This is a genomic window from Leucobacter albus (genome assembly GCF_039528015.1).
In the GTDB taxonomy this organism is placed as follows: Bacteria; Actinomycetota; Actinomycetes; order Actinomycetales; family Microbacteriaceae; genus Leucobacter; species Leucobacter albus.
Map to the genome: position 1 here is coordinate 1 of NZ_BAAAKZ010000015.1, position 46,847 is coordinate 46,847.

At 68.3% G+C, this 46,847-nt stretch carries 42 protein-coding genes; 18 read left to right on the plus strand and 24 right to left on the minus strand.

Annotated elements, in window-relative coordinates; genetic code table 11:
• The 4 genes from ABD115_RS14525 to ABD115_RS14540 all read right to left on the minus strand — a co-directional run.
• Positions 1-1,160: hypothetical protein (locus ABD115_RS14525; RefSeq protein WP_343962138.1), on the minus strand; the 1,160-nt coding region annotated here is incomplete at its 3' end.
• 473 nt (positions 1,161-1,633) lie between these two features.
• Positions 1,634-1,939 (minus strand): chorismate mutase, encoded by a 306-nt coding sequence (locus ABD115_RS14530; protein WP_343962140.1) that lies wholly within the window; start codon positions 1,937-1,939, stop codon positions 1,634-1,636.
• A gap of 16 nt (positions 1,940-1,955) precedes the next feature.
• Positions 1,956-3,242, minus strand: coding sequence for an adenylosuccinate synthase (locus tag ABD115_RS14535; RefSeq protein ID WP_343962142.1), 1,287 nt, complete (start codon positions 3,240-3,242; stop codon positions 1,956-1,958).
• 152 nt (positions 3,243-3,394) lie between these two features.
• Positions 3,395-3,880, minus strand: coding sequence for a Dps family protein (locus ABD115_RS14540; protein WP_382388653.1), 486 nt, complete (start codon positions 3,878-3,880; stop codon positions 3,395-3,397).
• Positions 3,881-4,050: 170 nt separating this feature from the next.
• Between ABD115_RS14540 and ABD115_RS14545 the strand changes: the two genes are divergently transcribed.
• Complete coding sequence (locus ABD115_RS14545) at positions 4,051-5,061, plus strand: epimerase (RefSeq protein ID WP_343962147.1); 1,011 nt, start codon at positions 4,051-4,053, stop codon at positions 5,059-5,061.
• A 95-nt stretch (positions 5,062-5,156) separates the two neighbouring features.
• Positions 5,157-5,564 carry an HNH endonuclease gene (locus ABD115_RS14550; RefSeq protein WP_343962148.1) on the plus strand — a complete coding sequence of 136 codons (408 nt, stop codon included), beginning with the start codon at positions 5,157-5,159 and terminating at the stop codon, positions 5,562-5,564.
• Positions 5,565-5,669: 105 nt separating this feature from the next.
• Here ABD115_RS14550 and ABD115_RS14555 read toward each other — a convergent pair whose 3' ends face one another.
• The 3 genes from ABD115_RS14555 to uriH form a co-directional block, all read right to left on the minus strand.
• Positions 5,670-6,617, minus strand: a complete 948-nt coding sequence (locus ABD115_RS14555; RefSeq protein WP_343962150.1) for a ribokinase — start codon at positions 6,615-6,617, stop codon at positions 5,670-5,672.
• A gap of 172 nt (positions 6,618-6,789) precedes the next feature.
• Positions 6,790-8,241, minus strand: coding sequence for a uridine transporter UriT (uriT, locus tag ABD115_RS14560; protein WP_343962152.1), 1,452 nt, complete (start codon positions 8,239-8,241; stop codon positions 6,790-6,792).
• Positions 8,242-9,189, minus strand: coding sequence for a uridine-preferring nucleoside hydrolase UriH (gene uriH, locus ABD115_RS14565; RefSeq protein WP_343962154.1), 948 nt, complete (start codon positions 9,187-9,189; stop codon positions 8,242-8,244).
• Between the two features lie 133 nt (positions 9,190-9,322).
• Here uriH and ABD115_RS14570 point away from each other — a divergent pair, with 133 nt between their 5' ends.
• Positions 9,323-10,426 (plus strand): LacI family DNA-binding transcriptional regulator, encoded by a 1,104-nt coding sequence (locus ABD115_RS14570; RefSeq protein WP_343962156.1) that lies wholly within the window; start codon positions 9,323-9,325, stop codon positions 10,424-10,426.
• A 13-nt stretch (positions 10,427-10,439) separates the two neighbouring features.
• Here ABD115_RS14570 and ABD115_RS14575 read toward each other — a convergent pair whose 3' ends face one another.
• From ABD115_RS14575 to ABD115_RS14585, 3 genes are read right to left on the minus strand one after another with little or no spacing between them, the layout of a single operon-like run.
• Positions 10,440-10,856: a DUF3151 domain-containing protein gene (locus ABD115_RS14575; protein ID WP_343962158.1), complete on the minus strand. Its 417-nt coding sequence runs from the start codon at positions 10,854-10,856 to the stop codon at positions 10,440-10,442.
• Positions 10,853-12,232, minus strand: coding sequence for a HAMP domain-containing sensor histidine kinase (locus ABD115_RS14580; RefSeq protein ID WP_343962161.1), 1,380 nt, complete (start codon positions 12,230-12,232; stop codon positions 10,853-10,855). The genes ABD115_RS14575 and ABD115_RS14580 overlap by 4 nt, the downstream gene beginning before the upstream one ends.
• On the minus strand, positions 12,225-12,908 hold the full coding sequence (locus ABD115_RS14585) for a response regulator transcription factor (protein WP_343962164.1): 684 nt from the start codon (positions 12,906-12,908) through the stop codon (positions 12,225-12,227). The genes ABD115_RS14580 and ABD115_RS14585 overlap by 8 nt, the downstream gene beginning before the upstream one ends.
• A 178-nt stretch (positions 12,909-13,086) precedes the next feature.
• On the opposite strand from ABD115_RS14585, the gene ABD115_RS14590 reads away from it, so the two are divergent.
• Genes ABD115_RS14590 through ABD115_RS14605 form a run of 4 tightly spaced genes read left to right on the plus strand, consistent with a single transcriptional unit; the run spans position 13,087 to position 16,681 of the window.
• Positions 13,087-13,659: a hypothetical protein gene (locus ABD115_RS14590; RefSeq protein ID WP_343962166.1), complete on the plus strand. Its 573-nt coding sequence runs from the start codon at positions 13,087-13,089 to the stop codon at positions 13,657-13,659.
• 3 nt (positions 13,660-13,662) lie between these two features.
• Positions 13,663-14,727 carry a peptidoglycan-binding protein gene (locus ABD115_RS14595; protein ID WP_343962168.1) on the plus strand — a complete coding sequence of 355 codons (1,065 nt, stop codon included), beginning with the start codon at positions 13,663-13,665 and terminating at the stop codon, positions 14,725-14,727.
• Positions 14,724-15,449 carry an ABC transporter ATP-binding protein gene (locus ABD115_RS14600; protein ID WP_343962169.1) on the plus strand — a complete coding sequence of 242 codons (726 nt, stop codon included), beginning with the start codon at positions 14,724-14,726 and terminating at the stop codon, positions 15,447-15,449. Before ABD115_RS14595 ends, ABD115_RS14600 begins: the two co-directional genes overlap by 4 nt.
• Complete coding sequence (locus ABD115_RS14605) at positions 15,446-16,681, plus strand: ABC transporter permease (RefSeq protein ID WP_343962170.1); 1,236 nt, start codon at positions 15,446-15,448, stop codon at positions 16,679-16,681. The genes ABD115_RS14600 and ABD115_RS14605 overlap by 4 nt, the downstream gene beginning before the upstream one ends.
• A gap of 35 nt (positions 16,682-16,716) precedes the next feature.
• Here the strand turns inward: ABD115_RS14605 and ABD115_RS14610 are convergent, their stop codons facing one another.
• Together ABD115_RS14610 and ABD115_RS14615 are read right to left on the minus strand one after the other, a co-directional pair.
• A complete protein-coding gene (locus tag ABD115_RS14610; protein ID WP_343962173.1) occupies positions 16,717-17,490 on the minus strand; it encodes a hypothetical protein in 774 nt (257 codons plus the stop codon).
• A gap of 71 nt (positions 17,491-17,561) precedes the next feature.
• Complete coding sequence (locus ABD115_RS14615; protein WP_343962174.1) at positions 17,562-18,050, minus strand: YajQ family cyclic di-GMP-binding protein; 489 nt, start codon at positions 18,048-18,050, stop codon at positions 17,562-17,564.
• 266 nt (positions 18,051-18,316) lie between these two features.
• Between ABD115_RS14615 and ABD115_RS14620 the strand changes: the two genes are divergently transcribed.
• On the plus strand, positions 18,317-19,738 hold the full coding sequence (locus ABD115_RS14620) for a dicarboxylate/amino acid:cation symporter (RefSeq protein ID WP_343962220.1): 1,422 nt from the start codon (positions 18,317-18,319) through the stop codon (positions 19,736-19,738).
• Between the two features lie 806 nt (positions 19,739-20,544).
• Here ABD115_RS14620 and ABD115_RS14625 read toward each other — a convergent pair.
• The 7 genes from ABD115_RS14625 to ABD115_RS14655 form a co-directional block, all read right to left on the minus strand.
• On the minus strand, positions 20,545-22,125 hold the full coding sequence (locus ABD115_RS14625; protein WP_343962175.1) for a class I adenylate-forming enzyme family protein: 1,581 nt from the start codon (positions 22,123-22,125) through the stop codon (positions 20,545-20,547).
• Positions 22,126-22,226: 101 nt separating this feature from the next.
• The gene (locus ABD115_RS14630) at positions 22,227-23,381 is read right to left on the minus strand and encodes an acetyl-CoA C-acetyltransferase (RefSeq protein WP_343962177.1); all 1,155 of its coding nucleotides are present in this window, start codon (positions 23,379-23,381) and stop codon (positions 22,227-22,229) included.
• 142 nt (positions 23,382-23,523) lie between these two features.
• Positions 23,524-24,012, minus strand: coding sequence for a MaoC/PaaZ C-terminal domain-containing protein (locus ABD115_RS14635; RefSeq protein WP_343962179.1), 489 nt, complete (start codon positions 24,010-24,012; stop codon positions 23,524-23,526).
• Positions 24,009-24,767: an SDR family NAD(P)-dependent oxidoreductase gene (locus ABD115_RS14640; RefSeq protein WP_343962181.1), complete on the minus strand. Its 759-nt coding sequence runs from the start codon at positions 24,765-24,767 to the stop codon at positions 24,009-24,011. Before ABD115_RS14640 ends, ABD115_RS14635 begins: the two co-directional genes overlap by 4 nt.
• Before the next feature lie 36 nt (positions 24,768-24,803).
• On the minus strand, positions 24,804-25,964 hold the full coding sequence (locus ABD115_RS14645) for an acyl-CoA dehydrogenase family protein (RefSeq protein ID WP_343962183.1): 1,161 nt from the start codon (positions 25,962-25,964) through the stop codon (positions 24,804-24,806).
• Positions 25,965-25,972: 8 nt separating this feature from the next.
• Positions 25,973-27,673, minus strand: a complete 1,701-nt coding sequence (locus ABD115_RS14650) for a long-chain-fatty-acid--CoA ligase (RefSeq protein ID WP_343962185.1) — start codon at positions 27,671-27,673, stop codon at positions 25,973-25,975.
• 125 nt (positions 27,674-27,798) lie between these two features.
• Positions 27,799-28,662 carry a CoA transferase gene (locus ABD115_RS14655; protein ID WP_343962187.1) on the minus strand — a complete coding sequence of 288 codons (864 nt, stop codon included), beginning with the start codon at positions 28,660-28,662 and terminating at the stop codon, positions 27,799-27,801.
• A gap of 96 nt (positions 28,663-28,758) precedes the next feature.
• Here ABD115_RS14655 and ABD115_RS14660 point away from each other — a divergent pair, with 96 nt between their 5' ends.
• Both ABD115_RS14660 and ABD115_RS14665 read left to right on the plus strand, forming a co-directional pair.
• Complete coding sequence (locus ABD115_RS14660) at positions 28,759-29,406, plus strand: TetR/AcrR family transcriptional regulator (protein WP_343962188.1); 648 nt, start codon at positions 28,759-28,761, stop codon at positions 29,404-29,406.
• Between the two features lie 88 nt (positions 29,407-29,494).
• Complete coding sequence (locus tag ABD115_RS14665; protein ID WP_343962190.1) at positions 29,495-29,983, plus strand: septum formation family protein; 489 nt, start codon at positions 29,495-29,497, stop codon at positions 29,981-29,983.
• A 172-nt stretch (positions 29,984-30,155) separates the two neighbouring features.
• On the opposite strand, the gene ABD115_RS14670 is transcribed toward ABD115_RS14665, so the two are convergent.
• Positions 30,156-32,063, minus strand: coding sequence for an SdrD B-like domain-containing protein (locus tag ABD115_RS14670; protein ID WP_343962192.1), 1,908 nt, complete (start codon positions 32,061-32,063; stop codon positions 30,156-30,158).
• An 835-nt stretch (positions 32,064-32,898) separates the two neighbouring features.
• Between ABD115_RS14670 and ABD115_RS14675 the strand changes: the two genes are divergently transcribed.
• The 3 genes from ABD115_RS14675 (at position 32,899) to ABD115_RS14685 (ending at position 35,603) form a co-directional block, all read left to right on the plus strand.
• Positions 32,899-34,758, plus strand: coding sequence for a choice-of-anchor A family protein (locus tag ABD115_RS14675; RefSeq protein WP_343962195.1), 1,860 nt, complete (start codon positions 32,899-32,901; stop codon positions 34,756-34,758).
• 309 nt (positions 34,759-35,067) lie between these two features.
• Positions 35,068-35,250 carry a hypothetical protein gene (locus ABD115_RS14680; RefSeq protein WP_343962197.1) on the plus strand — a complete coding sequence of 61 codons (183 nt, stop codon included), beginning with the start codon at positions 35,068-35,070 and terminating at the stop codon, positions 35,248-35,250.
• 86 nt (positions 35,251-35,336) lie between these two features.
• Positions 35,337-35,603, plus strand: coding sequence for a DUF7218 family protein (locus ABD115_RS14685; RefSeq protein ID WP_343962199.1), 267 nt, complete (start codon positions 35,337-35,339; stop codon positions 35,601-35,603).
• Here the strand turns inward: ABD115_RS14685 and ABD115_RS14690 are convergent.
• Positions 35,600-36,265: a mismatch-specific DNA-glycosylase gene (locus tag ABD115_RS14690; protein ID WP_343962201.1), complete on the minus strand. Its 666-nt coding sequence runs from the start codon at positions 36,263-36,265 to the stop codon at positions 35,600-35,602. The two genes, ABD115_RS14685 and ABD115_RS14690, sit on opposite strands and share 4 nt — an antisense overlap.
• A 208-nt stretch (positions 36,266-36,473) precedes the next feature.
• Between ABD115_RS14690 and ABD115_RS14695 the strand changes: the two genes are divergently transcribed.
• Complete coding sequence (locus tag ABD115_RS14695) at positions 36,474-37,301, plus strand: DUF4282 domain-containing protein (protein ID WP_343962203.1); 828 nt, start codon at positions 36,474-36,476, stop codon at positions 37,299-37,301.
• 114 nt (positions 37,302-37,415) lie between these two features.
• Here the strand turns inward: ABD115_RS14695 and ABD115_RS14700 are convergent, their stop codons facing one another.
• From ABD115_RS14700 to ABD115_RS14710, 3 genes are all read right to left on the minus strand, one after another.
• A complete protein-coding gene (locus ABD115_RS14700; protein WP_343962205.1) occupies positions 37,416-39,149 on the minus strand; it encodes a GNAT family N-acetyltransferase in 1,734 nt (577 codons plus the stop codon).
• Between the two features lie 147 nt (positions 39,150-39,296).
• A complete protein-coding gene (locus ABD115_RS14705; protein WP_343962208.1) occupies positions 39,297-40,103 on the minus strand; it encodes an SDR family NAD(P)-dependent oxidoreductase in 807 nt (268 codons plus the stop codon).
• Between the two features lie 51 nt (positions 40,104-40,154).
• Positions 40,155-40,844: an esterase/lipase family protein gene (locus ABD115_RS14710; RefSeq protein ID WP_343962210.1), complete on the minus strand. Its 690-nt coding sequence runs from the start codon at positions 40,842-40,844 to the stop codon at positions 40,155-40,157.
• A 345-nt stretch (positions 40,845-41,189) separates the two neighbouring features.
• Between ABD115_RS14710 and ABD115_RS14715 the strand changes: the two genes are divergently transcribed.
• The 4 genes from ABD115_RS14715 to ABD115_RS14730 all read left to right on the plus strand — a co-directional run bounded on the left by ABD115_RS14715 (position 41,190) and on the right by ABD115_RS14730 (position 46,713).
• Entirely contained in the window at positions 41,190-43,289 is a 2,100-nt protein-coding gene (locus tag ABD115_RS14715) for a putative Ig domain-containing protein (protein ID WP_343962212.1), read from the plus strand.
• A gap of 136 nt (positions 43,290-43,425) precedes the next feature.
• Positions 43,426-45,558 (plus strand): BspA family leucine-rich repeat surface protein, encoded by a 2,133-nt coding sequence (locus tag ABD115_RS14720; protein WP_343962214.1) that lies wholly within the window; start codon positions 43,426-43,428, stop codon positions 45,556-45,558.
• Positions 45,559-45,670: 112 nt separating this feature from the next.
• A complete protein-coding gene (locus ABD115_RS14725; RefSeq protein WP_343962216.1) occupies positions 45,671-46,129 on the plus strand; it encodes a GNAT family N-acetyltransferase in 459 nt (152 codons plus the stop codon).
• Positions 46,130-46,161: 32 nt separating this feature from the next.
• Positions 46,162-46,713: a hypothetical protein gene (locus tag ABD115_RS14730; protein ID WP_343962218.1), complete on the plus strand. Its 552-nt coding sequence runs from the start codon at positions 46,162-46,164 to the stop codon at positions 46,711-46,713.
• The last annotated feature ends 134 nt before the right edge of the window (positions 46,714-46,847 follow it).

Consider the following 46,847-nt stretch of genomic DNA (forward strand, 5'->3'; position numbering starts at 1 on the left):
ATCGTCTCGGGCTGCAGCGTCGCGGTCTCATCAGGCTTAATCGTCACCGAATCAGCCTTCGCCTGCGGCTCCTCCACTGACATCGTGGCCTTACACGTTGCGGTACCGTTCGCCGGGGTAGTGACCGTCGCAGTCATGCCGTCGGCCGACATCTCCGGGGTTACGACCTCGCCGCCGACCGTACATTCCCACTTCACCGAGTACGCGCTCTCGGGAGTGTTACCGCCGGTCTTCTGGGCGGTAAAAGTGGTCTTTGCGCCGTCGGCTGGTGAGAGTATCTGCTGGATACCAGACTGAGACTCATCACCATTCGTCACCGCTGAACCGATCGTCTCTCCCGCCACCGAAGCGGTCACGGTGAATTCACCGTCTGAACCACCGGCCTGCACCACTTCCGCCTTAGCGTTGACCGTACTGAACACGATCGCGAAGGCTACGCCCTCACGCGACCGCGCATCGACGGCGTTACGGAACGTTGAGGAAATTGTCGTCGGCGCGTCTGCCGAAATCATCGTGATCCCGTACCCAGGAGCGCCGGCGGGCTTATCGCCCGACTTACAGGTCACCTCGGTTGTGCCGATTCCGGTGAACGAGTCGGTGCAGGCTGCCAACCAGCCAGCTGGCGTGACGTCCAAGTACTTCGCGAGTGGCTTATCAGAACGCCAAGTGATGCCCTCGTCGTTCCACGTGGACTCGGCGTCGGCGATAACGAGCGAGTAGCCACTCGTCACCGTCGAGTTCGTACGCGTGTCGGTGACGACAATGTTGTCGAGCGACACCGTATCGCGCTCACCGAAATCTACCGAGTACGACTCCTCGGGCAGCTCTTGGTACAGGGCGGGCTTGCCCGTCGTGCCGACGTAGTAGTCCTGCCCAGACTGATGCGCCCCGAGCACCGAGCCACCCCAGGTCGGCATTGCGACTGCCGAGACCCCGCTCGCCCCGTTGAGGCCTGTCTTCACGGTCGCGTCAAAGGTCATTTGATAGTTACCGAGGTTCACCGTCATAGCCTTGGTGATGCCAGCTGGGCTGGCTTCGATCTCAGCTTTGGCAATGCTGCCAAATTCGGCAAAGTCAATCCAGCAGAGCGCATCAGACTGCGGCCCACCGGTGCCGTAGCTACAGCCTTCGGTTGCGCCAGCCCCAGCGGGAGCTGCCATAGCAGGCGTTGCGATACCGGCCAGCGGTAGCGCCAAGAAAGAAGCCGCGATTACCGTCGGCAGTGTTTTCGTTCTCACATCATTCCTAGAAGTATGTTTGGCGGATACGTCTCAGGGGCAAGAACCGCGCACAGTATCCGCCCCCACGGATCGCATGAGCCCTGAACAGAGCCCACAAAATGTCATTGTGTGACATTTTGCAATGTCAGCCTATGACATTCTTTGTGCCATCGCTAGCAAACTGCCAAAACGAGGCGACTGTCGCGAAAGAGTACAACCCACGAGAGTGAGGAATCGCGCGAACGTCCACAAAACGGCACGCCAGAGGCTGCTCGGCGCTTGGCGTAACGGCATCACCAGCTCGCCGAGAAGCACGCGGGGCGGAAACGCCCGGCATGGGTCTCGAGGGCACCGGCGCGCGGTCTCACGCGACGTCGCAGGCTGCGCGACGAAGATTCAACTCGCAGCGGCGCCTACGCGTCGCGGGCGTCTGCCGCGAGCTGGGTGTGGTGCTGAATCACCTCAGCGACCACGAAGTTGAACCACTTCTCGGCGAATTCGGGGTCGAGGTGCGCGGCCTCGGCGAGGCTGCGCAGCCGCTCGATCTGCCGCGCCTCGCGCGCCGGGTCAGACGGCGGCATGGCGTGCTCTGCCTTGAGCTGGCCCACCTCCTGGGTGCACCGAAAGCGCTCAGCGAGCATGTGCACGAGCGCGGCATCGATGTTGTCGATGCTCGAGCGCAGCCGCCCGAGCCGCTCCTCAGGGGTGGGGCCAGTCATGTGCCTACCTCTCGTCTCAGCTCAGCAGATCGTGCAGCTCGACGACCTGCTCGCGCTCAGGGCCAACGCCGACTGCGGAGAACCTGGCGCCACTCATCGCTTCGAGCGCACGAATGTAGTCTTGCGCGTTCTTCGGCAGCTCCTCGAACGAACGGCAGCCGGTGATGTCTTCTTCCCAGCCTGGGAACTCCTGGTAGATCGGCTGCGCGTGGTGAAAGTCTGACTGGTTCACGGGCATCTCGTCGTGGCGCACCCCGTTCACGTCGTACGCGACGCAGACGGGGATCGACTTGATGCCCGAGAGCACGTCGAGCTTCGTGAGCACGAAGTCGGTGACGCCGTTGATGCGGGCAGCGTAGCGCGCCATCGGTGCGTCGTACCAGCCGCAGCGGCGCGCGCGCCCGGTTGTCACACCGAACTCGCCGCCCTTGGTCTGCAAGAACTCGCCCATCTCGTCGAACAGCTCGGTGGGGAACGGGCCGGCGCCAACGCGCGTCGTGTAGGCCTTGATCACCGCGATGATGCGGTCGATCTGATGCGGCGGCACGCCGGAGCCGGTCGAGGCGCCACCCGAGGTGGCGTTCGAGCTCGTCACGAACGGGTAGGTGCCGTGGTCGATGTCGAGCATCGTCGCCTGGCCCGCCTCGTACAGCACCGTCTTGTCGTCTTTCAGCGCGTTGTGCAGCAGCAGCCCGGTGTCGCACACCATCGGCTCGAGCAGCTCGCGGTAGCCGAGCAGGTCGTTCACGACCTCGTCGGCGTCGATCGCACGGCGGTTGTAGATCTTGACGAGCACCTGGTTCTTGAACTCGAGCGCCGCCTCGACCTTCTGGCGCAGAATACCCTCGTCGAAGATGTCTTGAATGCGAATGCCGACGCGGTTGATCTTGTCTGCGTAGGCGGGCCCGATGCCGCGGCCGGTCGTGCCGATCTGACGCTTGCCGAGAAAGCGCTCGGTGACCTTGTCGAGGGTGCGGTGGTACTCGGTGATGACGTGGGCGTTCGCACTCACCTTCAGCTTCGAGACGTCGACGCCGCGCTCCTTGAGCGCGTCGAGTTCGAGCTTAAGCACCGCGAGGTCGACGACCACGCCGTTCGCGATGACGGGCACGACACCGGGAGTGAGAATGCCCGACGGCAGCAGGTGCAACGCGTATTTCTGGTCGCCAATAACGACCGTGTGACCGGCGTTGTTGCCGCCGTTGAACTTCACGACGTAGTCAACTCGGCTCCCGAGCAGGTCGGTCGCCCGACCCTTTCCCTCATCGCCCCATTGGGCACCGGTGATCAGTACAGCGGGCATCTCAGCCCCTTCCTTCGCACTAGGCAGATACTGAGCCAGTCTAGCGGAGCGGCGCTTGCCATGCCCCGGGCCGCACAAAACCGCGCCCCGCTGCCCTGGGCGGGCTGCGGGGCGCGGCGCTGTGAGCGGCGTGTGAATCGCCGCCTGGCTTGTTAGGCCTCCGCGATGTGCGAGTGCAAGAACCAGCGATCTTTGTCGAGTTGCTGCGCAATCGCAATCGCGATGTCTTGGCTCACGGGGTCGATGTCTTCGAGCCCCTCGATCGCCGCGTAAATCGTCACGAGCGTGGCGTCGAGCTGCGCGACCATCTCGCGCACGGTGACGTCAGACTGCTGAAACCCGGGCGAGAGCTCCGGGGTCGTCGTGCGCGCGGCGACGGTCGAGACGCGCGCGTCGACCGGCAGGCCGAGCGCCACGATCCGCTCGGCGACCTCGTCGGCACCCGCCTGCGCGTTTGCCACGACGGTATCGAGAAACTCGTGCACGCCGATGAAGTTTGCGCCGCGCACGTGCCAGTGCGCCTGCTTCGCGTTCACGTGGAGCGCGACGAGGTCTTGCACCACGGGGCTGAGGTACTGGGCGACCCCACTCGGGCGATTCATGTCTCCCTGCGCGGCCGGGATGCGGGCTTGTTGCATAGTCATACTGGGCTTCCCTTCTCTCGGGAGCGCCCGTTCGTGCCGGGCACTCGGTGACCCCAGGCTACGCCGTTCAGCTGGGTATAGCACTAGCAGTTAGTCAAGTGTTCGCCACGAGCGAGCTAGGCTGGCCTCGCAGGCCACGTGCTGTTCACCTCGATTGGAGTGCCATGCCAGACAAACGCATCGTCTTTGGCGGCGCATCAGGGTTTCTCGGGTCTCGGCTGCGCGCCGAGTTTGAGGGCGATGGGTGGCAAGTGGCCACGATTGGGCGCAGCGGGGCCGACGCGACCTGGGGCGACACCGCCACCATTCTTCGCCTCGTCGACGGGGCCGACGCGGTGATCGGGCTCGCGGGCAAGAGCGTCGACTGCCGCTACACCGACGAGAACCGCGACGAGATTCTCCGCTCGCGCGTCGACACCACCCGCGCGCTCGCGGCGGCGATTGCGGCGAGCGAGCGCCCACCCGCGGTCTGGCTCAACGCGAGCACGGCGACGATCTACAGGCACGCGATGGATCGCCCCCAGACCGAGGCGAGCGGGGAGCTCGGCAGCGGGTTCTCCGTCGACATCGCCCGAAATTGGGAGCGCGAGTTCTTTGAGCCAGAGCTCCCCGGCACGCGCAGGGTGGCGTTGCGGATCGCAATTACCCTCGGCGACGGCCCGGCAACGAACATGCTGTTCAGGCTCGCGCGGCTCGGTCTCGGCGGGCCACAATTCGACGGCCCGTGGTTTGCGCACCGCCGCTACCGCGGCATCGGCCCAGACCCCAGCGAGCCGGCCGGCAAGGGGTGGCACCGCACGCGCGGCAGGCAGCGCTTCAGCTGGGTGCACATCGACGACGTGGTTGGAGCCGTGCGCTTCGCGCTCGGGAACGAGTCGCTCACCGGCCCGGTGAACGTCGTCTCCCCCGGCGCGAGCGATAACCGCACCGTGATGCGCACGCTGCGCCGAATTGTCGGGGCGCGGATCGGGTTGCCCGCGTTTCGCTGGATGCTCGAACCGGCAACGTGGGTGCTGCGCACCGAATCGGAGATGGTGCTCAAGAGCCGCTGGGTCGCACCCGAGACGCTCGTCGCAGCCGGCTACGAGTTTCGCTGGCCAGAGCTCGAGCCTGCGCTGCGCGACGTGAACGCCTCGCGAGCGCATGGCCGCGGCTTAGGCCGCGCCAAGGGGTAGCGCCCGGCCCGCTGGAGCCGGCAGGCGGAGGCGCTCGCGCGGGCGCGGCAGCCGGGCGCGGCGCGTTCGCGGGAGATTCCCGATACGGTGGATCCGTGCAAGCCCGTCGCAAGTACCCGAAGACGCGATCCGCCGCCGCGAGCGCCCGCTACGCCAAGCGGCGGAAGAGCAGGCTCGCACGCGTCGACAACGACCTCACCGACGCCGAGTGGCACAGCCTGCTCGACGCGTGGGGCGGCTGCGCCTACTGCCAGGGCGAGGGAGCTGCGCTGCAGCGCGATTGCGTGCAGCCCGTCTCTCGCGGCGGCCGCTACACGCTCGGCAACGTCGTGCCCGCGTGCGCCTCGTGCAACGCGAGCAAGCACAACTCAGAGGTCACCGGCTGGCTCAGGCGCAAGCGGCTCGACGAGCGCGCGTTTCTGCTGCGGCACGCGACTATTCTGCAGCAGCTCATGCCCGGCCCGCAGCCCGATGCGCAGCCCGACCCGCTGCCCGACCGGTAGCCCGACCGGTAGCCCGATCCACCGCCACGCGGCGACGAATAACACCGCGACCAATACCACCGCCCGCCGGCCGCGGCAGCCGGGGCGAGCGACGCGGCTCGCCAGTTACGCGTGCGCGTCGGTGAACTCGGCGAGCTCGGCGGGCGTCGGGTACGACGCCTGCGCGCCGGCGCGTGTGGCCGCGAAACTGCCGACCGTCGCGGCGTACCCCGCAGCCACGCCGAGGTGATCGCCCGCGGCGAGCCGCAGCGCGAGCGAGCCCATGAACGCGTCGCCGCAGCCCGTCGTGTCGACCGCGGTGACCCGCGGCGCCGGCACCACGGTCGCGTCGGAGCCGTCGCGGGTCGCCCCGTCGAACACGATGCTCCCCGCCGCGCCCGCGGTGACCACGGCGCGCGGGATCCCGCGCTCAGTGAGCGCAGCACGGGTGTGCTTGCCGCCCTCGCTGAGCACCTGCTCGGGGGTGAGCTCGAGTAGGTCAGCCGCCTCGTGCTCGTTGATGAGCAGAATGTTCGTGAGGCTCAGCAGCTCGTCGGGCACGGGGCCGTAAGGCGAGAGGTTGAGCAGCACCCTGGCCCCGGCTGCGCGGGCGCGGCGGGCGGCCTCAAGCACCACCTCCATGCTGACCTCGAGGCTCAGGCAGAGAATCTCGGCGCGCTCAAACAGCTCGGCCGCGGCGTCGAGCTCGGCGATGCCGAGCCGGCCGTTCGCGCCGGGCGAGACGATCACGGTGTTCTCGCCGGCCCCGTCGACGTTGATCACCGCGGTGCCGGTGGCGACCCCGTCGAGCGACGCGACGTGCGCCGTGTTCACGCCGGCGGCTTCGACCGAATCGCGCAGCAGCCTGCCGTTTGCATCGGCGCCGAGCGCGCCGACCATCGCGACGTTGCCGCCGAGCCTGCCAGCGGCGACGGCCTGGTTCGCGCCCTTGCCGCCGGGAATCACGCGCAGCTCGGAGCCCGTGAGCGTCTCGCCCGGCTGCGGGAAGCGTGCGGTCTGCACCACGAGGTCTGCGTTCAGTGAACCAACCACAAGAATGAGGCCGTCGGTCATGGTGGGGTCCTTTCGCGCCCGCGCTCCCCGCGTTGGCGGGGCGGGGGCGTCGTGCTGGCGGTTGTGCGGGGGGGGCTGGTGCTGGTGCTGGTGCTGGCGGCGAGTACGCGGGCGGGCCCCCGATCTGCCGCGGCACTGTCGGGGGCCCGAACCTAGAATACGGTGCTCGGTGCTACTTGCTCGCGGCCGCCGCCGGGGCTGCTTGCGCGGCCGGGGCCGATACTTCGGCGTCTGTGGGCGCGGGGATGAGGAAGCTCATCGCGAACCCGAGAATCGAGATCGCCGCGCCCGCGAGCATGCCGGCGCTGTACCCGGTGGTCGACGTGGGGTCGTCGGCCACGGTGAACAGCAATTGCACGGCGGGGAGGATCGCGAAGCTCACGCCGGCGCCCAGGTTGAACGCGCCAGCGTTCAGGCCTGGGAGGAAGCCGGGGTTGTCTTTCGGCGAGAGCACGATGCCCAGGCCGTTGAGCATGATGTTGCCGATGCCGGCGTAGGTAATGCCGAGCAAGATCGTGGTAGCGATGAGCACAGGTAGCGAGTGCACACCAACGAATGCCATCACGATGGTGCCGACGATCGTGCCGAGCATGCCGACGCGCATCACGGTGAGGTAGCCGAATGTCGGTGCGAGGCGGCCGGCGAACGGGCCGACGATCCACCCCGCGACCGCGTAGGGCATGAGGAACCAGAGCGACGTGAGATCGGCCCCCAGACCGAACCCGGCCTCGGCGTTCTGCGCGATCGACGCGACGAGGCCGTTCACCACAGCGAACACGCCGGTCATCGTGAGCAGCGTGGTGACGAGCAGCGCCCAGCTCGAGCGCTGCTTGAGGTAGCGCGGCGGGATGAGCGGGGCCGAGATCTTCGACTCGAGCACCCAGAACGCCCAGAACGAGGCGAGGCCGACGACCGGCAACGCCCAGATGATGAACCAGTTGCTGTCGTTCACCGCGCCGAGGAAGTTCAGGAACGTGAGGAACGAGCCGATCGAAACGACGAGGGGTACGACGCCGAGCCAGTCCATCTTCGTGCCCTGCGACGGGCGGCTCTCGGGCGCCCACACAATAACGCAGGCGATCGCGATCACCGCGACGACAGTCATCGTCCAGAACACGGAGCGGAAGCCGTGGTTGGCGACGAGCCAGCCACCGGCGAGCGCGTCGATGCCGGCGATGCCGCCGTTCACCGCGGTGATGATGCCCATCATGGTGCCGTAGCGCTTCGGGTCGTGGATCTCGTTGCGCAGCATGAGCAGCGTCACGGGCACCACCGGGCCGGTCACGCCCTGAATGATGCGGCCGACGAAGAGCATCTCGACGTTTGTCGCGAGCGCGGCGATCACCGTGCCAACGGCCATGATCGCGAGCATGCCAACGAGCACGCGCTTGCGCCCGATGATGTCTGACAGGCGCGGCAGGAACAGCGAGAACAGTGCCGCCGCCGTGAAGAACATGGTCTGCGAGAGACCGATCGTCGCGTCATCGGTGTTCAGCTCTTTCGCCATGGTGACGAGCGCGGGGCTGAGCATCGAGGCGTTGAGCTGGAAGGCGACGCAGGCCGCGAGCAGCGCGACCATGAGGGAACCGACGCGCACGGCCGGCTTCTGGGCGAGGGCGTTCATTTAGAAGTCGACCTCGCCGATGTTTTCGAGCGCCTCGGTGACGAGGTTCCAGAAGCGAGGGGCGTCGAGCTCGGTCGCGGCCCAAGTGGTGCAGTCTTCTGGCGCCTCTGCGCGGAAGTCTGCGACGGTCATGCCGAGCGTGAGGGTGCCGGTGAGCTCGATGTCGATCGGCACCTTGACGGTCTTCACGATGGTCGGGTCGATGACGTAGGCGACCGCGCACGGGTCGTGCACCGGGGGCGCGTCGAAGCCCTGGGCGTCTTTGTAGGCGAGCGCGAAGAAGTCGAGCAGCTCGCCAACGAACTTCGCCGGCTTCGTGCCGACGGCCGCGATCTGGGCGGCGACCTCGTCGGTCGCAAGCGCCTGGTGGGTGAGGTCGAGGCCGACCATCACGACGGGCCACTGCTCGTTGAACACGATGTGCGCGGCCTCGGGGTCGATCTTGATGTTGAACTCTGCGACCGCCGACCAGTTGCCGACGTGGTAGCCGCCGCCCATGAGCACGACCTCTTTCACGCGCTCGACGATGCGGGGCTCCTTGCGGGCAGCCATCGCGATGTTCGTGAGGCCGCCGGTCGGAACGAGGGTGACGGTGCCTGGCTCGTGCGCCATGATCGTGTCGATGATGAGGTCGATCGCGTGGCGCGGGTCGAGCTCGATCTCGGGCTCGGGCAGGGCGGGGCCGTCGAGGCCCGATTCGCCGTGGATGTCGGGGGCGACCTCGATGTTGCGCACGAGGGGGCGGTTGGCGCCGGCCGCGAACGGCACGCCGGTAATGCCGGCGACGCGGGCCACGGAGAGCGCGTTGCGCGTGACCTTCGGCAGCGTCTGGTTGCCGACAACGGTGGTCACCGCGAGCAGCTCGATCTCGGGGTTGCCGTGCGCGAGCAGCAGGGCAACGGCGTCGTCGTGTCCTGGGTCGCAGTCGAGAATGATCTTCTTAGTCAATTCCACATCCTTGGGGCCGGTACTCGCGCGGGCGCGGGCGGGCGGGTTGGGTACGTCAAGCGCTTTACGATAACACGCAAAGCGCTTGACGTTGCAACTCTGGAGCCTGAGAGCTCGCCGCTAGAATGAGGGAATGTCTCGACCCGAAGCTATCTCGCCGCGGCCGGCCCGCGTGACCGCCGCCGAGGTAGCCGAACTGGCCGGCACGTCGACGGCGACGGTATCGCTCGTGGTCAACGGAAAAACCGCAGGTCGCGTCTCGCAGGCGAACATCGAGCGGGTGCTCGCCGCTGTGCAAGAACTCGGGTATGTGGTCGATCACACCGCATCTTCACTCGCCAGGGGCACCTCAAACATCGTCATCCTTGTCGCACCAGACCTCTCGAATCCGTTCTACGGCGGCGTTATCTCTGGCATCAAGGCCGAGCTCGGCAGCGAATACCAGCTGCTACTCTCGGTGACCGGCGAGGGCCGCAACCCGAGCGCCGCAGACGTGCACCGCCTCGTGGCGCTGCGGCCGGCTGGCCTGCTCGTCGAGGCGCCCGACGACGAGTTTCTGCGCGACCTGCCAGCGGGCGCACCGCTCGTGCTGCTCGACGCCCCCGGCCGCGAGACCCAGGCGCCGACGGTGAACTTCGACCTCACAAGCGGCATCGGCGCGCTTCTCGATCATCTTGCCGCGCGCGGCCACACCCGCATCGGGTACCTCGACAGCCTCACCCGCACCGAGACCTTCGAGCTGCGCCGTGCGCTCATCGAGCAGGGGGCCGCCGAGCGCGGCATCGCATACGTCGGCATCCCCGCCGCCGCGAGCCTCATCGACCCCGACGGGGCCGCAGCCGCATTCACCGAGCACTGGCCGAGCTGGCGCGACGCGGGCGTCACCGCGCTCGTGTGCGCCACCGACTCACACGCCTACGGCGTGCTCGCCGCGACCCGCGAACTCGGCATCAGCGTGCCTGGCACCCTCGCCGTGACCGGCTTCGACAACCTCCCGGCGTCTGCGATCGTGTCGCCGGCGCTCACCACCGTCGAGCTGCCGGGCGAGGCACTCGGCCGCGGGGCGGTGCGGGCGCTGTGGAGTCAACGCTTGGAGGGCGGCGCTGCGGTTGGTGCGGGTGCGGGTGCGGGCGGCGATGCCACGGCAGCCGCCGGGGCCGGCGTCGGGGCGACAGCCGCCCAACGCTCGGCGGTGCCGCTCATCGGCGCGCGCCTCATCGTGCGCGATTCGTCATAGGGGCAAACCCCAACTACTGGGCAGCCTCGATGGCGGAAATCGCCTGCGGATCCGCCCCGTGCAAGAACTCGGTGAGGCGATCCACCTCGCCCGTCTCGCCGATCGCGGCGGCTGCGCGACGCAGCGCGTAGAGCGCGCGCAGCACGCCCCGGTTTGGCTCGTGCGACCACGGCACCGGGCCCTGGCCGCGCCAGCCCGACTTGCGCAGCGAGTCGAGCCCGCGGTGGTAACCGACGCGGGCGAACGCGTACGATTCGATCTCGGCGCCGGCTGCAGCCGCGCGGTCGGCGAGCTCAGCCCACGCGAGCGGCGACTCCGGGTGCTCGCGCACCACCTGTTCTGGGTCGGTGCCTGCGGCGAGCGCCGCGGCCACCTCCGTGTCGGGGGCGAGCAGGGTGGGTTCTGGGCCGAGCAGGTTCGTACCGATCATGTCGCCAGTGTAGCGAGCGCGGCTCTGAGCGGCAGGCGCACCTCGACGGCGAAGCGGGCCGCACCGCCCTCGCCGTCCGGCCGCGTGTCGGGCGCATCCGGGTCAACGACCCGCAGCGATCCACCGTGCGCCTGCGCCACAGCGTGCGCGATTGCGAGCCCGAGACCGCTGCCGGATGCGGCGCGCACTCGCCCGCCGCCGCGCACGAACGGCTCGTGCAGTCGCTCTCGAGTCTCGGGGTCGAGCGGTGCGGCGGCGTTGTGCACGCGCAGCACCGACTCCTCGCCCTCTGGCGCCCACGACACGTGAATCTCGCCACCCTCGGCCCCGTGCCTGGTCGCGTTGCCAAGCAGGTTATCAAGCAGCCGCCCGACGAGCTCGGGTTTCGCCTCGACGGTGTGCGGTGAGACCTCAACCGTGATGCACTGGTCGCGCGCCACAGCCCGGTCGCGATACGTCTCGAGCGATTCGGCTAGCAGCTCCTCCACGTCGTGCGGCGCAGCGTCGCCAACCTCGAACTCGCCGACCCCCATCTGCGCGCTCGTGAGTTCGAGCAGCGCCTCACCCATCGCGATGCTGCGCGCGTTCACCTCCCGCAGCTTCTCGGCGGCAGCGCGGTACTCCGCCGCGCTCGGCTCGGGCCCGTCGAGCAGCATGTCGAGCAACGCCTTCTCGGTGGCGAGCGGCGTGCGAAGCTCGTGCGAGGCGTTCGCGGCAAACAGTTGCTGCGCGCGGAAGGCGCGTTCAAGTCTGTCAAGCATCGCGTCGAGCGTGTCAGAGAGGTCGGTGAGTTCGTCGCGGGGGCCGCGCAGCGCGACCCTGCGGTCGAGTTTGTTCGGGGTGGCGGATCGCGCGGCCGCATTGATCGCGTGCAGCGGTGAGAGCACGCGCCCCGCGAGCAACCAGGCCGCGACCGAGCCGAGCACCACGATCACGAGCAGGGCGATGATCGACGCGAAGAGCAGCGTGTACAGGGCGTCAGACGCGTCTCGGATCTCAAGTGCGGGGACGGTGAGCATGAGCGAGTCTGGCGAGAAGAGCTCCGCGTCAACGCCAGTGCCCCCGAACGGGAGGGCCTCGCTGAAGTCATCGACGGGGTAGCCGTCGATGTTGTTGTCGATGTTGTTGTCGGAGTAGCCGTCGGGCGGCGCGTCACCAGCCCCGCCCGTCGGCCCCGCGGTCGCTGCGTTCAACGGGTCGGCATCGGTCGCGAGCTCAGCAGCGGTCGACACAGATTGGATTGCCCACACCGGCCCGTAGCGCATGAAGAGGTTGAGCCCGGCGACGATGATGCCCCCGCCGAGCGCGATGAGCAGCGCGACGCTGAGCGTGATGCGTGCTCGAATAGTGAGCCTGAAAGGGCCCCCCTTACGCATCGCTCGCCGCCCGCTCTGGCGCGCCGACGCGGTAGCCGACGCCAGGCACCGTGTGAATCACCCGCGGCTCGCCGAGGCGCTTGCGCAGCGTCGACATGGTGACGCGAATCGCGTTTGTGAAGGGGTCTGCGTTCTCGTCCCACGCCCGCTCGAGCAGTTGCTCAGCGCTCACAACACCTCCGTTCGCTTCAAGCAGCGCGCGCAGTAGCGCAAACTCCTTGCGGCTCAGGTGCACGTAGCGCCCATCGCGAAAGACCTCGCGGCGAAACGGGTCGAGCCTCAGCCCGTGCGCCTCGAGCACGGGCGGCAGCGGGGCAGCGTTGCGGCGGTGCAGTGCCTGGAGCCGCACGATCAGCTCGGGGAAGTCGAAGGGCTTCACGAGGTAGTCGTCGGCCCCGAGCGCGAAGCCGTCGACCTTCTCGTCGAGCAGCCCGGCGGCGGTGAGCATGAGCACGCGGGTGCCCGGAGCGTGTTCGACGACCCACCGGCACACGTCGTCGCCGTGCATGCCAGGCAGGTCGCGGTCGAGCAGCATCACGTCGTATTCGGTGTGGCCGAGCACCTCGACGGCGGTCTCGCCGTCGAGCGCAACGTCGGCGGCGATTGACGAGCGCCGCAGCACCGTCTGCACGGCCTCCGCGAGATACGCCTCGTCTTCAACTATCAGTACCCGCACGCTTGCCACCCTCTGTGTTCCAGGCCCCGGGGCGCTGCGCCCCGAGATCTCGACACAGTCAAACACGCCAGACATTAAGAAAAGATCTGCGAATTTGCAGACGCCCTGCTTAGCGGCCGCGCGCTGAACTGGGAACCGGTCGCGCTTTCGGCGGCCCACCAGACAGAAGGACACCCTGATGACACGCACAGCAGCACCACAGCAGCCGGCGAAGCTGCTCGCCGCAACGCAGCGCACCTCACCGCAGCACCGCCCCAATTTGCGCCGCCTCGCGTTGCTCACACTCCCGGTCGCAGCGCTGCTGCTCGCCGGTTGTTCGGCCCCCGGCGCGCAAGAAGACCCGGCAGAGTCGGGTGGCGGATCGGCCGAGACCCTACACAGCTGGTCGGTGAAATACGCCAAGTGCATGCAAGACGAGGGCATCGCCTACCCCGACCCACCGGCCGACGAGAACGGCGCGATGCAGGCGCTGAACATCGACGAGCTCGGCGGCATGGAGGTGTTCGAGGCTGCCGACGAGGTCTGCCAGGGCAAGATCGGGGCCCCGCCTGCTCCCACCGGCGCCGACGGCAAACCGATGACCGAGGAGAGCATGCGCAAGGAAACGCTCGAGCTCACCCGCTGCCTGCGCGAGCAGGGTATCGATGTCGAGGACCCGGCAGAGGGTCTCGGCCTCACCCTCACCGACGATATTCCCGAGGAGGCCTTTGAGGCCTGCGGTCTCGGCGGCATGATTTCGAGCGTGGGGTAGCGCATGCGAAAACTCTGGATCGGCGTCGCGGCCTGCGTCGCGGTTGCGGGCCTCGCGGCAACCGGCTTCGTGCTGCTGCAGCCCCCGCCCTCGCCTGAGGCGGCCAAGGCACCGCCCCGCTCCACCGCAGAGGTCGTGCGCGGAGACCTCTCCGAGCAGACGCTCGTGCAGGGCACCCTCGGCTACACCGGCGAGCGGGCCATCTCGGGCGCTGCTGGCACCCTGACCGGCGTCGCCCCTCCCGGCTCCGAGCTCACCGTCGGGGGCGAGCTCTTCGCCATCGACAACGTGCCCGTCGTCCTCTTCACGGGCGCGCTGCCGCAGTGGCGGGCGTTCGAGCTCGGCATGGAGCGCGGCCCAGACGTGCAGCAGCTCGAGGCCTCGCTCGCCGCCCTCGGCTATTTCTGGGCCGAGCCCGACGAGGTGTTCGACGCGAACACCCGCGTCGGCATCAGGCTCTGGCAAGAGGGCACGGGCCGCGACATCACCGGAACCATCGGCATGGGCGAGATCCACTTCGCCCCCGGGCCGCTGCGCATCGCCGCGGCGAAGCTCGAACCGGGCGCCCAGACCACCCCAGGCTCCGAGATCGTGCGCGTGACCGACCTCGGCAAGCGCGTCGAAGTCAACCTCAAGCTCGCACAGCAGAAGCTCGCCGTCGTTGGCGCGGCCGTCGAGATCGAGCTGCCTGGCGGCGCGAAGACCACGGGAAAGATCACCGCCGTGGATCCGCCCCGCGAACCCGAGCAGTCGGGCCAGGGCGGCGGCGAAACCGCCCCGATCGTGCCCGTAACGGTGCTGCTCGACAACGCCGACGACGCGAAGAGCATCGACCGCGCGACCGTGCGCGTCTCGTTCACGAGCGAGACGCGCGAAGACGTGCTCTCGGTGCCTGTTGGGGCGCTGCTCGCGCTCCCCGAAGGCGGCTACGGCGTCGACGTCGTGACCCCCGGCGCACGCGGCACCAAGCGAGTCGCCGTCGAAACCGGGCTGTTCGCCGGCGGGCTCGTCGAGATCACCGGCGCGGGCATCGAGGCTGGCACGAAGGTCGTGGTGGCCGAATCATGATCGTGCTCGAAGGGATCACCAAGAGCTTCGGCTCGCCGCCGACCGAGGTGCTGCGCGGCATCGACCTGCGCGTAAACGATGGCGAGTTTCTCGGCATCGTCGGCCCGTCTGGGTCGGGTAAATCGACCCTGCTCAACGTGCTCGGCACGCTCGACCGGCCGACAACCGGCAGGGTCGAGATCGCCGGCCGCGACGTCTCGGCGCTCAGCGACAACGCGCTCTCAGACGTGCGCGGGCACCGCATCGGGTTCGTGTTTCAGCAGTTTCACCTCACCGAGGGCCGATCGGCCATCGACAACGTCGGCGACGGGCTGCTCTACCGCGGAAAGACCCGCGCCGCCAGGCGGCGCGAGGCGGCCGCGGCGCTCGAACGCGTCGGGCTCGGGCACCGGCTGCAGCACCGCCCGCACCAGCTCTCCGGCGGCGAGCGCCAGCGCGTCGCGATCGCGCGGGCCACTGTCGGCCGCCCCGAGCTGCTGCTCGCCGACGAGCCGACAGGCAACCTCGATCAGGCCGCTGGCGCGAGCGTCATGCGGCTGCTCCACCAGCTCAACCGGGAAGGCACCACCATCGTCATGATTACGCACGACCGCGAGCTCGCGGCCTCGCTCCCGCGCCGCGTACGGGTGGTCGACGGGAGGCTCGTTGAGGGCGAGCAGGTGGGCGCTGGCGCGCCGGGCCCGGATTCGGTGCCAGCGGAGACGCGCGAGGTGTCGGCATGAGCCGCCCGGAGCGCTCCGCGCGCCTTGATTCCACCGTGCGGCCGGCTGCGCAGGAACGATCGCGACTGCGCGCCGTTGACCTGGTGCAGCTCAGCACCTCGGGGCTGCGCGCTCGGCCGCTGCGCGCTGTGCTGTCGGCGCTTGGCATCGCGATCGGCATCGCCGCGATGGTCGCGGTGCTCGGCATCTCGGCGTCGAGCCAAGCGAAGCTGCAGCAGCGGCTCGACGCGCTCGGTACGAACCTACTGACGGTCGAATCGGGCAAAGACCTGTTCGGGGCCGAGGCGCCGCTGCCGCAGGACTCGGCCGGCAGGGTGCTGCGCGTGGCTGGCGCGCTCGAATCGGCCAGCCTTGGCACCCTCACGGGCGTGCGGGTATACCGCAGCAACCTCATTCCCGCTGCCGAGACTGGCGGGCTCTCGGTGCGGGCCGTCGATACGGCGCTCGACCGGGTGCTCGCCGCCTCGATCCGCTCGGGCGCGTGGCTGAACGACGCGACCGCGGCGTTCCCCTCGGTCGTGCTCGGCAGCGCAGCGGCCCGCCAGCTCGGCATCGAGCAGCCAGGCACGCTCATCTGGCTCGGCGAGCAGCAGTTCACGGTGGTGGGCATTCTCGACCCTGTTGCGCTCGCCCCCGAGCTCGACACCTCCGCGCTTGTGGGGAATCAGGTTGCTGCCGAACGCCTCGGCTACGACGGCGCCCCGACCAGGCTGTACGTGCGCGCCGACGAGGAGACGCTCGCTAGCACGCGCAAGCTGCTGCCCCCGACGCTGTCACCAGAGAAGCCCGAATCGGTGAACGTGTCTCGGCCCTCAGACGCGCTTGCCGCGAAGGGCGCTGCAGACGAGACCTTCACCGGGCTACTGCTCGGGCTCGGGTCGCTTGGCCTGCTCGTTGGCGGGATCGGGGTCGCGAACACGATGATCATCTCGGTGATGGAGCGGCGGCGGGAAATCGGGTTGCGCCGCGCGATCGGAGCCCGCCGAGCCCACATCAGACGGCAGTTTCTCGGGGAGGCGCTCGTGCTGTCGGCGCTCGGAGGGCTCGCGGGGGCCGGGCTCGGGGCGCTCATCACCGCGGGGTTCGCGGCCTCAGGCGGGTGGCCGTTCGCGCTGCCCGCGTACGTGCCGCTCGCCGCGATCGGGTCGACGCTCGTCGTCGGGGCGCTCGCCGGCATCATGCCAGCCTGGCGTGCCGCGAAGGTGCCGCCCACGGTGGCGCTGAGCGGGTGAGCACGGGAGCGCGTGACTGGGCGGGGCCCGGCGGGCTACGCGGTGAACGAGAGCGAGCCGAGCACGCGCACGAGCTGCTCGTATTCCTCAGTTTCTGCGTAGGCCTTCGCTTCGTCAATGGATGCGAACACCCACTGGTTGTCGAGGCTGTACGAGCTCAGCTGGATGTTGGTCGTGAACAGGGCTGGCCCCTGCTCAACCTGCAACAGGTTGTACTGCATGCAGCCGGGAAGCGGCACGCTGTCGGCGAGTGAGAGGCTCGCGACTACCGCGCCATCGACGGGTGCCGCCTGGAACACGATGCGGGGCGCCGCGTAGCGGTCTGAGTCGGGGGCGGCAGCAACGTAGCCGGGCAGCTCGACCTCGCGGCTGTCAAGCTCTTCGAGTTCGAGCACGGGGTCGGCCGGCCCGCACGACCCACCCATGCCCTGCGCTCGGTTCGAGAACTGCAGCTTCTGCTCGCCCGCTGGGTTCAGCACGCCAAACAGGTACGAGTCGGTCGCGGGGTCTGCGCCGAGCTCAGTGACCGACCAGCCGGGCGGCAGCTCGAAGGAGTGCGGGATGCGCGGGTCGGTGAAGCGCTCCCACACCTCGGGTGCCTGCTCAGGCGCTTCCTTCGTCGAGGCCTCAGCCTGCTCACTTGCCGCGGGCTGCGCTGGGGCCTGCTGCGCGCAGCCGGTCAGTGCCCCGGTGAGCGCAATCGACGCAGCAAGCAGCGTGATCACCGCCGCCTTGCGGTTGACGCGGTAGCGGCCTAGCTCTTCACGTGCTGCGTTTCGACTGCTTCGAACTTCCCTTACCAAATCCATAGCTTCAGCATAGGGCAGCGCGCATCGCTGCGGCCCCTCCCGACTGCAGAAGGGGCGCAGTGCCTCGCCCGCTAGCGGTAGTTCACAAACTGCAGGGCGACATCGATGTCGGCGCCCTTGAGCAGCGCCATCGTCGCCTGCAGGTCGTCGCGGCTCTTCGACGAGACGCGCAGCTCGTCGCCCTGAATCTGCGACTTCACGCCCTTGGGGCCCTCGTCGCGAATGAGCTTGTTCAGCTTCTTCGCGGTTGCCTGGTCGATGCCCTCTTTGAGCTTCGTCTCGATGCGATATTCCTTGCCGCTCGCGTAGGGCTCACCCGAGTCGAGCACCTTCAGCGACATGCCCCGCTTGATGATCTTCGACTGCAGCACGTCGAGCACCGCATTGGCGCGCTCCTCGGTGTTTGCCTTAATCAGAATTGTCTCGCCGGAGTACGACACGTCTGCGCCGACGCCCTTGAAGTCGTAGCGCTGCTCGACCTCCTTGCGGGCCTGGTTCACGGCGTTCTCGACCTCCATAGAGTCGATCTTGCTCACAACGTCAAAAGAGGAATCAGCCATGCCTTAAGCGTAGACGAAAGGGCGTGCAATGCGTAGCGAGCCGCGGATCCGCCCCCTCACGCCGCTGTCACAAAATGTAATGCGTGTCATAACAGAAGCGAAAGTGTTGCTAGGATCGAGTGCTGTCGCCAGTTATGACCCCCGGCTGGCGCGACGCTGAAAGGATCACCATGTCGACACCGGCATCCCCGCCCGCCAACACCACCGAGCACACCGCGCCAGCGGCCCCCGCCTCGGCTAACAACAAGCGCCGCCTCCCGAAGTGGATGACGTCGTTCGGCTGGCAGATTCTCGCGGCGCTCGTGCTCGGCCTCGCGCTCGGCGCGCTCGCCCTGAACCTCGGCCCCGACGCCGAGGGCAACCCGAACGGGCTGCACGCGACGCTCAAGGTCATCGGCTCGAGCTACGTCACGCTGCTGCGCGCCGCGGTCGTGCCGCTCATCTTCACCGCGATCGTGTCGAGCATCGTCGGCCTGCGCAAGGTGACGAACGCCGCCCGCCTCGCCGGCCAGACACTGCTGTGGTTCGCGATCACGGCGCTCATCGCCGTCGCGATCGGCATCACGCTCGGCGTCACGCTGCGCCCGGGTGAAACCGCGTCGGGCTCAGACCTCGAGCCGTCAGACCCCTACACCGTCGGCACGTGGTGGAACTTCTTGACCGGGCTCGTGCCACAGAACTTCCTCGGGCTCGGCCTCTCGGGCGGCGTAAACCCCGAGACCGGCGCGCTGGCCGCGAGCGCAAGCTTCAACGTGCTGCAGGTCATCGTCGTCTCTGCCGCCGTCGGCATCGCGGCGCTGAAGATCGGAAAGAAGGCCGAACCGTTCATTCAACTCACCGAGTCGGCACTCACCATCATTCAGAAGGTGCTCTGGTGGATCATTCGCATCGCGCCCATCGGCACGCTCGGCCTCATCGGCAACGCGATCGTCGAGTACGGCTGGGACAAGATGGGCACGCTCACCCTGTTCGTCGCCGTGCTGTACCTCGGCCTCGCGATCGTACTGTTCGTCGTCTACCCCGTGCTCGTGAAGGCGCACGGGCTCTCCATTCGCCAGTACTTCTCTGGCGTTTGGCCCGCGGTGCAGCTCGGGTTCGTGAGCCGCTCGTCGATCGGCACCCTGCCGCTCACCCAGCGCGTCACCGAGCGCAACCTCGGCGTGCCACGCGGCTACGCGTCGTTCGCGGTGCCGCTCGGGGCAACCACGAAGATGGACGGCTGCGCCGCGATCTACCCGGCGGTGTCAGCGATCTTCATCGCGCAGTTCTTCGGCATCGAGCTCTCGCTCGTGCAGTACCTGCTCATCGCGCTCGTCTCGGTGCTCGGCTCGGCCGCCACCGCCGGCACGACCGGCGCGACCGTGATGCTCACGCTCACGCTCTCGACGCTCGGGCTGCCGCTTGAGGGCGTCGGCCTGCTGCTCGCGGTCGATCCGATCGTCGACATGGGCCGCACCGCGGTGAACGTCGCTGGCCAGGCCCTCGTGCCCACGATCGTCGCCAAGCGCGAGGGAATTCTCGACGAGTCGCTCTACAACGCGCCCCGCCAGGGCCTCGCGTTCGACAACACCGATACCGACTCCGAGCTGGAGGCCGGCACGGGCGCCGCGGCGGAATCGGCTGCTGAGCCGGTTGCTGAGCCGGCTGCTGAGCCCGCTGCTGAGCCCGCTGCTAGAGGCACGCGGTAGCCGCGCGTCGGCGCAGGCCTCGCTGCACGAACGGGCGGGTGGTGGATCTCACAGAGATCCACCACCCGCCCGTTTTGGTGACGGCCCGCCGCGGGGCCCTGCCTGCCTCGCCGCGTCGGGATTCTCGCGCGTCACCATGTTTTCGCCGCGTCACCATGCAAATGCCGGGTATTTGGGTGGTGACGCGGCGAAAAGGGTCTGAGGGAGTGGAATGGGGCAGTTTTGGGCGGTGGCCTTGGTGCGGGGCTTGGGTGAGGGGCTTCCATGCCTCGGGTGGTGGCGGCGCCCGGTGGGGCGGAGCGGGATATTGCGCGCAGGAGGGGTCGGGGTCGGGGTTGGGGCTGGGCCGGATGAGTCTGACGGGGTGGTGGGGCTGGGGCCCGGGCCGGGGACTGGGGTCCGGGGGCTGGGGCTGGGGCTGGGGCTGGGGCTGAGGCCGGGGTCTGGGGGCTATGGGCTGAGGCCGGGTGCCGCAGGCCCGGGGAGATTGATTCCCGGCCCGCTGGGACTATCCGGGTGGTCACCCTGCTGGCCCACACCCCACCAGGCCGGCCCAGCCGCTTGGCATGGTTGCGCGTCACCATGTTTTCGCCGCGTCACCATGCAAATGCCGGGTATTTGGGTGGTGACGCGGCGAAAAGGGTCTGAGGGAGCGAAGTTGGGGTGCGGGGTGGGTGCGGGGTGGGTGCGGGGTGAGTGCGGCGGAGGCTCTGGGCCCCGGAGCCCAGGGCCCGGAGCCCGGGGCCCGGGGCCCAGAGCCCGGAGCAAGTCAGGCTCGCGGCACCGCCCGCCCTCGCGGCGCCCGGTTACAGAGCCGCCGCAGCCTCCCTGATCTCGCTGCGGAGCACGTGCTTGAGGATCTTGCCCGACGCATTGCGCGGAATGTCGCGAAACACGAGCTCACGTGGCAGCTTGTAGTCAGCGAGGTACTCGGCCCCGTGCTCGCGCAGGCCCTCGAGCGTTGCCGCGGCGCCGGGGGCAAGCGTCACGACGGCGACGATCGTCTCGCCGAAGGTGTCGTGCTCGCGGCTCACGATCGCGACGTCTTGCACCGCGGGGTGGCCGGCAAGCGCGTTCTCGACCTCAACCGAGTAAACGTTGCGCCCGCCCGTGATGATCATGTCTTTCAGCCTGTCGACGACGGTGATGAAGCCATCGGCGTCGCGCACCGCGAGGTCTCCAGTGTGCAGCCAGCCGTCTCGAATAGCCTCGGCCGTCGCCTCTGGCTTGTTCCAGTACCCCTTCATGATGGCCTCGCCCCGCAAGATGATCTCGCCAGTCACGCCGACGGCAACGTCTTCGCCAGCCTCGTTAACGAGCCGCACCTCACAGTTGACGGTCGACCAACGCCCGGTTGCATCGGGCCTGGCGGCGACCTCTTCTGGTGTCGAATAGATGCCAGACGGGCCGCCCTCGGTCGGCCCGCACAGCTGCATGAAGCCAACGCTCGGAAGCGTAGCGACGAGCTTTTCAACGGCGGTCGCGGGCATCGGCGCCGCCCCGAAGAACCCGAGCCGCCAGCTCGACAGGTCGCGCTGCTCGATGCCCGGCACCGTGAGCATGAGTTGGTACATCGTCGGCACCCCGAGGAAGACGGAGATGCGGTGCCTCTCGAGCGCGTCGAGCACCGCGGCTGGCTCAAACGCGGGCAGCACGACGTGCGTTGTGCCCATCGAGAAGCCGCTGAGCACGAAGAGCACGAGCTCGGCGCAGTGATACATCGGCGCGACGTGCAGGTTGCGGTCGAAGGAGCTCACGCCCAGCGCGGCCATGCCGTTGCCCACCCACAGCAGCCGGTGGTGGTCAAACAGCGCCCCCTTGGGTTGCCCGGTCGTGCCCGAGGTGTAGATGATCATGCAGTCGTCGTCTTCGCTCACGTCGACTCGCGGGGCGTCGCTCGGCATCGTTGCGGCGAGCGCGTGGAAGTCGGGGAAGCCGTCGGCGCCGTCGAGCGCCAGCAGCTGCGCGGCAGGGGCCGCGGCCGCCTCGGCAGGCATCGCGGCGCCCCCGGCCGGCGCCTCCAGACCCGCCAGGCCGCGCACGGCGGCCGCGGTCGCGTCGGCAAACAGCAGCACCGCCGCCCCAGAGTCTTCGAGCAGGTACGCGAGCTCGCGCGCGGTGGAGCGGGGGTTGAACGGCGTCACGATCGCCCCGATCTTGAAGGCCCCGTAGATCGCGAGCACGAACCTGTCGGAGTTCGGCGACAGCACCGCGACGCGGTCGCCCTTCGAGACGCCGAGCGACAGCAGCGCGTTCGCGTACTGGTTGACCTCGCGGTCAAGCTCGACGTAGCTGCGCTCAGTCACCTCCGCTCCTTCAAAGATCAGCGCTGGCCGGTCGGGGTGGCGCTGCGCGTTTACGGCGAGTAGTGAACCAAGAGTTGCCATCGTGTACTCCTTCGTACGTGTGGGTCGTGGAACTTGTGGGTTGTGTGGCCCGGCGGGCAGGCGGGCGGGGCCGCCCCGACCTGCCGGGCCGCCGAGCTGGCTCAGCCGAGCCGCTCGATGATGGTGACGTTTGCCTGGCCGCCGCCCTCGCACATCGTCTGCAGCCCAAAACGGCCACCGGTGCGCTCGAGCTCGTGCAGCATGCTCGTCATCAGCCGGGTGCCGGTCGCGCCGATCGGGTGGCCGAGGGCGATCGCGCCGCCGTTCGGGTTCACACGCTCGGGGTCTGCCCCGGTTTCTTGGAGCCAGGCAAGCACCACGGGGGCAAATGCCTCGTTGATCTCGACGACGTCCATGTCGTCGATCGTGAGCCCCGTGCGCTCGAGGGCGCGCTGAGTCGCGGGGATGGGGGCCGAAAGCATCATGATGGGGTCGGCGCCGAGCACGGTGAGATGGTGGATCCGCGCCCGTGGCGTGAACCCGTGTCGGCGTACTGCGGCCTCCGAAGCAATGAGCATGCCCGAAGCCCCGTCTGAGATTTGGCTCGCTACGGCGGCGGTCAGCCTGCTCCCCTCGGAGAGCGCGGGCAGCCCGGCCATCTTTTCGAGCGTCGTGTCGGCGCGCGGGCCCTCGTCGGCCGCGAGGTCACCGAACGGCACGATCTCGCGCTCGAAGTAGCCTGCGTTCGCGGCGCTCACCGCGCGGCGGTGGCTTTCGAGCGCGAAGCGCTCCATCTCCTCTCGTTCGATGCCCCACTTTGCGGCGAGCAGATCGGCACCACGAAACTGCGACACAACCTCGTCACCGTACCGAGCGCGCCACTTTTCGGAGCCGGAGTACGGGTCAGGCACCCCGAAGGCCTTGCCCGCCTCCGCCGAAGACATGAGCGGAATCTGGCTCATGTTCTGCACCCCGCCGGCGAAGATGAGATCGGCAGTGCCGCTCATCACCGCCTGCGCAGCGAAGTGCACGGCCTGCTGCGAAGAGCCGCACTGCCTATCAATAGTCACCCCCGGAACCGTCTCTGGGAGCCCTGCGGCGAGCGCGGCGGTGCGCGCGATATCGCCGGCCTGCGGCCCGATCGTGTCGATGCAGCCGAGAATGACGTCGTCAATGAGGGCTGGGTCGAAGCCGTTGCGGCTCACCACCACCTCGATGACGTGCGCTGCGAGATCGGCAGGGTGCACCCCTGCGAGCGCGCCGCCGCGGCGCCCGACCGGGGTGCGGGCGGCGTCGATGATGTATGCCTCTGACATGGGTTCCTCCGAAGTGTTGGTGTGGCGCCGATGCTGGTGCACCGGTCGATGGTGGGGTGTCGCCGTTGGTTGTGCACCGTCATTGGCGGTGCCGGGCTCAATTGGTACTGGTGTCGCGTGCGAGTGGTTCGGGCAGCGATTACTACTGCGCCGCTGGCGCGCTCGCGTGCAGGTAGACGTCGGTTGTCATCGTCGCGACGATGCGGCCCGCGGTCGTAGTGAGCGTGCTATCCATCGTGACGAGCGCACGCTCACGGTCGTCGAAGTCAATCTCCGTGATCGTGATAGTGCCGGTGATCGTGTCGCCGACGTAGACGGGGCGAAGCAGCCGCAGCTCGCGAATGCCGCGCCCCGCGAGCACGGCCCACCCGTGCACGACCGCGTCGACAGTGAGTCGCTGCAGAATTGCGACGGTGTGGATCCCGCTCGTAATGAGACCGCCGAACGGGCCTGCCTCGGCGGCCTCCCGGTCGAGGTGAAACCACTGCGGATCCCAGCTCGCCGCGAAGCCAACGAGCTCGGCCTCGGCCACCGTGTGCGTGCCGAGTTCGAACCGCTCCCCGACTCGCAGCTCGTCGGCGTAGGTGAGGGCACCGGCCCGAGCCGCCTCCGCCGGCCGCGCTGCGCTCACCTCGGCGCCATTCTGATCGCTCCGTCGAGGCGGATCGTCTCGCCGTTGAGCATCTGGTTCGTGATAATCGCTTCGACGAGCTGCGCGTACTCGGCGGGGTCGCCAAGACGACTCGGGTGCGGCACCTGCGCCCCCAGCGACTCCTGCGCGGCTTCAGGGAGCGCGCCGAGCAGCGGTGTCTTGAAGAGCCCGGGCGCAATAGTGTTCACCCGAATCTGCAGCGACGCGAGGTCGCGCGCGATCGGCAGCGTCAGCCCGACGACGCCACCCTTCGATGCCGAGTAGGCGGCCTGGCCGATCTGCCCGTCGAAGGCCGCGACCGACGCGGTGTTGATGATCACGCCGCGCTCGCCATCGACGGCCTCGTTTTGGGCCATCGCCACCGCCGCGAGCCGAATCACGTTGAAGGTGCCAATGAGGTTGATGCGAACAGTCCGCTCGAAGTCTGCGAGCGGGAACGGGCCGTCACGGCCCACGGTCTTGTGTGCGCTGCCGATGCCAGCACAATTCACGAGAATGCGGAGTGAGCCTTGCGCGTTCGCACGCTCGACAGCGGCCGTGACCCCCGCCTCATCTGTGACGTCGGCCGGCACAAACTCGACCGCGTTACCGAGAGCGGCAAGCGCCGTCGTGTCTGCCGAGGGCAGGTCGAGGGCGATGACGCGGGCGCCAGCTGCGGCGAGCGCAGTGACCGTTGCCAGGCCGAGGCCGGAGGCGCCGCCGGTGACGAGCGCCGTGGTTCCAGTGATCTGCATGACATGCTCCAATCTGTTGAGGGGTGCGGGCCGGCGCTACAGGCTGCGGCCGATGAGTTCTTTCATGATTTCGTTCGTGCCGCCGTAGATCTTCTGCACCCGCGACGCCGCGTACATCTGCGCGATTGGGTACTCCATCATGTAGCCGTAGCCGCCGAAGACCTGCAGACACCGATCCACAATGTCGCACTGCTTGTCGGTGCTCCACATCTTGGCCATCGAGGCCGTCGCGGCGTCGAGCGTGCCGTCGATCTGCCGCTGCACGCAGTGGTCAATAAAGGTCTTGCCCGCGAGCACCTCGGTCTTGCACTCGGCGAGCAAAAACTTCGTGTGCTGGAAGTCGAGTACTGGCTTACGGAAGGCCTCGCGCTGCTTCGCGTAGCGGATCGCCTCAACCGTTGCCGCCTCGGCCACCGCGATTGCGCCGACACCGATGATCAGGCGCTCCCGCTGCAACTGCTCCATCATCTGGTAGAACCCCTGGCCTTCTACCCCGCCGAGCAGGTTCTCAGCCGGCACACGCATGTCGGTGAACGCGAGCTCGCGGGTGTCTTGCCCGTGCTGACCGATCTTGTCGAGCACCCGGCCGCGCTCGAAGCCCGCAAGCCCCGCCGTCTCGACAACGAACAGCGAGATGCCCTTCGCCCCCTGTGTCGGGTCGGTCTTTGCGACAACGACGAGCAGGTCGCAGTGCGAGGCGTTCGAGATGAACGTCTTCGAACCGTTGATGACGTAGTGGTCGCCGTCGCGCACCGCCGTCGTGCGCACGCCCTGCAGGTCGGAGCCGGCGCCCGGCTCGGTCATCGCGATCGCGAGCACGCTCTCGCCGCTCGCGCACTTCGGCAGCCATCGCTGCTTCTGCTCGGCCGTCGCGAACGCCGAGATGTAGTGGGCGACAATCGTGGAGTGCACCGAGAAGCCAAAGGCCGTGTCGTGCGCGAGGTTCAGCTCCTGCTGCACGATCGCCTCGTGCCCAAAGTTGCCACCCCCGCCGCCGAACTCCTCGGCAACGTCGAGGCACAGCAGCCCGGCATCGCCGGTCTTCGCCCAGAACTCGCGGTCGACCTCGTGCTGCGCGGCCCACCTGGCCTGGTTCGGTGTTGCCTCCCTGCGGAAGAACTCCCTGGCGTGCTGCCGCAGCAACGCGTGGTCTTCGGTCTCCCACGGGGAGCGGTAATCGGGGAACAGGTCGCTCACGGCGGCACCTACCTTCCTGTCGTCACGGCGGCCGTTGCCTGCGCGCCGGCGTAGATGTCGGCGTGGAGCTCGCGCAGCAGCTTCTTGTCGAGCTTGCCGACGCTCGTGCGGGGCAGCGCGTCTACGAACAGCACGGTGTCGGGCAGCTGCCACTTCGCGAACTTCCCGGTGAGCGCGCTGTTCACCTCGTCGACGGAGAGCTCTGCGCCGTCGAATGTCGCGACGATCGCGAGGGGCCGCTCCTGCCACTTCGGGTGGGCGACACCAATCACCGCTGCCTCGCGAATGCGCGCGTGCCCGACGAGCGCGTTCTCCATATCGATCGACGAGATCCACTCCCCGCCCGAGCGCACAACGTCTTTCATGCGGTCGGTGATTTTCAGGTAGCCGTGCTGGTCGACCGTGCCAACATCGCCGCTGCGCCAGTACCCGTCGAGAAACTTGTCGGCCGCCTCGTCGGCGCCCATCTTGTCGTAGCTTTCGATGATCCACGGCCCGCGCAACAGCACCTCGCCCTGGCTCGTGCCGTCGTGCGGCAGGTCGTTGCCCTCGGCGTCGACCACGCGCACGTCGACGCCGTTGACGAGCAGGCCCTGCTTGCGCTTGAGGTTCCACCGCTCGTCTTCATTAAGCGCGCCGCGCAGCGAGGGTTTGAGCCCCCGGTTGATCGCCACGAGCGGGGCGGTCTCGGTCGCACCGTAGGCGTGAATCACGTCGGCGCCGGTGATCTCGAAGAAGTCGCGCATGAGCGACAGCGGCGGCTCGGTCGACCCCGAGAGCAGGCGGGCCCGCGAGAGGTCGGGCGCCTCTGGGAGCGTCTTGATGTAGTCCATCATCGGCTGGAAGATCGCCGGCGCGCCGTTCGCGACGCTCACCCGCTCGCGAATCATGGTCTCGACGAGCACCGACGTGTCTTCGGCCACATAGCGACCGGGGAGAATAATCTTCGCCGCGCTGTAGATCGCAGACTGCGGCAGCCCCCAGCTCTGGGCGTGAAACATCGGGGTGATGAGCATCACCGCGTCGTCGGCGTGCATGCCGAGGGCGGCCGTCTCGGCGAGCGTGTGCAGGTAGATGCCGCGGTGGGAGTAGTAGATGCCCTTGGGCCGCCCGGTCGTGCCGGTGGTGTAGCACGCGCTGTATGCAGTCGTCTCGGCGATCACCGGCCAGTCGATCGTCGGCTCAGCCGCGCGCAGCAGGTCTTCCCAGTGCACCGCGCCTGGCAGCGTCGTCTGTAGCTCGCCCAGCGGTCGATCGGTCATCACGACCCAGGTCTCTACGCCGGGCACCCGCGGCGCCAGCGCCTCGGCGACGGCGAGCAGCGACTCGTCGACCAACACGACCGAGGCCGCGCTGTGCTCGGTGACGTAGGCGAGGTCTTCTGCCGCCAACCGCAGGTTCATCTGCAGCATCGTCGCGCCGATGCCCGGAATTGCCCAGTACAGCTCGAAATGCCGCTTGCTGTTCCAGTCGAGCACCCCGACCACGTCGCCAGCACCGGCGCCGAGTGCGCGCAGAGCGTTCGCGCCGCGCATCACGCGGCCGTAGGCGTCGGCGTAGGTGTAGCGATCCCACCCACCTTCGGCGGTGCGAAACACGATCTCTTGCTCGGGGTACGTGCGTACGGCGTGACGAATGAGGGTGGTGGTGTTCAGCTGGTAACTGTCTCCGTGCGTCGACGGCAGTCCCGTGACGAATTCGTGCGGCATGCTGTTCCTCTCGGCGGTGTTCGGTAGTTCGGGGGTATTTGGGTGTGTGGCGGTGTTTGGGTGAGCTGCCGTGTTTGGGTGCGCGTTTGGCCCGGTTGGGTGCGCGGTCGGCGCAGTTGGGCCGTTCACTTGGCGGATCCTGGCGCGTGGGCACCCTCGCGCACAGCGGCGAGCGGAATGTCTCGACTCGCTGCGAGCGACTCCCACTCGCTCGAGGTCTTCCCTGCGAAGACCCGGGTGAACTCCTCGCTCGTTCCCGTGACGCCCAGCGCCTCGCGGGTTCGCTCCCAGAAGTGCGGCTCGAGCGCGGCAAGGGCGACATAGCCGTCGGCGCTCGGGTAGATGCGGTAACCGGGGTGAGCGCCGCCAAGCGGGGCGCCCACCCCGGTTACGCCGTGACGCACGGCAGCGCCCGCCGCTTTCGCCGCGTCTTCGAGCACGATGAGCTCGTGGTGACCACGCCCGTCGCGCGCGGTGGCCATCAGACCGACAAGCGCGGCAGACACTGCCCGCTCCGACCCGAGCAGATCGACGACCGGCACGGTGGGCAGCGCCAACGGTTGCAGGGTGCCCTGCTCGGCCTGATAGGTGAGGTCGTGGCCGGCGCGCCCTGCGGCCGTGCCCGTGTGCCCGACGATCTCCACGTGAGACAACTGCGGGTAGGTCGCCGCGAGGCTCTCGCGCCCAAGGCCGAGTTTTGCGAGCGCGGCGGCCCGCATCGAGGTGATGAGCAGGTCTGCTCCGTTGAGCTCTTGCGCCAGGGCCGCTCGACCCGCTGCCGACTTCAGGTCGCTCGTCACGACGCGCTGCCCCGACGTGAGCTCGTCGTACCAGGCCTCGCTGACCGTGCGCAGCGGGTCGCCGCCGGGTGGCTCCACCTTGGTGACGGTTGCGCCCATCGAGCGTAGCCTCGCCGCGGCAAGGGGGCCGGGCAGGTTGATCGCCAGCGACACCACATTCACGCCGAGCAGCGGCGACACACCTGACATCTGCAATCTCCCTTGACTATACGGACGTATTGCTATTAATGGGCATGTACAGAGTTCTGTCAAGGTGTAGAATTTCCTCGCCGTTAGGAGAACACTGTGAATGACCCACGTGCACGCGAAGACGACCTCACCTCGAAGGCCCGCATCCGCAACGCAGCGCTCGATTTGTACGCCGCACACGGCGAAGATCGCGTCTCCATGCGCGCCGTCGCCGCGCACGCCGACGTGACCGTCGGGCTCGTGCAGCACCACTTCAAGACCAAGGAGGGGCTGCGCGCCGCTGTCGACCAGCTCATCGTCGACTACTACGTGCTCGCGATCGCTTCGGCCCCAACAGACGGCACCGCCCAGCAGATCGCAGGCGCGAAAGACGAGGCCGTGCGCGAGATGCTCGCGGCCCACCCAACCGTTGTCAACTACATTCGCCGCGCCGTGCTCGACCCCAACGGCGGTGGCGAACTGCTGCGCCGCCTCACCGACCTCAGCCGCGGCGAGGTCGCAAAAGCGCGCAGCGCTGGGCGCACCACGTCGCGCCGCTCGGAGTCGTCTCAGGTGATCGGCCTGATGGTGCGCCAGCTCGGCCAGCTGCTCATGCAGCCCATGATCGATGACATGTGGGAGCATCTGACGCAGAGCGGGGACTCACACGGGGCAAAACCGCTGCTCTACGTCTCGGCAAAATCGGCCGAGGGCTCCGGAGCAGCGGGCACCCCATCGGGCTCATTGGCTCCAGCTGTCACATAGCTATCGATAGGGTATTTGAGTTGAACCCACCCCGCCGCCTGTGCCGCGGGAACGAAAGGACTCTCTCATTACTTCGTCACCGAACCGCTTGCGCTCCGCCCTCGGAGCCGGCATCGTCGCCCTCGCGCTCATCCCCACGCTCGCGGGCTGCAGCCTGCTCAACCTCAACCTCAAGCCCGTTCAGCGCGACGACGCTGGAGCGATCACCGAGCAGGCGCAGGCCGGGGTCGCAGAGATCGCGGTCGGCGACTGCATGGACTCGACGAGCGACGAGGTCGTATTCGACGTGCCCGTCGTGCCCTGCGACCAGGCGCACGACGAAGAGATCTTCGGCGAGTTCGATCTCGCTGGCTCGGAGTTCCCAGAAGCAAGCGCGCTCGAGACCGAGAGCAACGACCGGTGCATCGCACTGTTCAACGAGTTTGTTGGCTTTGACTACTTCGAATCAGAGCTCGATTTCTACACACTCACCCCAACCGAAGAGGGCTGGAACCAGTTCAACGACCGCACCGTCAACTGCGTGATCGTCGACCCCGCCGGCAAGGTCACCGGCAGCCTGAAGGGTGCGGCCCGCTAGCCGCTCGGCTCCGCTACGCACAGATGAGCGCGGGCGCGATTCCCTGGGGTATTGGGGAGAAATCGCGCCCGCGCTGGTCTATATCTGTGCTGCCCGAGCCGGCTCTTGCCGTGCTGCGGCAGCGAGCTCCTTGTTGGGAGAGCTGGCTAACCGCTCCGGTTAGGCGCTCCGGCTAGGCGCTTCGGCCTGCATGGGGTCGCCTGGCGCGAAGCACGAGCAGCATCACACCGAGGGCGAGCAGCCCCGCGGCCCCGGCGGCGAGCGCCCCCTGGCCGCCCGTCGCGGCGAGCTTGCCCGGCTCCGCGACGGGCTTCGGGCCCGCGTCGTCGGCCTTCGGCACCGCCGGGCCGCCCGGGGTTCCGGGGCCGCCGGGGGTTCCGGGGCCGCCGGGCTCGTCGCACTCAAGCGCCGCGAGGGCCACCACGAACTCCCAGCGCCCGTCGCCCGGCTCCCAGCCGCCGACGCCGTCTTCGCCCGCGGCGAGCGCGTAGCCCGCGGCCGCGACGGCAGTCACCGTCACCGTGCTACCCGGTTCGACCGAGCCGATCACCTCGTAGACGACCCCGGGCGTCGTTGCGGGCATGACCGAGGGCGCGCTCGCGCTCCCGTCAGCCAGGCACTCCGCCTGCACCACGCTCGGCGCGACGGGGGTCACGTCGATCACCGGGGCCTCGGGTGCGACGAAGCCGAAATCAAGCGTGAGGTCGCGCATGCCGTTGACGGTGAGCTCGGAGCTCTCGGCGATCCACATCGAAGAGTCGAGCGCGCGGTCGCCGCCCGCCCCAGAAGCCGTTGGAACCAGCCCCGCAAGCGCCGCCGTCGTGCGCGCAGAATCGCGCACAATCGACACAGTGTAGTGCTCACCCGCGCCGAGCGCCGGCAGCCCCGTGAAGCGGTAGCGGCCATCGGCATCGGTGAACTGAGGCCCGACCGGCGCTCCGTCGATATCGGTCACGGGCTCGCCGCCCGGGCCCGAAACGCGCAGCTCGACGCCCTCAATGCCAGGCTCGCCGGCCTGCTGCACGCCGTCGCCATTCACATCGCGCCACACGAAGTCGCCAACCGTGACCGACCTCGAACCAACTCCGTCGCCACCGGCGGCATCGGTGAGCACCACCTGGTCGCGAACGACAGCGGCCCCGTCAGCGGTAAAGGTCACGCGGTTGGTGTAAGCGCCACCAGTGTTTTCGTGCCCGGGGAGCAGGTCAGCGTCGAGCACAAAATACATGTTCTCGCCCGCATAGACTGCGGGCTCGCCCGGCCAGTTGCCTCGCACCTCGATGCGCACGCCGTGCTCGCCGAGTCGCTCGACGGTGTAGCGCCCGCTTGGCAGCTCAACGTCTGCCCCACCCGGCTGTCGCAGGTAGCCCGTGACCGCGTCGAGCGGAATATGAGACCCGGCGCCCGGAACGTCTTCTATGACGAGCGGAGCACCAAAGCCATCGCCCTTGGGTGTCTCGACAAAGAGTGTCCACGAGAGCTGTCGCGCGAGCGTCACGCTGCCCTGGTTCGAGTCGATCCAGCCACCCGATTTCCACCAGCTCTGCTCGGTACCTGCCGGGCCGTGCCCCGTGTAGGTGAGCGGAATCGTTTGCCCCGAATCTCTGAAGAATAGCTGCAGGTCGCGCGCCGCCTCGCCCGATACGACGGTCGCGTCCCACTGCACGGAGAAGAAGGCCGCACCAGCGACCCGGTCGTTGTCGTCGACGTAGCTGGTGAGGGTAAAGGTAGCGACCTTGCCGGCCCAGCGCCCCTCAGCCAAGGGTTCACCCGCTGGCGACCTCAGCCAGAACGCAGCAGTCGAGCGCGGCTCGAGCTCGTCTGGCAGGGTGAGCGTGAAGGTGTCGCCCGAGGCCGCGCTGTCTGGCACGCGCCAGTCGAAGTCGAGGCGCACGCTCTCGCCGGGGCCCGCGGCCGTCTTGTCGAGCTGCACGTTCGAGATCGTCGCTGCGGTCTGCGCGGCGTGGGCCGCAGTGCTGCCAAGCAGCGGAGCGGCGATTGCGAGCAGCGCGATCGTCACCCACGCGAGCACGCGCGCTCGGCGCCCGGGCGCTCGTTGGTCAAGTGTGTGTTGGGCCAAAGCCACAGTTTCCTCCCCTAGTGCGGCCCGTCCCCCGTGGTGGGCCACCGCAAAGCTAGTGAGCTTTCTCCGACTGGCAAAGCGAGCTACCGCCGCCGGCCCGGTCGCGGTGGCCACTTATCGTCACGCGCGGGGTCGTGAGACCGCGATATCTCGGGGGCCGGGCTCGGCGCACAGCGGGCGTGGCGAGATGACGCCACTGTGTGCCGGCCGGGGCGGTTGGGGGGGCGCAGGTCACCGGGGTCGGGTCGCCGGGGTCGGGTCGCCGGGGTCGGGCTTCTGCAGAACCAAGGGCGATCGGCCGAACCCAGGCCGCTACGGGCGCCTCCCGACCTGGGGAACGCAGATCTCCCTTGGCTACGCAGGAGCCCGCTGCCCCCAGCGGCACGCCCCCGCTGCCACGGCCGCTGCAGAACCAAGGGCGATCGGCCGAACCCAGGCCGCTACGGGCGCCTCCCGACCTGGGGAACGCAGATCTCATACGTTACGCAGGAGCCCGCTGCCCCCAGCGGCACGCCCCTGGCCAACCTGGCTCACCCGACCTACCCGGCCCACCCGGCCCACCTGACCCACCTGGCCCACCTGGCCCACCTGGCCCACCTGGCCCACCTGGCCAAAGTCTCCAACCGCGCGCCGCGGTTTCTGTCACTTCGGCACAAGCTTTCGCTTTTGTTAGTAAAGTTTACGAATTATCGATTAGGTTGGCAGCTGGCCCAATTCGGAGGGGAAGCCGAGGGCCTTTCGCCAGACACCGTCTCGGGGAAATTCGTCTGCCGCGAACGCGCGCGGCCAGCTTTGGGGGTATTCCGTGGTTTTTGTTCGAACACTGACGCAGGTGGCCAGCGCGGCCGTGCTCGCCGGTATTGCGCTCGTTGCGGCGCCGGTCGCTGCCGCGCAGGCGGCCCCACTGGCGCAGGCCACAGACGGGGGCACGACCGCGACGTCGTGCCTGCCGGCGGGCGGCGGCATCGGCACGGGCACACCTCACCCCGTCGACGGGCAGGCAAACGTGTACGTCGGCGGCAACTTTCACATGCGGGCGGGCGCCGAGCTCGAGGGCCTGCTCGTTGTCGAGGGAGATGCCCAGTTCGACACCCCAGCGCCCGATGTCAACAGGGTCTACAACCTTGGCGTCGTTGGCGTCGGGTCGCTCCTCACTCCCCCGGCGATGAGCGACATGCTCCTCGTTGGCGGTGACCTCACCGTGCAGGCCGAGCGCGAACTGCACGTCGGGCACGCCATCGGCGGCGCTGTGCGCGTCGGCGGGAGCATCTCTGCAGCCGACAACGCCATTCAGACAAGCGGCGGCGCAGTCGAGAGCGGCATTGGCGCCGCTGCCGCGATCGGCGAGCGGGCTGCCCTCGGCAGCGTGCTCTCGGAGCAGTCTGCCCGCTACGGCGCGATGCCGGCCACGGGCACGGCGAGCACCGAGTGGGGCACCCTGACGCTCACGGGTGACGGCACGAAGAACCGCCAGGTGTTCACGCTTGACGGGGCAACGGTCGGCAGTGCGAAGTCGCTCGCCTACGAGAACATCGACCCAGCGAGCTCCGTCATCGTCAACGTCACCGGGCCCAGCGCAGAATTTGCTTTGACCTCCGTGCTGAGCAGCAAAGGCGGCGTACTCGGTATGAACAGCGAGTTCACCGACGTCGCACAGCGGCTGCTGTGGAACTTCCCCGACGCCTCAGCGGTAACGATTGGTAGCACGGCACAGTTCCCCGGCACGGTGCTCGTCGCCAACCCGGCTTCAACCACGACCGTGCAGGTACCGGGCACCAACGGCCGCATGTGGGTTGCGGGCGACCTGATCCACAACCTTGCCGGCGCCGAGTTCCACGCCCTGCCCTTCCTCGATGACGAAGTGTTCGGGTGCGACCCGACGCCAACCGACCCGACGCCAACCGACCCGACCCCAACCGACCCCACTGACGAGGAGCGCACCCTCGTGGCTCCGACTGTCACGCAGGCGGTCTGCAACGCAGACGGCACAGTCACCGCACCGCAGCTCACGCTGCCGCAGGGCTCCGGGCTGCGCTACACCACCGCTGGCACTGTTGCGGCCGGCGCACAGGTCACCGTCACCGCCGCGTCTATCGACGACACAAAGATCGCGGCCCTGGCCGGCTGGACGCTCGCATCAGACCGCCTCTCGGCAACCTTCGTTGTGACGTTCAACACAGTCGATTGCGGGCAGCCCGGCAACCCAGAGGGGCCCGATGAGTCTGAAGAGCCAGAGACCCCCGACACCCAGGTCGCTCCGGTTGCCCCGACCGTCACTCAGGCCGCCTGCACCGCGGCAGGCTCGGCCTCGGCTCCGCGGGTAGAGCTCGCCGAGACCGCAGGCATCGACTACTCGATCGCTGGCACGATCGCAGCTGGCAACAAGGTGACCGTGACCGCTACGGCGAAACAGGGCTTCACGCTCATGCCTGCTGAGGGCTGGGAATCGACCGATGCCGGCATGCGCATGACGGTGACCCTCACCGCCGCCTCGTGCACCACTCTTCCCGAGAAGCCTGCCCCGGAGACCACCCCAACTCCGACGCACACGCCCGCGACCCCCGCGGCGCTGGCGAACTCGGGAGCGGGCTCCCTACCCGCAATTGGGCTCGGCGCGGCAGCGCTCCTTGCCCTCGGCGCGCTCGCGCTCTTCGGCGCGCGCGCACGCCGGTCGCGCAACACCGCCGAGTAGGCACTTCGCGAGGCCAGTGGGCCGGCGCGCTTCCCGTGGCACACACGGCAGGCGCACCGGCCCACTGGTGTTTATGGCCGCCAACGCGGCCCAATATCGCTGTGAGGTGGCATTCAGGCTGCGGGCCGTTGGCTGAATGTTGCCGGTGAACTCCCAAGGCTTTCCCCCGAGGTGGGCCCTGCGCCTGCCAGGCGCACACTGGCGCCGCGGCAGGTTTGCCGATTGCAATGGCCTGGCTATGTGGTTGCGCCGTGCTGGCGCGTTGCTAGCGTCGGAAGACCCCTCACGCACCAACGAACGGGAGGCACCATGCACACCGATCACCCCCACACGACCGAACCCGACGACCCGCAGCGACGCCAACAGGGCGATCTCGACGACACCGAGGGCGCCGACGCATTCGAGACCCCCGAAACCGCCCAACCGGCAGAGCGCGAGGGCGCCCCCGAGCGCCAAGACGAAGAGATCATCACGCTCGACACCCCTGATTAGGCGGGTGCGGGGCCGCCCGGGATCCGCCAATGCGATCGGCAGCGCCCCCAACACACCTGGCCGCGCACTCACGAAAGGAGCCCGCCATGCCCACCCGTAAGACCCCCCAGCTCAAAGACCCAGAGCTCTACGATCGCCTCCGCAAGGGCGGCGCGTCAGAGGAGAAAGCGGCGAGAATCTCAAACGCAGCGGCCGCCGAGGGGCGAGGCGCCATCGGCCGCAGGGGCGGCAGCGCCTCCGACTACGACGAGCGCACCGTGCCCGAGCTCAGGCGACGCGCGAAGGAGCTCGGCCTCACTGGCTACTCCCGCAAGCGCAAGGCGGAGCTCATTCGCATGCTCCGCGAGCACTAACCCCGGGCCGCAGCGCGCCCGCCAAGCGGCGGCTCCGCGCCCGCGACAACCGCACGCCATTTCTCGGCGAGCGTGTCGACCGTTTCGTGCGCGTTCAGGCCGCTGGGCTGCGGCACAACCCACAGGCGCACCCCGCTCGGCCACCCGCTCACTGCTCCCTCGCCCGCCGTCGGCTGCTCGCCAAGCGCGGCGCGCGGCAGCTGAAACGCCTGCCTGAACGCCGTGATTCCCGCGACCGCGACCCGCTCGGGCGCGAGCTGCGCGACGCGGCCAACCAGCCGATCGGCCGCGGCAATGAGCTCCTGCCGCGTGAGCTCGTCGGCGCGCGCCGTCGCGCGGCCAACGAGGTTCGTGATTCCAATGCCGCGATCGAGTAGCTGCCGCTCGTCTTCGGCGCTGAGCCCGCGCGACGCGTCGACGAGGTGGTCTGTCAGCCCTGCCCGGTAGAGCGCAGGCCAGAACCGGTTGCCTGGCCGCGCAAACGGCGCGTTCACCGCGGCAGTCCAGAGCCCGGGGTTTACGCCGACGATGAGCAGGCGCAGCGGAGCGCTGCCCGGCGGCGGGAGCACGTCGTCGAGGGCGTGTGGATCGGGCGTTGAGAACCGCGCAAGATCGCTCAGCGATGGCTTTGCGCCTGCCAGGGGTGAGGGGCGCCGTGTCATTCGGGTAGCCTACGCCCGGCTCATTGGCAGGCCCTGCGCAGGCCCTGAGCAGCCCCTGGTTGTCGTCGCGCTGCGCTGCTCGCTTCCCCGGAAGCCACCACCTCGCAGGCGCGCGCGGGCCGCCCTCCTGGTATGGTTCCGACTAACGACGTAATGACCCGGCAGCGCGGCCTGTTCGCCAGCTGGCCAACAAGCTGAGGAAATAGGCATGACGCAAGACACCCCCGAGCTTCCACCCGCAGGCTGGCACCCTGACCCGGCGGGGTCAGACCAGGAGCGATTCTGGGACGGCGAGAATTGGACTGCGCAGCTGCGCGCGGTCGAGGAGGATCACGCGGCCGCCGAAGGCCTCGGCCCCGACGGCGCGAGCGACCTCGATGGCGCGGGTAGCCCCGATGGCGCGGGCGGCGCAGAGAGCGCAGCGGGAGCGCCCGCGCAGTCTATTTTCGCCCCAGGCGCGACGCTGCCCCCGGCACGGCCGCGGCTCTCGGGCGGCGCGGGCTCCCAGGAGCACCCCGAGCCCCAGGCGCCCCTGCCGGCTTCGACCGCCGCCTCGGCAGGCGTTCAACCCCAGGCCCAGTATGCGCCGCACTCGACGGGCCCGATCGATCCGCTCCACGCGACGCAGGCATTCCCGGCGACGCAGCCGGGCGGCGCGACCCCCGGCTTCCAGCCGGGCGCGGCACCCCAACCCGCCTACGCGGGCAACGGCGAGACCGGGTTCTTCCGCAGCCTGTTCGACCTGAGCTTCGCTCCCGACCGCGTCGTCACCATCAAGTTCGCGCGAGTGCTCTACCTGCTCGCGACGATCGGGTCACTGCTCGTCTGGCTCGTGGGAGCGCTCGTGTGGTTCGTCGTCAGCGCAATCTCGCGCGAGGGGGCCTTCGCCGTGTTCGGCGTGCTCCAGCTGCTGTTCGGGTGGGTCTTCCCGCTACTCACAGTCGTGGGGGTGCGCGTGTGCCTCGAGGTGATGATCTCTACCATTCGCACCTCGCAGCACACCGCCCAGCTCGTGCAGCAGGGCGAGCGGGCGTAGCGGGCCGCGCCGGCCGGCACGCGCACGGCTGGCGCAGCACGCGCCCAGCCGGCGCAGCACGCGCCCAGCCGGCGCAGCACGCCCAAAAGCCGGCGCAGCACGCGCCCGGCGGCCCTACGCCCGCTTGGCGTAGGTGACCGACCGGTCGCTGAGTTCGAACCCGAGCTTCGTGTACATTGCGAGCGCACCGCTCGGGTTCGCGGCGTCGACGTCAAGCGCGGCGCCGAGCATGCCCCCGCGACGGTAGTGCTCGAGCGCCGCCCGCAGCACCACCGACGAGAGCCCCAGGCCGCGCGCCTCGCGAATCACCCCCACACTCGAGATGTAGGCGAACGGGCCGCCGTTGAGCTCCCACTCCCGCTCGTCGACCTCGGTGAGCACGGCTGCGAGAACGCGAGGGTGCCCGGGCGATGCCTCGGGCTGGGCCGTGCCCTCGGATCCGCCCGCTGATCCGCCCTCGGATCCGCCCCCGACCTCGCCCTCCGTGACCGCAACGAACGAGAGCTCGGGAGCGAAGTCGTCGAGCGCGAGCTCCTCCTCCCACTCCTGCCGCGAGCTCGGCTGCGACCCCCAGTGATCGCGGAAGGCGTCGTTGAGCGCGATGCGCGTCGCCTCGGAGAGCCCTGGCTCGAACGGGCGCAACACCACCCCCGGTGGCAGCTCCCGCTGCTCGACCCGGTCGCCCGCCTCGCCGCCGAGGTCGCGCCACAGCTCCATCCACCAGCGCACCGGCAAGAACCCGGCCGAGCTCATGAGCGCGGTCGCGTCGACGTTTGCCTCGCGCGCGCCGAGGCAAATCATTGCCGGCAGGTCGCTGCCGCAGGCTGCCAGGAGCTGCCGCGCGCGAGCCTCCTGCCAGGCAAGGAGTGCCGCCCCAATGCCCCTGCCGCGCCAATCTGGGTGAACGACGCCGTCGACAGACACCTGCACCTCGGTGTCGAACGTATCGCCGAGGTGCGCCTCGCCGTAGGCGACAAGCTCGCCGCGCGAGGTGAAGCCAAGCATCGAATCGGTGGCGAGCGAGAAGTGCTGACCCGTCATGCCAAGCTCGACCGATTCGAGCGAGGAGAGGTCTTTCGGGTGGTCGACCAGGCCGGCAACTCTGGTGAGCTCGTAGATCGCCTCGGCGTCATCGCGGCGCGCCGGCCGCCAGCTCAGCGCCTCGTCGCCCGCGCGCTCGGGGAGTGGCGGGAGCACCGCGGGGGCGAGGGCTCGCTCGCGCAGCGGCACGCCGCTCGCCGCGAATGCGCGCGCGTAGATCTCCCGCACGACGGCCGATTTGCGATCGGTGTATTCCGCGGCGGATCCGGGGCCGCTGGCCGCCGCCGCCCGCTTGGCCTCTGCGTAGAGCTCGAGATCGGCCGGCGTCTCGCGAAGCCAGTCACGAAACAGCGCGTGTCGCGCGGTCTCTGCGGCCCCCGGGGCATAGACGTGCACGTTCACGCGGGGCTCCTCGAGCCGCAGCATGCGGTGCAGTTCGAACTCGGGCTCGCGCACGGTGAGGCGAAACCCCAGCCGTTCGAGCGTCGCGACGTAGCGCTCCTCTGCCGCGGGGTCGGCGACCGTGAGATCGATATCGATGACATCTTTCGCCGCGAGCCCGGGCACTGCCGTCGAGCCGACGTGCGCGATAGAGACGATCTCGTCTCCCAGGGAAGATTCGAGCATGCTTGCGATTTCGGCAAACCGAGCAGGCCAGCTCGGGTTGTAGTCGACGATCGCGACGGCCTCTGGGGTGGGCGCGCCAGCGACCCAGGGGTTGCCCGCTGGTTGGCCGTCGCGAAAGTCTGCGATGCCAGGCACGAGCTCGGCAGCGCGCGCCCTCGGGGTCTCGGTTCGGTTGTTCATGCTCTTCTTTCGGTGCCTGACTGGGCACAGATCTCACCAACCGCGCCGCGGCGGCCTGCTCGCTGGGTCATGATCTGTACGTGCGGCCAATTTTGCCGTTGCTCGAGGGTACCCGGGTGCAACCGAGAGTTTCCAGGGGGTGCGCGGCTAGTCGTAGGCCTCAGCGGGCGCCGCCCGAACCCGCTGATCGACGGCCGCCGCGTCTTCGCCAATCACAACGCGCCACTGCCCCTCCTCAAGCGCCCCAAGAATCTGGCAGGCGGCCGCCGCGCTCGACACGGGCTCGTAGTCGGCGAAGCTGCCATCGAAGGCCCTGCGCCAGCTGCGCGGTGGGGCCGCAATGCGCGTGCGCACGTGCCCAGCAAGCACGAGCACAGCAGACAGGTGGGGCGCATGTCGCTCGAAGTCAACGATGAGCGACTCCGTGAACCCCCGCACCGCGAACTTCGCAGACGAGTACGCCGAGTGCGGCGTGCGCCGCCCCAGGCTCGCCCACAGCGCGTTCGCCGACGCGATATTCACCACGGCGCCCCGCGGTGCCGCCAGTAGCATCGGCAAGAACTCCCTGCTGCAGTTATAGGTGCCACCCCACGAGACGGCGAAGGTGCGCTCCCACTCGGCTTCGGGAGCAGTCACAAACGACATGCCCCCGACGACGCCGGCGTTGTTGAACAGCAGGTTGATTTCCTCGGTCTCGTGGGCGAGTGCGACCTCCCGCCGCAACTGCCGCACCGCCGCGCGATCCGCGACATCGCAGACGTGGGCGGTGACCGTGACCGCGTCATTCAGTCGCTGAGCACGCTTCACCGCGGCGAGCAACCGCGCATCATCGATGTCGCAGGCGGCAACGTGCGCTCCTCGGCGCACGAGTTCGAACATCAGGTCGCGGCCGATGCCCGAGGCCGCCCCGGTCACGACCGCTCGAGCGCCGGCGAGTTGCAGGGGTGCTGACATGCAGCAAATCTAGTGCACCTGCCTAGTCGTTGCGCTGAGCAACAGCCCGCCTCACCCCGCGAACGGCGGCAGCTCGCCAGCCGCAACCCTGAGGGCCACCGCTCGGGCGCGCTCGTCTCCGAGCACCCGAAAGTGCCCTGGCGTCGGCACGCGCACGTTCGCGGCGCCGGCGAGCTCGCTGCCCTCGGGAATGTGCGGGTCGAACGCAGGGAAGAGGGAGACGATGCGGGAGTTCACCGCCTGCGAGCGGCCGAGCGCGACGAGCGCCGCGTTACGGGGCGAGAACGCGCGCAGCGTGCGGTTGAGCATGAAGCTCGCGTAACGCGACCCCGCGAAGGGTGTGGCGATCGCAAGCATCGCGCGGATCCGCGGCGCTGACGCCCCGAAGGCCATGACCTGCTTGCCGATGAGCCCGCCCTTACTGTGGGCGACAATGACGACGTCGGTGAGGCCAGCTCTCGCGAGATAGTCGCCAACCGCGCGCGCCGCGTCTTCGACCGGGCGGCGGTTGCGCCCGAGGGCGGTCACGACGTGCACGGGGTGCCCCGCTCGGTGCAGTTCGCGCATCAGCGGCAGCATAAACGCCCACGGCTCGTACACGCCGGGCAGCACGAGCACCGGCCGCAGCTCCCCCGCAAGCAGCGACTCCGGCCGCAGCCGCGTGAGGGTGGCTCGAAGCTGCCACACGCCGGCGTAGGCGTAGTCGCAGACTCGCCACCACAATTGCCTGATGCGCTTCACGCCCTGCTCCCCGCTTCGGTTTCTGTCGAGTGCAACGCTACGCCGCGTCGGCGTCAGTTCGCTACCGCCGCTTGGTGTCGACGCTCACAGCGGCAGCGGCACCGGCGCGGCAGCGGCAGCGGCAGCGGCAGGTGCGCCGCAGCTACCGCTCGACCTCGGCGATTCCCAGCGCATCCCAACGCCCCAGCGCCCCCGGCGCCCCAGCGCCCCCAGCGCCCCCAGTGCTCCCGGCGCCCCGGCGCCCCAATACCCCCGGCGCCCCGACTCATAGCTATCTCTAGATTTTTGACTAGCTCCGGGCTAGGTTCGAGGAGACGCTTCGATGCACTGAGGAGACCGCACGGCATGACTGGCAGCACCCGAGCACCGATTTCCGCCGCGCGCCCTCGCGCCGCCCGCTGGCTCGGTGCCCTCGCAACTGCGACGCTCGCCGTAGCGGCGGTTGCGGTGACCCCCCTTCCAGCCCACGCCGCGTTCGGCGTTATCGTCGACGAGGGTCTCGCCTACTGCGTGAACGTTAGCCTGTCGCGCGACCGCCCCGTCACGCAGGAGATCACCCACGCCGACCTGCAAGCACTCCCGCTGCAGTTCAGGTGCACCGAGGGGCCGGGCGTCAAGAGCTTCGCCGGTTTCGAGGGCGCCACCCGAACACTGAGCGTCACCCTCGGCGTTGCCCCGCACTCGCTCACAGCCCCGTACTCGCTCGCTCCGCTCGCGCTCATGCCAAAGCTCGGCCGGCTCATGCTCACCGATGTGCCGGTCAGCAACGCAGCGTTCGCCGCGCTGCCGGCCTCGGCCTCGTTGCACACCATTGAGATCGCCGGCGCGCCCGAGCTGAGCGACCTGAGCCCGCTCGCGGGCAACGTCAGCCTCACTACGCTCGCTTTCACGCGACTTCCGGCGCTCACGAACCTCACAGGCCTCGGCGACCTCAGCAAGCTCAAGTCGCTTGATCTTGGGCACAATGCTGCGCTCACTAACCTCAGCCCCTTGGCGTCAGCGGTGTCACTCGAAACGCTCACCGTGCAGTCGACGACCGTGTCAGATATTGGGCCGCTCGCGGGGCTCACCAACCTGAGCACACTGACCGCACCGAACGCGCGCATCACCTCGCTGACGCCGCTAGCAGAGCTCACTCAGCTCCGCTCGGTGTCGGTGTCGAACAACATGCTGAGCTCACTCGACGGCATCGAGAACAGCGCAGGGCTCCAACACCTCAGGGCCAGCGACAATGCGCTCACGGACGGCATTGCCGCGTTGGCAAACAAGCCACAGCTCACGCACGTGGAGCTTCGCAACACGCAAACAACGTCGCTCGCGGTGCTCGCCGCCAGCACGCAGATTGCTCACCTCGACGCAAACGACAACCGCATCTCGAGCCTCGTGGGGCTACGCGAACCCGGCGAGGCGACAACCCTCACTGTGCGCACGCAGAATCTTGACGCCCCGACGCAGTATGTGCCGCGCAATGCTAGCTCCTTCCGGGTCGATGCCACCGGCCAGGTCACGCTGCGCGACGGCACGACCTTCCCCGACCTCACCGACCGGGCAGGAGGGCACACCGGGCCGTCGCCAGACCCCGAACTGCCGCTGTTGCGGTTCGCGCCCACTCCCAATGCGAGCGCGCTGCGCTATTCGTTCACCAGCGGCACCGACGCAAATGTTTTTAGCGGCAACGTCACCATGCCCATCGTCTGGAGCGAGATCACGAGCACCGACACGCTGACGGGGCGGGTCGGCGACCGCCTAGAGCACCCTGTCACCGTAACCGACGGGTTCCCCACCGCAGAGTTCTCGCTCGGCAACGACGCGCCAAGCTGGCTGAGCATCGATGCAAGCACCGGTGTACTCTCCGGGACGCCGAGCGTTGCGGGGCCCACAACCGTTGAGCTGCGGGCCACAGACGCGCTTGGAAACACCATCACCCAGCTGCTCACGATCACGGTCGCAGACGCGGCTCCGTCGGCGATCTCCATCGGCGCCGACCAACAGGGCACCGCCGGTGCACCGCTGCGCTTCACGCTGACCCGCGAAAACGCGGTCGAGCACCCCTGGAGCGGAGAGGCCTCCGTCGAGGTCAGCACCGTTGACGGAACGGCGCAGGCTGGCACCGACTACGCGGCGTTCGCGGCCCGCATCACCTGGGCTGCCGGCGACACCGCACCGAAGACCGTGACGGTGCAGACCGCTCCCGTCGCCACCGCGGCCACAACCACCAAGACATTTTCTGTGCGCCTCTCTGAGCCAGCGGCCCACACGATGATCGCTGATCGCGCAGCCGCCACGGGCACCATTTCGGCCGCGGGAAGTGGCACCGGGCCCGCCGCCGGTGGCGCGATCGCAGCCACCGGTGAAACCGCAAGCGTGCTGCCGTGGCTGGGCGCTGGCGCCGCGCTGCTGGCCGCAGGGGCCGGCGCGCTCGCCGCGCGGAGACGGCTCCGCTAGTGCCGCTGGCACCGCCCGCGGCCGCCCCACTGGGCCCTCCCCGAGCATAACCGGCGTCGAACTCCACATGACACACACGAACCGACGCCTAGCTTCACCACACCACGGAGGAAGAATATTGCGAAACTCGTACTGCATGCTCGGAATCACCCTCGCGACTGCCGCCCTCCTCGGCGCAGCCCCTGCCGCCCACGCCGCCCAGCCCCACCACGCCACCCAGCCCCATACCGCACAGCTTCGCACCGAGGCGCCCGTCGGCGTCGCGTCGGCCGGAACCTGGGGGTCTGCAAGCTGGGCATTCGACGCTGGCACGCTCACGGTTGGGCCGGGAACACTCGGGCACAAGGGCTGGGAAGCGCACCGCAGCGACATCACACGCATTGTCTTTACCGACCCAGCCGCGACACGGCTCCCCGAAGCGGCGCAAAACACCTTCGCGTTTCTCCCGAACCTCCTCGCCATCGAGGGCGTTGAGGCACTCGACACCACGGGGGTGAAGAACGCGGCAGGAATGTTCGAGTCAACCCCAAAGGTCACCTCACTCGACCTCTCGCAGTGGGACATGTCGCAGGTCACCAGCATCGCCAATATGTTCGGCGGGATGAGCGAACTGAGCACACTCAACGTTTCTGGGTGGAACACGAGCAAAGTCACCGATATGAACACCGTGTTCTTCCGCGCTGCCTCGCTCGGATATGTCGACGTGTCTGGCTGGGACACGTCGGCCGTCACCACGATGTACGCGATGTTCTATGGCGCGGAGTCGCTGGCCTCGCTCGACGTCTCTGCCTGGCAAACAGGCAAGGTCGAGTCGATGGAGAGCATGTTCGCAGGCGCCAAGTCGATCACGTCGCTCGATGTGTCTGGCTGGGACACCCAGAGTGTCACCAGCATGACCTCGGTGTTCTCAGGGATGACCTCGCTCGTGACGCTCGACCCCTCAAGCTGGAGCACCGGCAGGGTAACGACCATGAGCTTCGCGTTTCAGGGGCTGCCTGGGCTGAAAGCGCTAGACCTGTCGGGGTGGGACACCGGCAAGGTGAAAGATATGCAGGCCATGTTCATGAACGCCCCTGGGCTCGAGGTGATTAACGTCAGCGGTTGGAACACGGCCAGCGTGACCAACATGGCCGCCATGTTCATGAACGCCGAGGCTGTTCGAGAGCTCGCTGTGAGCGAGTGGGACACGAGCAAGGTGGAGAACTTCAACAGCACCTTCGGCAACACGACCGCACTCACGGTGCTTGACCCCTCGGGGTTCGACACCCGCAGCGCGACAACGCTCGAATCAATGTTCTCTGGCGCGCGCTCGCTCACCGCGCTCGATCTGTCGGCGTGGAACACCGGCAAGGTCACCACGATGTATGGGCTCTTCGCCGATACGACCTCACTGACCCACGCGAACACCACAGGTTGGGACACCTCAGAGGTGACAACTCTGTCGTACCTGTTCACAAATTCGAGCGCCTCATCGGTGTCGGTGGCCGGGTGGGACGTCTCAAAGGTCACGACGATGTTCGCCACGTTCGGCAACATGCAGGCGCTCACGTCGATCGACCTGTCAGGGTGGAACACCGAGAACGCGACCGATATGGCACTGTTCTTCCTCGACACCCCGCTGCGCGCTGTCACGATTAGCAACGAGACCACCGTTCCTGCTGCCGCCGAGCTGTGGGTTCCCAGCGCGGCAATCGAACCACTCGCGAACGGGAAATGGGTGGAGATCGGTCGCGGCACGGTCGCCTTCCCGAGGAGCACCACGTGGCACGGCACAAACTCAGAGTTCTACGAGTTCACTCGCTCCCGGGTTGATGCCGGAACCTACGTTTGGCAGGAAACCATCACGGTCAGCTACGACGCGAACGCTACCGAGGCCACCGGTGAGATGGCGCCTACCCTTGGGGCGACCGGCTACCCGGTGACCATCGCTCCAAACACGTTCACACGAGAGGGCTACGCGTTTACGGGCTGGTCGACGATGGCCGATGGCTCGGGAGAGTCGATGAGTGCAGGGGAGTCGGCAGAGCTGTCTCCCGGTGAGTACCGGCTTTACGCGCAGTGGAAGAAGACGCGCGCCCCTGTTGGCCCCACGAACCCGCCGACCACCACTCCTCCGGCCCCCACACCGCCAACTGGGCTTCCGAGCACTGGCGGGGAGTCGACGTGGGCACGCGGAGCCATCGCCGCCGGGCTGGTCGGGTGTGGCGCACTGATGTTGTTCCGGCGTCGAACCGCCCTGCGACCTCACGATTCTGAGCGTGCGCTCTAACCAGCAGAGCTACTCAGCCAAAGTCGCCCCAGAGTCGCAGTAGCCACCGTGAGCCGCGAAGCGCCGGCGACTGGCGGTTGACGCCGCTCCGAATCTCCACCAAAATCGGTCCGTGCGCACAAGCAACAGCGGGCTGACGATTCGCCCAACACTGGGCCCGCCCGAATACCCGCAGCTCGTCGAGATCTGGCGCAGCGCGGTCCAAGCAACCCACGACTTTCTCGCGGCCGAAGATTTCGACCGCATCGAAAGCAACCTGGCCTCCGCGTACTTCCCGGCGGTCACGCTCGTCGTGGCAGAGCGCGACGGGACCCCGGTCGGGTTCGCCGGCGTCGCAGAGGGCAACCTCGAGATGCTCTTCGTCTCGGCAGACGCCCGCGGTGGCGGCACCGGCAGCGCGCTGCTCGCCGAGGTGATCGCTGAACATGGCGTGACCAAGGTCGACGTGAACGAGCAGAACTCGGGGGCGCACGGTTTCTACCTCAGCCGCGGCTTCGTGCAGGTGCGCCGCAGCGAGCTCGATGGTGACGGTCTCCCCTACCCCATTCTGCACCTGGAGCTGCCGACCTAGGCTCACGAGCCACCCTAGAATGACAACCAACAATGAATACCAGCAACCCCAGCCAGCGCGACATCGCCGTGCTCGCGATCGTCGCCACAATAGGCATTCTTGTCGGCGCAGGCCTCAGCCTCACGGGTGTGCAGAAGCAAGACCCAGTGCTGATTGGTTTTGGGCTGGTGGCGCTCGGGTTCGGCTGCGCGGGCTGGCCGGGAATGCTCTATGCGAGATATATTCAGCCGCAGCAGGGGCACGAGGCTCCGCGCGAGGAGCCCCCACAATCGGCAGCGCATCCGAAGCTGCCGTACGCGCCCGCCGCACCCGGGGCAACCGGTGCACCCGCCGCACCCGGGGCTGGCGAGTCGGCGAGCTCAGACCGCGAGCCTCCCGGCCTCACTGTGGTGCTGCTCACACTGGCCGGGCCGCTCCTCGCGTGCGTCGGCGCCGTCGTCACGCTGAGCTTCGGCGACCCGCTGGAGTTGATCGGTTCGGGCAGACGCGCGCTGCCGCTCTGGTTGTTTTCCGGCATCATCTTGGCTGGCACAGCGGCGCTTGTAATTCTCTACCTTGTAACCGTGCTCAAGCGCCGCAGCTAGCCGCGCGACAGCGCAGCACCACCACAGCCAACCCACAGCCAACGCCACGCCACGCCCAGGCAGAAAGGGGTATCGGCCAAAACGTGTGGATGGAATCTTGATCTAGCCGCATGATCACGCGCTAAAACAGGGAT

Coding starts and splice junctions, on each gene's coding strand:
- ABD115_RS14690 (WP_343962201.1), bottom strand. CDS start 36,265: ATGACACGGCGCCCCTCACCCCTGGCAGGCGCAAAGCCATCGCTGAGC.
- ABD115_RS14595 (WP_343962168.1), top strand. CDS start 13,663: ATGCGAAAACTCTGGATCGGCGTCGCGGCCTGCGTCGCGGTTGCGGGC.
- ABD115_RS14695 (WP_343962203.1), top strand. CDS start 36,474: ATGACGCAAGACACCCCCGAGCTTCCACCCGCAGGCTGGCACCCTGAC.
- ABD115_RS14700 (WP_343962205.1), bottom strand. CDS start 39,149: ATGAACAACCGAACCGAGACCCCGAGGGCGCGCGCTGCCGAGCTCGTG.
- ABD115_RS14605 (WP_343962170.1), top strand. CDS start 15,446: ATGAGCCGCCCGGAGCGCTCCGCGCGCCTTGATTCCACCGTGCGGCCG.
- ABD115_RS14705 (WP_343962208.1), bottom strand. CDS start 40,103: ATGTCAGCACCCCTGCAACTCGCCGGCGCTCGAGCGGTCGTGACCGGG.
- ABD115_RS14625 (WP_343962175.1), bottom strand. CDS start 22,125: ATGGCAACTCTTGGTTCACTACTCGCCGTAAACGCGCAGCGCCACCCC.
- ABD115_RS14685 (WP_343962199.1), top strand. CDS start 35,337: ATGCCCACCCGTAAGACCCCCCAGCTCAAAGACCCAGAGCTCTACGAT.
- ABD115_RS14540 (WP_382388653.1), bottom strand. CDS start 3,880: ATGCAACAAGCCCGCATCCCGGCCGCGCAGGGAGACATGAATCGCCCG.
- ABD115_RS14555 (WP_343962150.1), bottom strand. CDS start 6,617: ATGACCGACGGCCTCATTCTTGTGGTTGGTTCACTGAACGCAGACCTC.
- ABD115_RS14580 (WP_343962161.1), bottom strand. CDS start 12,232: ATGCGTAAGGGGGGCCCTTTCAGGCTCACTATTCGAGCACGCATCACG.
- ABD115_RS14650 (WP_343962185.1), bottom strand. CDS start 27,673: ATGCCGCACGAATTCGTCACGGGACTGCCGTCGACGCACGGAGACAGT.
- ABD115_RS14615 (WP_343962174.1), bottom strand. CDS start 18,050: ATGGCTGATTCCTCTTTTGACGTTGTGAGCAAGATCGACTCTATGGAG.
- ABD115_RS14575 (WP_343962158.1), bottom strand. CDS start 10,856: ATGATCGGTACGAACCTGCTCGGCCCAGAACCCACCCTGCTCGCCCCC.
- ABD115_RS14535 (WP_343962142.1), bottom strand. CDS start 3,242: ATGCCCGCTGTACTGATCACCGGTGCCCAATGGGGCGATGAGGGAAAG.
- uriT (WP_343962152.1), bottom strand. CDS start 8,241: ATGAACGCCCTCGCCCAGAAGCCGGCCGTGCGCGTCGGTTCCCTCATG.
- ABD115_RS14630 (WP_343962177.1), bottom strand. CDS start 23,381: ATGTCAGAGGCATACATCATCGACGCCGCCCGCACCCCGGTCGGGCGC.
- ABD115_RS14570 (WP_343962156.1), top strand. CDS start 9,323: ATGTCTCGACCCGAAGCTATCTCGCCGCGGCCGGCCCGCGTGACCGCC.
- ABD115_RS14620 (WP_343962220.1), top strand. CDS start 18,317: ATGACGTCGTTCGGCTGGCAGATTCTCGCGGCGCTCGTGCTCGGCCTC.
- ABD115_RS14610 (WP_343962173.1), bottom strand. CDS start 17,490: ATGGATTTGGTAAGGGAAGTTCGAAGCAGTCGAAACGCAGCACGTGAA.
- ABD115_RS14590 (WP_343962166.1), top strand. CDS start 13,087: ATGACACGCACAGCAGCACCACAGCAGCCGGCGAAGCTGCTCGCCGCA.
- ABD115_RS14640 (WP_343962181.1), bottom strand. CDS start 24,767: ATGCAGATCACTGGAACCACGGCGCTCGTCACCGGCGGCGCCTCCGGC.
- ABD115_RS14730 (WP_343962218.1), top strand. CDS start 46,162: ATGAATACCAGCAACCCCAGCCAGCGCGACATCGCCGTGCTCGCGATC.
- ABD115_RS14655 (WP_343962187.1), bottom strand. CDS start 28,662: ATGTCAGGTGTGTCGCCGCTGCTCGGCGTGAATGTGGTGTCGCTGGCG.
- ABD115_RS14715 (WP_343962212.1), top strand. CDS start 41,190: ATGACTGGCAGCACCCGAGCACCGATTTCCGCCGCGCGCCCTCGCGCC.
- ABD115_RS14680 (WP_343962197.1), top strand. CDS start 35,068: ATGCACACCGATCACCCCCACACGACCGAACCCGACGACCCGCAGCGA.
- ABD115_RS14600 (WP_343962169.1), top strand. CDS start 14,724: ATGATCGTGCTCGAAGGGATCACCAAGAGCTTCGGCTCGCCGCCGACC.
- ABD115_RS14530 (WP_343962140.1), bottom strand. CDS start 1,939: ATGACTGGCCCCACCCCTGAGGAGCGGCTCGGGCGGCTGCGCTCGAGC.
- ABD115_RS14545 (WP_343962147.1), top strand. CDS start 4,051: ATGCCAGACAAACGCATCGTCTTTGGCGGCGCATCAGGGTTTCTCGGG.
- ABD115_RS14720 (WP_343962214.1), top strand. CDS start 43,426: ATGCTCGGAATCACCCTCGCGACTGCCGCCCTCCTCGGCGCAGCCCCT.